This is a genomic window from Streptomyces oryzae (assembly GCF_017676365.1).
GTDB classification, from domain to species: domain Bacteria; phylum Actinomycetota; class Actinomycetes; order Streptomycetales; family Streptomycetaceae; genus Streptomyces; species Streptomyces oryzae.
In genome coordinates this window covers 1-57,671 of sequence record NZ_JADKMA010000004.1, presented here as the reverse complement: position 1 = coordinate 57,671, position 57,671 = coordinate 1, and the positions used below count along the sequence as shown (strand labels likewise).

The 57,671-nt window shown below is 67.9% G+C and carries 37 protein-coding genes, 1 tRNA gene and 1 pseudogene (1 of these 39 running past the window's edge); 13 read left to right on the top strand and 26 right to left on the bottom strand.

The genetic code is table 11. From position 1 onward, the window contains the following. The 3 genes from ITI46_RS01365 to ITI46_RS01355 all read right to left on the bottom strand — a co-directional run. Window positions 1-309: the 5' portion of a chaplin gene (locus ITI46_RS01365; protein WP_209237306.1), read on the bottom strand. Its footprint begins 582 nt before the window's first position; the window shows 309 of its 891 coding nt (coding positions 1-309); the start codon lies at window positions 307-309; its stop codon lies off the left edge, out of view. Window positions 310-479: 170 nt separating this feature from the next. After that, entirely contained in the window at window positions 480-713 is a 234-nt protein-coding gene (chpH, locus tag ITI46_RS01360) for a chaplin ChpH (RefSeq protein WP_209237304.1), read from the bottom strand. A 186-nt stretch (window positions 714-899) separates the two neighbouring features. After that, the gene (locus tag ITI46_RS01355) at window positions 900-2,231 is read right to left on the bottom strand and encodes a M20/M25/M40 family metallo-hydrolase (protein WP_209237302.1); all 1,332 of its coding nucleotides are present in this window, start codon (window positions 2,229-2,231) and stop codon (window positions 900-902) included. A 139-nt stretch (window positions 2,232-2,370) separates the two neighbouring features. Here ITI46_RS01355 and ITI46_RS01350 point away from each other — a divergent pair. After that, window positions 2,371-2,455 (top strand) — tRNA-Leu (locus ITI46_RS01350). Here the strand turns inward: ITI46_RS01350 and ITI46_RS01345 are convergent. Both ITI46_RS01345 and ITI46_RS01340 read right to left on the bottom strand, forming a co-directional pair. Further along, window positions 2,437-4,209 (bottom strand): recombinase family protein, encoded by a 1,773-nt coding sequence (locus ITI46_RS01345; protein WP_209237300.1) that lies wholly within the window; start codon window positions 4,207-4,209, stop codon window positions 2,437-2,439. The genes ITI46_RS01350 and ITI46_RS01345 overlap by 19 nt on opposite strands. A 600-nt stretch (window positions 4,210-4,809) precedes the next feature. Next, window positions 4,810-5,340 (bottom strand): IS1096 element passenger TnpR family protein, encoded by a 531-nt coding sequence (locus ITI46_RS01340; protein WP_209237298.1) that lies wholly within the window; start codon window positions 5,338-5,340, stop codon window positions 4,810-4,812. Window positions 5,341-5,771: 431 nt separating this feature from the next. Here ITI46_RS01340 and ITI46_RS01335 point away from each other — a divergent pair, with 431 nt between their 5' ends. Continuing rightward, window positions 5,772-6,755 carry a helix-turn-helix domain-containing protein gene (locus ITI46_RS01335; protein WP_209237296.1) on the top strand — a complete coding sequence of 328 codons (984 nt, stop codon included), beginning with the start codon at window positions 5,772-5,774 and terminating at the stop codon, window positions 6,753-6,755. A gap of 688 nt (window positions 6,756-7,443) precedes the next feature. On the opposite strand, the gene ITI46_RS01330 is transcribed toward ITI46_RS01335, so the two are convergent. Next, window positions 7,444-7,884 carry an ATP-binding protein gene (locus ITI46_RS01330; protein ID WP_209237294.1) on the bottom strand — a complete coding sequence of 147 codons (441 nt, stop codon included), beginning with the start codon at window positions 7,882-7,884 and terminating at the stop codon, window positions 7,444-7,446. 513 nt (window positions 7,885-8,397) lie between these two features. Between ITI46_RS01330 and ITI46_RS01325 the strand changes: the two genes are divergently transcribed. Further along, a complete protein-coding gene (locus ITI46_RS01325; protein ID WP_209237292.1) occupies window positions 8,398-8,865 on the top strand; it encodes a hypothetical protein in 468 nt (155 codons plus the stop codon). 366 nt (window positions 8,866-9,231) lie between these two features. Here the strand turns inward: ITI46_RS01325 and ITI46_RS01320 are convergent, their stop codons facing one another. Beyond that, entirely contained in the window at window positions 9,232-11,913 is a 2,682-nt protein-coding gene (locus ITI46_RS01320) for a phospholipase D-like domain-containing protein (protein ID WP_209237290.1), read from the bottom strand. Continuing rightward, on the bottom strand, window positions 11,910-13,400 hold the full coding sequence (locus ITI46_RS01315; protein WP_209237288.1) for a hypothetical protein: 1,491 nt from the start codon (window positions 13,398-13,400) through the stop codon (window positions 11,910-11,912). Before ITI46_RS01315 ends, ITI46_RS01320 begins: the two co-directional genes overlap by 4 nt. 610 nt (window positions 13,401-14,010) lie before the next feature. Between ITI46_RS01315 and ITI46_RS01310 the strand changes: the two genes are divergently transcribed. The 5 genes from ITI46_RS01310 to ITI46_RS01290 all read left to right on the top strand — a co-directional run bounded on the left by ITI46_RS01310 (window position 14,011) and on the right by ITI46_RS01290 (window position 25,423). Next, complete coding sequence (locus tag ITI46_RS01310) at window positions 14,011-15,198, top strand: serine/threonine-protein kinase (protein WP_209237286.1); 1,188 nt, start codon at window positions 14,011-14,013, stop codon at window positions 15,196-15,198. Between the two features lie 148 nt (window positions 15,199-15,346). After that, the gene (locus ITI46_RS01305; RefSeq protein ID WP_209237284.1) at window positions 15,347-18,217 is read left to right on the top strand and encodes a DEAD/DEAH box helicase; all 2,871 of its coding nucleotides are present in this window, start codon (window positions 15,347-15,349) and stop codon (window positions 18,215-18,217) included. Between the two features lie 25 nt (window positions 18,218-18,242). Further along, window positions 18,243-23,516: a DNA methyltransferase family protein gene (locus ITI46_RS01300; RefSeq protein ID WP_209237282.1), complete on the top strand. Its 5,274-nt coding sequence runs from the start codon at window positions 18,243-18,245 to the stop codon at window positions 23,514-23,516. A gap of 75 nt (window positions 23,517-23,591) precedes the next feature. After that, the gene (locus ITI46_RS01295; protein ID WP_307808016.1) at window positions 23,592-24,773 is read left to right on the top strand and encodes an AAA family ATPase; all 1,182 of its coding nucleotides are present in this window, start codon (window positions 23,592-23,594) and stop codon (window positions 24,771-24,773) included. Further along, window positions 24,770-25,423, top strand: coding sequence for a hypothetical protein (locus ITI46_RS01290; protein WP_247745286.1), 654 nt, complete (start codon window positions 24,770-24,772; stop codon window positions 25,421-25,423). The genes ITI46_RS01295 and ITI46_RS01290 overlap by 4 nt, the downstream gene beginning before the upstream one ends. A 65-nt stretch (window positions 25,424-25,488) precedes the next feature. Here ITI46_RS01290 and ITI46_RS01285 read toward each other — a convergent pair whose 3' ends face one another. Beyond that, window positions 25,489-25,689: a DUF397 domain-containing protein gene (locus ITI46_RS01285; protein ID WP_209237280.1), complete on the bottom strand. Its 201-nt coding sequence runs from the start codon at window positions 25,687-25,689 to the stop codon at window positions 25,489-25,491. Then, entirely contained in the window at window positions 25,679-26,545 is an 867-nt protein-coding gene (locus ITI46_RS01280) for a DUF5753 domain-containing protein (RefSeq protein ID WP_209237373.1), read from the bottom strand. The genes ITI46_RS01285 and ITI46_RS01280 overlap by 11 nt, the downstream gene beginning before the upstream one ends. 133 nt (window positions 26,546-26,678) lie before the next feature. Between ITI46_RS01280 and ITI46_RS01275 the strand changes: the two genes are divergently transcribed. Next, entirely contained in the window at window positions 26,679-27,179 is a 501-nt protein-coding gene (locus tag ITI46_RS01275) for an ATP-binding protein (protein ID WP_307808015.1), read from the top strand. Here ITI46_RS01275 and ITI46_RS01270 read toward each other — a convergent pair. Then, window positions 27,157-28,233, bottom strand: a complete 1,077-nt coding sequence (locus ITI46_RS01270; RefSeq protein WP_209237278.1) for a beta family protein — start codon at window positions 28,231-28,233, stop codon at window positions 27,157-27,159. The genes ITI46_RS01275 and ITI46_RS01270 overlap by 23 nt on opposite strands. Before the next feature lie 344 nt (window positions 28,234-28,577). On the opposite strand from ITI46_RS01270, the gene ITI46_RS01265 reads away from it, so the two are divergent. Further along, on the top strand, window positions 28,578-35,489 hold the full coding sequence (locus ITI46_RS01265; RefSeq protein WP_209237276.1) for a DEAD/DEAH box helicase: 6,912 nt from the start codon (window positions 28,578-28,580) through the stop codon (window positions 35,487-35,489). After that, window positions 35,486-37,786, top strand: coding sequence for a UvrD-helicase domain-containing protein (locus ITI46_RS01260; RefSeq protein WP_209237274.1), 2,301 nt, complete (start codon window positions 35,486-35,488; stop codon window positions 37,784-37,786). The genes ITI46_RS01265 and ITI46_RS01260 overlap by 4 nt, the downstream gene beginning before the upstream one ends. Window positions 37,787-37,969: 183 nt before the next feature. Here the strand turns inward: ITI46_RS01260 and ITI46_RS01255 are convergent, their stop codons facing one another. The 9 genes from ITI46_RS01255 to ITI46_RS01215 form a co-directional block, all read right to left on the bottom strand. Then, on the bottom strand, window positions 37,970-39,679 hold the full coding sequence (locus ITI46_RS01255) for an AAA family ATPase (protein ID WP_247745285.1): 1,710 nt from the start codon (window positions 39,677-39,679) through the stop codon (window positions 37,970-37,972). Window positions 39,680-39,785: 106 nt separating this feature from the next. Next, window positions 39,786-41,087 (bottom strand): hypothetical protein, encoded by a 1,302-nt coding sequence (locus ITI46_RS01250; protein WP_209237273.1) that lies wholly within the window; start codon window positions 41,085-41,087, stop codon window positions 39,786-39,788. Next, complete coding sequence (locus ITI46_RS01245; protein ID WP_209237272.1) at window positions 41,084-41,377, bottom strand: hypothetical protein; 294 nt, start codon at window positions 41,375-41,377, stop codon at window positions 41,084-41,086. The genes ITI46_RS01250 and ITI46_RS01245 overlap by 4 nt, the downstream gene beginning before the upstream one ends. Next, window positions 41,374-44,082: an SUMF1/EgtB/PvdO family nonheme iron enzyme gene (locus tag ITI46_RS01240; RefSeq protein ID WP_307808014.1), complete on the bottom strand. Its 2,709-nt coding sequence runs from the start codon at window positions 44,080-44,082 to the stop codon at window positions 41,374-41,376. The genes ITI46_RS01245 and ITI46_RS01240 overlap by 4 nt, the downstream gene beginning before the upstream one ends. Before the next feature lie 8 nt (window positions 44,083-44,090). After that, window positions 44,091-44,885, bottom strand: a complete 795-nt coding sequence (locus ITI46_RS01235) for a class I SAM-dependent methyltransferase (protein WP_307808013.1) — start codon at window positions 44,883-44,885, stop codon at window positions 44,091-44,093. A 317-nt stretch (window positions 44,886-45,202) separates the two neighbouring features. After that, the gene (locus ITI46_RS01230; RefSeq protein WP_209237267.1) at window positions 45,203-47,779 is read right to left on the bottom strand and encodes a GIY-YIG nuclease family protein; all 2,577 of its coding nucleotides are present in this window, start codon (window positions 47,777-47,779) and stop codon (window positions 45,203-45,205) included. Between the two features lie 1,990 nt (window positions 47,780-49,769). Then, window positions 49,770-50,105, bottom strand: a complete 336-nt coding sequence (locus tag ITI46_RS01225) for a hypothetical protein (RefSeq protein ID WP_307808012.1) — start codon at window positions 50,103-50,105, stop codon at window positions 49,770-49,772. Continuing rightward, on the bottom strand, window positions 50,102-50,608 hold the full coding sequence (locus tag ITI46_RS01220) for a DUF6232 family protein (RefSeq protein WP_209237265.1): 507 nt from the start codon (window positions 50,606-50,608) through the stop codon (window positions 50,102-50,104). Before ITI46_RS01220 ends, ITI46_RS01225 begins: the two co-directional genes overlap by 4 nt. Window positions 50,609-51,198: 590 nt before the next feature. Continuing rightward, window positions 51,199-51,939 carry a hypothetical protein gene (locus ITI46_RS01215; protein WP_209237263.1) on the bottom strand — a complete coding sequence of 247 codons (741 nt, stop codon included), beginning with the start codon at window positions 51,937-51,939 and terminating at the stop codon, window positions 51,199-51,201. A 190-nt stretch (window positions 51,940-52,129) separates the two neighbouring features. Here ITI46_RS01215 and ITI46_RS01210 point away from each other — a divergent pair, with 190 nt between their 5' ends. Next, window positions 52,130-52,834, top strand: coding sequence for a hypothetical protein (locus ITI46_RS01210; protein WP_209237261.1), 705 nt, complete (start codon window positions 52,130-52,132; stop codon window positions 52,832-52,834). A gap of 355 nt (window positions 52,835-53,189) precedes the next feature. On the opposite strand, the gene ITI46_RS01205 is transcribed toward ITI46_RS01210, so the two are convergent. Then, window positions 53,190-53,366 (bottom strand): hypothetical protein, encoded by a 177-nt coding sequence (locus ITI46_RS01205; protein WP_209237259.1) that lies wholly within the window; start codon window positions 53,364-53,366, stop codon window positions 53,190-53,192. A gap of 177 nt (window positions 53,367-53,543) precedes the next feature. Beyond that, window positions 53,544-54,065, bottom strand: a complete 522-nt coding sequence (locus tag ITI46_RS01200) for a serine/arginine repetitive matrix protein 2 (RefSeq protein ID WP_209237257.1) — start codon at window positions 54,063-54,065, stop codon at window positions 53,544-53,546. Window positions 54,066-54,489: 424 nt separating this feature from the next. Between ITI46_RS01200 and ITI46_RS01195 the strand changes: the two are divergent. Further along, a pseudogene (locus ITI46_RS01195) lies at window positions 54,490-54,780 on the top strand (IS5/IS1182 family transposase); the annotation flags it as partial. A gap of 4 nt (window positions 54,781-54,784) precedes the next feature. Here ITI46_RS01195 and ITI46_RS01190 read toward each other — a convergent pair. From ITI46_RS01190 to add, 4 genes are all read right to left on the bottom strand, one after another. Continuing rightward, window positions 54,785-55,291, bottom strand: coding sequence for a DinB family protein (locus ITI46_RS01190; RefSeq protein ID WP_209237255.1), 507 nt, complete (start codon window positions 55,289-55,291; stop codon window positions 54,785-54,787). A 422-nt stretch (window positions 55,292-55,713) separates the two neighbouring features. Further along, window positions 55,714-55,872 carry a hypothetical protein gene (locus ITI46_RS01185; protein WP_209237253.1) on the bottom strand — a complete coding sequence of 53 codons (159 nt, stop codon included), beginning with the start codon at window positions 55,870-55,872 and terminating at the stop codon, window positions 55,714-55,716. Then, window positions 55,873-56,298, bottom strand: coding sequence for a hypothetical protein (locus ITI46_RS01180; protein WP_209237251.1), 426 nt, complete (start codon window positions 56,296-56,298; stop codon window positions 55,873-55,875). It abuts the gene before it with no gap. Between the two features lie 326 nt (window positions 56,299-56,624). Further along, a complete protein-coding gene (gene add, locus ITI46_RS01175; protein ID WP_307808011.1) occupies window positions 56,625-57,569 on the bottom strand; it encodes an adenosine deaminase in 945 nt (314 codons plus the stop codon). Window positions 57,570-57,671: the final 102 nt, after the last annotated feature.

The window sequence follows — 57,671 nt, the reverse complement described above, 5'->3', positions numbered from 1 at the left end:
GGAGCCCCCCGAGTGGGCTCCGTGTCCGCCCTGCGGGCCGGGACCGTCGTTGTTCCCGTTGCTGGAGCCGCCGTTCCCGCAGCTGTTGCCGGACGCCGGGTTGAGCACGCCGACGACGTTCACGGTGTTGCCGCAGACGTTGACCGGGACGTTGACCGGAGCCTGGACGTTGTTGCCGGAGAGCACCCCCGGCGAGTTCGCGCTGCCGCCCTGTGCGCCGGAGTCGGCGAGCGCGGTCCCCCCTGAGATTGCGAGGAGGCCGCCCGCGGCGGCGATGGTGAGCAGGCCCTTTCTGGTGCCCTGACGCATGGTTGTGGAATCCCCTGCCTAGTGGTGGCTGACTGTGACCGGTCAGGGGGAGGCGCACCCTGGGCGCGCCGTCCCGCCCCCCTCAAGACCCGAGGGCCCCGGAGCGCGTGGCGCGTGCTCCGGGGCCGCTCGGATGATTGCTCACCGATCGGGTCGGATGAGGCTTTACGTCACTTGGCGACGCAGGTGTTGCCGAACGCGGGGTTCAGCAGACCGACCACGGAGATCGTGTTGCCGCAGGCGTTCACCGGCACGTGGACAGGGACCTGCACGGTGTTGCCGGAAACGACACCCGGGGAGTGCACAGCGGCACCCTGCGCACCGGAGTCGGCGACGGCCATACCCGCACCAGCCAGCACAAGACCGCTGGTGGCAGCCGCGGCGGCGATGACCTTCTTGATCATTATTCCTCCTTGTTGGCAATACGGTCCCAGCCGGGGACCGCACTCCCTGTAACGAGGATGGAGGAATCAGGCTACGAACCGACTAGATCATTCACTCGTCCCAGTCAGCTCCGTACAGGTGGCCGATTACCCGATTACCGCCCCGCAGCGGTCAACGGCGAACGACGGAGCCGCCACCCGGCAGCGTCACGCCTGGTCCAGGAACCGGTCCAGCACCCGGACCCCGAACTGGAGTCCGTCGACCGGAACCCGCTCGTCCACCCCGTGGAACATCCCGGCGAAGTCCAGCTCCGGCGGCAGCTTCAGCGGCGCGAAACCGAAGCAGCGGATGCCCAGGTCGTCGAACGACTTGGCGTCCGTGCCGCCCGAGAGCATGTACGGCACGGCCCGGGCGACCGGGTCCTCGGCGCGCAGCGAGGTCTGCATGGCCTCCACCAGCGCGCCGTCGAACGTCGTCTCCAGCGCCTTGTCGGCGTGCACGTCCTCCCGCCGTACCCGCGGCCCCAGCAGCCGGTCCAGATCGGCCAGGAACTCCTCCTCGTAGCCCGGCAGGAACCGCCCGTCCACGTGCGCGGTCGCCTGTCCGGGGATGACGTTGACCTTGTAGCCGGCGCCGAGCTGGGTGGGGGCGGCGGTGTTCTGGAGCGTGGCGCCGATGATCTTCGCGATGCCGCCGAGCCGCGCGAGGGTCTCCTCCATGTCCTCCGGGTCGAGCTCGACCCCGAGCGCGTCGGAGAGCTCGTCCAGGAACGAGCGGACGGTCTTGGTGACCCGCACCGGGAACTTGTGCCGGCCCAGCCGCCCGACGGCCTCGCACAGCTCGGTGATCGCGTTGTCGTTGTTGGTCATCGACCCGTGGCCTGCGGTGCCGTCGACCGTCAGGCGCATCCAGTGCATGCCCTTCTGGGCCGTCTCGACGAGATACAGCCGCAGGTCCTCGTTGACCGTGAAGGAGAACCCGCCGACCTCGCCGATGGCCTCGGTGACCCCCTCGAAGAGATCGGCATGGTTGTCGACCAGATGCCGGGCCCCGTAGACACCGCCCGCCTCCTCGTCGGCGAGGAAGGCCAGCACGATGTCGCGGGGCGGCTTCCGCCCGCTGCGCATCCGGTCGCGTACGACGGCCAGCGTCATCGCGTCCATGTCCTTCATGTCGACGGCGCCGCGTCCCCATACGCAGCCGTCGGCGATCTCCCCGGAGAACGGGTGATGCGTCCAGTCGTCGGCGTTGGCCGGCACCACGTCGGTGTGTCCGTGAATGAGCAGGGCAGGGCGCGAAGGGTCCTCACCCGTGATCCGCGCCACGGTCGAGGCCCGACCCGGACTGGACTCGAAGATCTGCGGCTCCAGCCCGACCTCGGCCAGCTTCTCGGCGACGTACTCCGCCGCCGCCCGCTCCCCTGGGCCCTCGTTGTTGCCGTAATTGCTGGTGTCGATCCGGATCAGTTCGCGGCAGAGATCGACGACCTCGCTCTCGGCGCTAGCGGCACTCGCGGTCGCGGCACTGTCGGCACTCACGCTGCCTCCTCTTCTCGCAGGTAGGCCCCCATCCTCCCGCCCACACCCCGGCACCCCAAGAGCCGGGTGATCGCAGCCTTCATCGGGTGCTAAGGTTTAACCCGTCGCAAGGCCACCCACCGGCCACGCGGCACACCCGGTCGGGGTGGCGGAATGGCAGACGCGCTAGCTTGAGGTGCTAGTGCCCTTTACAGGGCGTGGGGGTTCAAGTCCCCCTCCCGACACGTACTGGTACCCCACGGGAACCGCCCAGGTCCTGGTCGAGATGGCTCTCGACCAGGACTTTTTGCTGCGCGGGGTCATAGCGCAGACGGATGCCCAGCTTTTTGTAGAGCTCGGCCTTGTCGGTGGGGTCGGCCTGGTGGATGGCCGTGGTGAGGTTCCCGGCTGCTCGGAGGAGTGCGGCGATCTCATCCCGCGACAGCGGTGTGCCGGGCTGTGGCTGTGGCTGCGGCGTGGTGGCTCGGAGCTCGGATTCGGCCTGTTCGCGGCGGGCTTGGGTTTCGGCGATCCATTGAGTGACCAGCGCGGGGTCGGCGCCTGCTTCGAGCGCGGCTCGGTGGGCGGCGAGCTTGGTGTCGCAGTCGGCGATCTTCTGCTGAGCGGTGTTGGTGGTGCGGGCCGGTCCTGGATCTTCTTGGGCGGCGGCAGCCATGAGATCAACCGTCTCGTCCAGGCGGTGCGGCGAAAAGACTTTCGCGAGCCAGTCGTCGAGCGGCCGGATCAGCCACGCTTCCCGTAGGTAGACGTTGCGGGGGTGCGTGATGCGGTTGGCGAGCGCGTACTGCTCGGGGAAGCGGCAGCGGTAGTACGCCTGGTGATGGGACCAGTGCCCCTGCATGGTGCGACCGCAGACGCCGCATTGCAGAGCACCGCGCAGAAGGTACGTGTTCCGAGTGCGTTTGACCCCGGGTGCCGGGCCGGAGCGGACCCGGGTCCGTAGGACATCCTGCGTGCGGGTGAAGGTCTCGTCGTCGATGAGGGGGGTGTGGACGATCTCCTTGGAGATGATCCACTTGTCCTGGGTGTTCCAGCGCATCTTGGTGGTGTAGCCCAGGCTGACGTCGGTGATGTCGAGCAGCGTCTCGTGCTTCTTCTGACGGTTCCAGACCTGGCGGCCGGTGTAGCGGGGGTTGCCCAGGATGGCGCGTACGGCGTTCTTGGCCCAGGCTCGGGTGTCGCGGTGAGGGTTGCGACGGGGGTCGTGGGCGGACGGACTGGGGATGCCGTCACGGGTGAGCCCCTCCGCGATCGCGAAGGTTCCGTAGCCACGCAGAAACTCGGTGAAGATGCGGACGACCACGGGCGCCGTCTCCGGGTCTGGTTCGAGGCCGCGGAGCCGTTTGCCGTCGGCGGCCCTGCCCGGGTTGGGGTGCGGGCCCAGATCGCACAGGCGGTACCCGTAGGGCGGGCGCCCACCCAGGTAGCGCCCCTCGGTGAGGGTCTGCGATGCCATCGCGGTGTGGGTGCGCAGGCGCAGCCGGTTGCGTTCGCCCTTGGACATGCCGCCGAAGACGGACAGGATCAGGTCGTGGGCTTCGTTGTTGGCGTCGATGGCGCCACCGACCTCGGGCACCCACAAGGGGACCTCGTAGTGCACGAAGAGCGGGAAGGTGTCGCCGAACTGGTTGCCGTAGAAGGCCCGCTGCGGCTCGCCGATGACCACGGCGTCGAAGCCGCGATTGCGGTCGGCAAGTGCGGCCAGGAGCGCCCGAGCGTCCGGGCGCCGCTTCCATGGCAGGGCGCGGGTCTGTCCGATGTCGAAGTAGTCGGCGACGATGGTGCCGCCGGTCGGCCCGATGAGCGCTTCGGCTCGTCCGCGCTGCCAGAGCCGGGAAGCCTCGGGCTCTTGCTGGTCCTCGGTGGACACGCGTCCGTAGAAGGCGAACCGGAGAGGGAGGCGGGGCGTCGCGGTGGTCTGGGAGGTCAACTTCTCCGACTGGTGAAGCCAGGGAAGCGGGAGATCAGTTTCGCTCACTCACATGCTCCTTCTGCTGGTGATTCGCGGGGTCGTCCAGTCGTAGCTCGATGCTCGTCGGAGCGCCATTGCGCTCTGCGCACTGCTTGAGAATGCGCAGCAGAACGGCGGCAGCTTCCCGATTGAGTCCCGGCTCAGGGGTGGCGAACAAAACCTGCAAACGGCTCGGCGGTGTCTCTGAGCAGGCAGAGCGCTTGGTCTTGCGCCACCCGTCCGGTCCAGCAGCGCCGCCGTCGCTCGCACTGCTCGCCGGCCGGGGAGACGTCGGCGTCGTCGGAGGAGCGGACGCTGACCGTTGGGAGGGAGTAGTGCCTGGGCGAGCATCGCTCAGCGGGTGGCAATCAGTTCGCGGACTCACGCAAGATATAGAAGGCCCGGCGTGCCGAGTTGCCATAAATCACACTGGTCCGGACGATTCTGCTGTGCAGTGCCCATCGTGGGGGTGCATATGCCGAGCAGTGATCCGTGCAGGTAAAGGTAGGGGCGAGCCAGTGGCGAGCCACCTGCGAGCCAGTAGCGAGCCACCCGGGGGCCAGAGACCCAGCACTGTCCTGGGCACGCTCCAGGCGGTCAGCAGCAACCACCCGGCGGAAGCGGGCGTCAGCCGCGCCGTCGTTCGCCCCACAGGGGAAGGATCGGCGGGAGATCGCCAAGCCCTCGGGGAGGCCGCTTGGGCATGCGTGACTCCCCTTCGTCACCATCCCATCGGCGGCCGTATTGGTCCTGCAGAGTCCCCCAGCCCCAGTAGGGCTCCGGCCGGGAGGGCGTCTCGCCGAACTCCTCCAGCGGATCAACGCGCCTCTCGCCCACTGTGCACAGGTGCTCCCAGTTGTCCCCCAAGTCGAAGACGTAGGCGAACTGCTCGCCGGCTTTCAGCCTGCTGAGCCTGGTGGAGTGGCCATCCAGAGTGCCCTCCGGGGCTTCGCCATCCCACCACTCCAGCGGGTTCACGCACGTCTGGTCGGTCAGCGTGAACTTGTGCAGGTGAGCCAGATCCCAGCGCCCGAAAGCCAGATCGATGGCTTGGGCGAGCTGAGCGAAGGAATGGGTCCGTGCCGCAGCAAGAATCCGGCCGGGTCGCGGCCACAGGTCCGCACCGTGCCCGGAGACCAAATCGACGCGGATGGACAACCACGACCGTGACACGCTGACTTGCTCCCCGGGTTGCCGCCATCGAACCGCGAACGAGCCTGCAAACGACTACCGATGGGTGGAAAATCCACCTGGCCGCAAGCGGGGACTCTGTGGTCGCCCGCTCGCCCACCAGAGCTGTGTCTCGTCACCGCACCTGCCCCGTCACCGCACCCCGGGCACCCACACGGTGCTCCCGCATTCCCTCACTGCACCCGTCCGGTTCTTGCAGCTCTCTTCTCACCTGGTCTGATCACGCTTGACTGGGGCCGGGTATCGAGCGTCCATGGTCGTCGGCGAAGCGAGCACCACCGCGCAGCGCACGCGGCTCGCACCGCCTGCGGCCAGGCACGCACCCGACCGTGTGCCTGGGGCCGCACCCCGGCCGGGGACCCAACCAACCGCTGCCGACCGCGATTGAGGTTCCCCTCGTGATCAACAGCACCAAGAAGACCACCCGCACCCAGCGGCATCGCCCTGTCACCGGAGCAGGCGAGCTGACCGGCGCTCGCGCCCGCATCTTCCAGGCCCTCACCGACCAGCCCGGCTCCAGCGCCGCCGACCTTGCCCTCGTCGCCGGGATCGGCCGCTCCACCGCCGGCAAGGCCCTCGCCACACTGGAGAGCCAAGGCATGGCCGTACGCGAGAACGGCGCCACCACCACCGGCAAAGCTGCACCGGACCGATGGCGCCCGCACCCGAATGCCACCCCGGGCCAGGAGCACCCGCTCCCCAACACGGAATCCGAAGCCATGGCGGATGCCTCATCCGAGGTCTCCGGGACCGACCGTCAAAGGGACGAGGCGGAGACGACGGCACCGCACCCGGCCGCTCCCGAGGTAGCCCACACCCCTGCCGAGCCTCCAGCTCACCCGGACAAGCAACCCACGCACACGCAGGAGCCAGGTGCCGAAGCGCCTACGTCCGAGGAAAGCCCCGACGCCCTCGCGCACCCTCACCCGCACCCGGCGCCGGGTGCGCAGCCAGGTGCAGCTACGGCCCCCACGCCGGACCCGGGGCCTGCGGAGCTGTCCGCGACGGTCACACCGTCCGGTGTACCGGTATCAGCCGACAGCGCGTCACACGCGCAGACAGGGCGGGGCAGCAGCGTGCCCGCCCATGGGCACGCCTGCCCCACCTGCGGGCACGTGCGGCCGTCTGCCACCGTTACCGACAGCGGCAGGCTGCGCCCGGGAGTGCTGGGTGAGATGGTCCTCAACTTCATGGCTGCTCACCCTGACGAAGCGTTCACCGCGACCGCCATCAGCCGCAGTATCGAGCGCAGTTCCGGCGCTATCGCGAACAGCCTCGTCACGCTGGCCAAGCGGAGCACCGTCCGACAGGTCACCGACCAGCCCCGGCGCTACCAGTACGTACCGGAACAGGAGGCATCTGTGGCCACGGCAAGGAACTGACGACGCGGCACAGTGCGCGGGTGTGTCGCCCCTCAGCGGCGACACACCCGCACGCCTCCTCCAGCAGCGCACCAGGCCCGGAGACCCCTGCACGGCCGTGCGTGGGGCGCGGTCGAGTGCCCGCCGAGAACCGAGAAAGGGCGAGGGCTACGCAGCCGGGTAGGCAGCACGGAACGGATGACGTACCAAACAGCGGAGCATCGGTCGTCATGACACGCAGCGAGCCCCGCCCGCCGTACCCGAAGATCGGGATGCTTGCCTGCACCGATATACAGTCGGGCTCGCTCAGGGGTGGCTCGTTGTGCCCCTGACCTGCGCGAACGGGGCGACCCGGGGCGTCGTTTCCAAGGACGACGCCCGAATCGACCCCCGATATGACCCCCATCTCGACGCTCGGCACGCCAGCGGCACCGAAGCAGCGGATCGTGACCGTCAGCCGGTCACAACGACTCGGCTTGAGCTTCGTCCACGAGCATCTCCACGAGTCGCTCCCGGCCCCCCCGGCATCACCCCCAGTCCCCGGCGCCGTGCCAGGTCACATCCCGAGTGACTCGCAGCCATCACGAGGGCCCCGCCCGCCCCCTATAAATATGTCCGCAGCCATCGGGCAACAGCACACGGCGGTGGATCGTGGGCGACTGCCCGTACCCCACGGTGCGGGACAGCGTTGGTCACCACACTGGGCGGTTCAAGGAGCAACAGCGCCGACCACGAACCAGGCAACCTTCGTATCCCCCGTCCGGCAAAATCCCCAGTTACCGCCAGTCAGCTGGTGCACCACCTGCAGCCCTCGACCCCGCTCTTCCAGCAAGCTCAGCAACGAGCCCAGCGCACCGCCCCGGCTCTCCTCATCTGGTGGAAAGAGAGGACCGGGCGGGAATCGAGGAAGCTGGGGCAACCGAGGATCACCATCCTCGACCTCACAGACCCACTCGGCCAGAATGCGCTGCAATCGCACCTCGTACGGACCATAGGCATGCTCGGTCGCGTTCGCCACCAGTTCCGACAGTGCCAGCTGCGCATCGTCTCGCGCCTCTTCTTCAACGCCGAGGCGAGCGAGTGCTTCGCCCAGCGCGAGACGGGCTCCTGCGGTAGGCAGCCGCGTCTCCTTGGTCCAGCGATAGACCACAGCGCCACGTCCCGCGCGGGCCGGGGCACTCACCGTGCACTCCAACGGGCCACATGGCGACCGCCACCGCGCCGATACCGCCCGGGCTCGGGCTCCAGACAGGTCCGCACCGGCACGCACGCAAACGGCGTGCTTCCGAGTACGACGAATGAGATCGGTAGACAGACAGCGAGGGGCAGAGACGGCATCGGGCACTCCAAGTGAATCGCCAATCGGGTCCCGACGACGACACCGTCGAGCAGCACAAGAGCGGAACTCAGTCCCACCGAACGGGTGACGCCCCCTCGTCGTCACCCGCCTGAACAGCCATAACTCTCGCTGCGAGGTCAAGGCACCTCGTGGGCCGAACTGGCTGTGGCTGAGGGTGGCGACCCCGCCCCATCCACACCACTGCCAGCCCACCGTTCACACTCCTCGGCACCGAGACCCGTCACCCGTCACGTGCACGAAGCCCCATGCACCGGGCTGGATTTGCCGTCACTCACACGCCACCCGTCCAGCAGGATGTACGACGTGAACGGAGTCACTGGAAGCACAGTTCTTGCCCTGGTCGGCGTCCTCCTCGGCACCGCAGGCACCCTCCTGGGACAGCACCTGGCGGCCCGGGTCGAGATACGGCGTGATCAGCAACAGCGCGCGGACGCGGAGCGCGCTGAGCGCAAGGAGGCCATCCTGGGCTTCCTCGCCGCCGCGCAGAGCGCTGAGTTGACATTGGACCGCAGAGACCGCGGTCTACCGGCGCCCGAAGACCCCGATGACGAGAAGCTGCACGACCTATGGCTGGCGAAGAAAGCCGTCGAGCTGGTGTGCTCGCATGAGACAGCCCAGGCCGCCCATGACTACACCGACGTGCTGCACAGCCATATGCGAAGCACCTCCCCACAGAGCGGGCGGTCACCCGCAAAGCGGGAGCGGCGCTACGCCTTCATGGAGGCGGCACGCGACGCGCTGGAGGGGGGACGTCCGCGACTGCGACGATGACATGTCTCAGGCGATGGCAACACAATCGAGTGGACAAAGGCGACCTGGAACACGAGCCGTCCAGCCACTCCTGCTCGTCCAGAACCCTGATTCGTTGAACTGGGAACGAAGCTCCTGATAGGTCGAGGAGGCCGTCGTGCACCGGCGGCCGTACGGGGCGGCCACCGATTCCCGTGACCTTCCGGCGACAGGGACCGGAGCATGAGGGTCAGCTCAGACCCACCGGGCAAGTGGCGAGCGGTACGGGCGGCGGAGTGCGACAAGCTGATCGGGCACATGGTGGGCCTGGCCATCGCCGATCCTGCTCACCTCCCACCCGGTCTCCCGTCAACTGCTCTCCGAGCCCTCACCTCAGAAGGCAGCTGACTACAAGCTCGGGAGGGCCTCATCGACGTCATGCGTCGGGGTGAACAGGCGACTGACCAACTCTGGGTAACTGAGGCCTGCTTCGGCGAGAATCTTCCTGAGGGCTTCAGGCGGGTCTTTCTGTAGCGGGATCGGGGAACCGACGCGGCCGGGTATCGCGGAAAGGTCGCCGCCGCTGAACCGCGATTCCGGTGTGGCAGGGAGTCGTACCTGGTAGGTACGCCAGACTCGTGCCGGGGGATTGAGCAGGACCAGGTAGGGGTCCGCCCACGCCATGAAGGCCCAGCGGTTCTTGCTGCGTGCTCGTACGAGCACACCGTCGGCGTGGTGCCGCCCGAGTCGTTCGGCGGCCTTGGCCACAACCGGAAGCGGATTGCCGAACGTGCCCGTGATCTCCCAGAGCCCGTCCTCGCACACGACCGACCAGCCGGCCGCGGTGAGCCCCTCGATCGCCTCCGCGTAAGGGTCGTCTTCCTGCGCCAGAGCGATGAGTCTCTCCACCTCGCTCCAGGGCGCGACGCGGGCGAGCGCCCGCTCCGGCGGGATCATCAGGTCCTCCGCCTCGGCGGGCTCGGCACGCGCGATCATCGCCTTGCCGCCGTGCCAGGCGCGGGCCGCGAGTACATCGTGCTCGCCCCCGCCGGTGAAGGTGGCGTCCTGGACGAGCAGTGTCATCACCACGGCCGCCACCGCATCCAGCCGTCGCCGGCTCTCGGGCGGTGCATCGTGGTCCGCCTCGGCCGCCAGTTCTTCGGAACCGAGTGCATCGAGGAGGTAGCTGAGTCCGTCGCGCCAGCTCTGGTCCTGCTCGTCCCAGACTCCGGCAGCCAGGAGCTGGACGTACAGGCTGGCCACGAGCAGCCGGACCGGAACCGGTGCTGCTGAACGGTCAGGGCCTGTAAGCGCCGCGACCCAGCGCTGGGCCCAGGCGCGGCAACGGGCACGCTGCTCTGGCGCGACGTACGGGACGAGCGGCTCGCTCGTGGTGGGGAGGTCCACCTCCTCCCAATCGTCCTCGTGCTCTTCGTCATCCACCTCCCGCACGCCAAGGGTGATCGTCGACACGATCCACCGCGACGAGGGTGCCTGCGGCAGGTCGAGCTGCGAGGTGCCGAACGCCAGGTCCGTCAACGGCGCCCCGATCATCCGGCGGCAGTCGGCGAGGTAGGCGTCCCAGCGGTCGACGTCGCTCGATGTCACCGAGCCCGCTGTCGCGTCTCCCGCCGAACTCACCCGGGGAGCGGACATTCCGGCGGTGAGCTCGCGCAGGCGCAGCAGATCGGTTTCGAAACGGCGTGCGGCACGCTCGTCGGCGAACAGGGACTGCACTGTGTAGTCGTCTCTCAGCCGGGGAGCGCTGTCGGCGCTGTGGCGCCGTGCGCAGTGCACGGGGCTGTAGACGAAGACGACCGCGGATTCTGCGGTGGTGCCGTCAGGACGGGCGCACGTGGCGCGAACCGCCGCGCCAGGAACCTCGGGCAGCGGGAAGGAACAGGCCGACGCCCCCGCCGGAATGGTTCCGGTCTGCGTCCAGGAACCCGGTGAACCGTCCGGAGACGTGCTGATCACCACGGGCAGGAGCTGGGGGTGCGCCAGAGAGACGTGCAGGCCTTCGCTGTCCGTCTTCGCGCCCAGCAGGACGAGCGTGTGACCGGTGGACTCGAAGGGCCGGATGGTGCGGCCCGTCAGGCTCGCGAGTGAGGTGATGCGCCCCTGTTCGGGCAGCAGGGGCGCAGTGTCGGCCGCGATTACGGCGAGCTCGCAGTTGCCGCCGTCCCGTGTGCTGGTGCACAGCGCGGCGCGGGTCAGATTCGGGCTTCCGGTGAGAGCGTATCGGCAGCCGTCGGTCTGCCACTCGACGAATTTGCCGTGCCGCATCCGAGTCTCCTTGAGAAAACGAATCTGCGCGTCGAAGCCGCCGAGCGCCCTCTTGATCGCTCCGGCGTCGTAGCTGGACCAGCGGGGCTGGAGCCCGAGGATGGTGTGGCGCGGTGTCAGACGGCCCAACAGCACGCTGAGGGCATGACCGGCCTCGTCGACGAACGGGGCATACGCGTGCAGTTCGTCGACGGAGCCGCGCGGCAGTTGGTCCAGCAGACTCTCCTGAAGGTTGTGCAGAAGCCGGGCACCTGGTTCCGGTCCGGCCGGGGCGTTGACATGCCGTTCGGTCAGAAGAGCAGCGAGTTCCGTCAGGTGACTCGCCGACCAAGGGGCAAGTTCCACGACGGAGGGCAGGGCGTCCAGCCAGTCGGCGAGGTCGGCCAGCAGCGCGTGGGAGTCGTTGTCCTCGGTTTCCACCACCGTCCAGAGTTCGTCGTTGGCACCCCAGCCGGACAGCGTCGGGTTCCCCGAACCCACTGCGAGCCGGCAGGCGTGTTCGCCGATCAGAAGGACGACCTTGGGGTGGAACGCGCGCCGGCAGGAGGCCAGGCCGTGCAGATAACTGCGGCCTGCCATGCGCACATCGACCGGGTCGTACAGCCCTTGGGCCGCATCACCGATCACTGCGGTGCGGGCACCCAGGCCACGGGCAACGGGTATGGCGACCTTTTCCAGGAAGGGAAGATCGACTGTGAAACCGAGGAAGAGCGCTTCGTGCAGTGCCTGCTGATCACTGCGTTCGCTCCACTCCCTCAGCAGCGTCACGGGGGATGCGAACCGGGTGTGGTGTGCCGCGCTCATGGATTCGTCTCCAGGATGCGCCGTCCCTCCGCGGTGATGGTGTGGCAGTTGTCACGGACGGCGAGAAGCCCCAGCTGCGCCGCCAAGGAGCCGAGTTGGGGTATGCGGGTGCCGATGTCGGAGTCGCCTTCGTCACCGGTCTTGAAATAACGCTCGTTGCGGAAGTGCAGACGGGAGAAGATCTTCAGCCCGCCGGTCGCGGGGTCGATGCGCAGCTTCGCGAGGGCGACTCTGCGGGACTGGGCGAGCATGTCGTCCACCAGCCGGGCGGCCAGGTCGCTGACCGGCCGGTCGGCGTAGCCGGCGATGAGGCCGTCGACCCACGTCGGGTCGAGGAACTCGGCCCGACGCCGCTGACGGCCCAGAAAGACGGCCCGTACGTCGTCCGGCAGATGACCCTCACGGGAGCGCAGCGCACCCACCATCAGGAGCAGCACATTGGTCATCGGGGCATCGGCACCCCGCTCCAGGAGAAGCCGTTCGGCAGGCAATAACTGACCTGCCGCGTTCTTGAGTGGAGGCAGGTCGTCCAGGACCCGCCGTACATTCCCGTCCGGGGCCTGTTGCGCCAGCCAGTCGCGTAGTTCCTCGGCCGACCGGTCTCCCTCGCCGTCCTTGGAGCCGACACAGGCCACCAGTGCCGCCCACAGCCGACGCCAGGCGCCGACGGAGTAATGGCGCAGCAGCACTCCCCGCCAACCGGCCGTCTCGGGAACCGCCGTCAAGACGGGATCAGTTGTCGCCTCGCCGCCGAAGGCCACCGCGGAGCGCAGCGTCTCCTGATACCCGTCGCCTTCATGACCGTGGAGATCGATCGCCCGTCCGAGGATACGGAGGGTCGCACGCCGAGTGCGGTCGGATGCCTCCCAGTCCCCCTGCGCGTGGGTTCCTCCACCGCGAGTTGCGGTCAGCACGTCCGTCAGCCATTCCCGCTCGGCCGGGCACGGGACGCCAAGAGCCGCCTGCCCGGCTGTCTCCAGCTCGGCGAAAGGCACGACGTCCTGTGCCGCGAGAGACAGCAGAGGGGCGAAGAGCTCCTTGACCGCGGGAGGGCACGGGTGCCGGCCGGGTCTGAGCACTCCGTCCCGGATGTCCACTGTGCCGAGCACCGTGGCGGGTCCGCCGTACTGGTCCCAAAAGCCCCAGCGGCGGGGTGAGTACGACTGGCTCAGCTGCTGTTCGTCGGCGGCTCGCGCGAGTTCCAGTTCCTCTGTGCAAAAACGCCGCACCCGATCGACCCCGTGGGCAAGCCACGCCGGATCTGTCTCCCCGTCGTGCTGGAGCGCCGCCAGCAGGACCTCGCTGCGGCGGACCGCCCGGCGGCACGCGGTGATGTCCCAAGCGTTCCGTTCCGCGTGCGCCGCGATCGCCGCATACAGCGAGTGGTAACGGATGTAGCGGGTCACCGTGGACACTCCAGGAACCAACCGGTCCACCGCCCGCATCACCGGGCCCTCCACCGCCAGGGGATAGCGCCCGGACCGCACGCCCAATCCCTCGAGTGCCCATGCCGGCCCACGGACATCCGCTGTCACTAGCCACCCCTTGTCGGCTGTCGGCGCGTTGCATCGGCCGGAACTACCTGACCCTGTCTCAGGGTAGGTGCTGATTTCGGACGAGAGGCCAGTACGGTCGACTGGGTTCTGGAAGTTGCCCGGACGCGCCCCCATCCGCCCTCAAGGCCATCCACGACCTGGCTTTCACCCGGTCATGACTCCGGTGTGACTTCGCGATCTTGCATGGGTCCTCCCCGGCAACCGAAGCGGCTCCGCGGTGATACCGCGATACGCAGCTGCCGCCGCGTACGTCCGCTGCCCGGCCGTGAGGCGATAGAGCGCGACAGCGTCGTTCCTGAACTTCTCCGGATACGGATACTCGCGTCCCACCTGGACATCCCTCCCTGGACCATCAAAATCCATCATCAGGGTGTCCACTCCCAGGGATCAGCCTCAGCCCGGCCCTCCTGCGGCGTCCTGGACATGGTCGCCCATCTGTCAGCGACGGTGTGACCTCCCAGAGCGCCCTCGCGACGGCAGCAGATCCATTAACGTGGCACTTCCCATCACCAGCCCGACCACCCGACCAGCGAGGTTCCCCGTGCAGACTGCTCCCCTCTCCCCGGAGGACCCGGCCGTCATCGGCGGCTTCGAGCTGCAGGGACGGATCGGGCAGGGCGGTATGGGCCAGGTCTACCTGGGGGAGTCGCTCGGCGGGGAGCCCGCGGCGGTGAAGGTGATCAAGCCGAGCGTGGTGGATTCGGAGGCGCGGCTGAGGTTCGCGCAGGAGGTCGAGATCCTCAAGACGATCTGGGGCCCCCGTATCGCGGCGTTCCTGGACGCCGACGCCGAGGCGGACGACCCCTGGCTGGCCACCGAGTACGTGGAGGGGCCGGACCTGCGGGGCCACGTGCACGCATGCGGCATACTGCCGTCCCTGCTCACGGCCTCGCTGGGGGCGACCCTCGCCGAGGCGCTGGCCGGTGTGCACCGCCAGGGTCTGGTGCACCGCGATCTCAAGCCCGCGAACATTCTGCTGGGGCCGAACGGGCCGAAGATCATCGACTTCGGTCTCGCCGTCTTCGCCGAGTCCAACGCTTCCCTGACGGCGCCGAACACGGTGGTCGGCACCCCCGCGTACATGTCGCCGGAGCAGGCGAACGGCGTCAAGCCGCTGACCGGGGCCGTCGATGTGTACGCGCTGGGCGCGGTCCTGCTGTTCGCGGCCACCGGCCACGCCCCCTACCAGGCGGCCACCCCGATGGCGACGTTCAATCTCGTCGGTAATCCCGAGAAGGCCCCGGATCTGGAGGGCACTCCCGAAGAGCTGGTGCCGTTGCTCACGGTCATGCTGGCCCACGAGGCGCAGGACCGGCCGTCTCTCACCGACGTGGTGCGGCACTGCCGGGCGGTGGTGGAGAGCCAGGGCATGACGATCGCCCAGGCGCGGCGGAGGCTGACCACACACACGGTCCAGGCTCCCGCGGTCCACGCACATCCCCCTCACCCGGCCCCGCCGTCGGCAGAGGCCCGGACCGAGCCGGCACCCGAGCCCGAGGCTGCGACCGTCCCGGCTCCTTCGCCTGAGCGGACACCCACACTGCTGGACCCTTCCCCCGCCGGGCCGGACGGGCAGTCGAACTCCCCCGGCGTGCAGACCCCGGCCACTCCTGCCCCCGCAGCACGGCGTCGCGATACTCCCCCCTCCGGGCCGTTGCGCCACTCGGCTCAGGCCCGCCGAACCGCCCAGCAACTGCGCCAGGTGTACGCCGCGAGCGCCCCGTTCTGACCGGCCCACGACGAGACTGGGCACGGCAGCGGTAACGGGCCGGTCACTGATCGTCCCCATTCCCCTTGACCTGCATGACCACCCCGACAAGGGTGGTGATACACACATCCAGGACACGAACGTCGAACGTCAACACAGGAGGCAGCGGGTGACCGTCGACGGCAGCAGCGCCCTCGCCGAGAGTTCCGAGGACGCGCAGTACCCGCCGGGTGCGCAGGTCGTCGTACGGGACGAGGTCTGGCTGGTCCGCAACAGCTTCCCCACCAGACACGACGGGACCCGCATCGACGCCGTGGGCATCTCCGACTTCGTACGGGACCAGGAGGCGGTGTTCTTCACCGCGCTGGACCGGGCCGAGCTGCTGGACCCGCGCAAGACGACGCTGGTGCAGGACGATTCCCCGAATTTCCGGCGCTCCCGGCTCTTCCTGGAGTCCGTCATCCGCAAGACGGCGCTGCCGCAGTCCGAGCGGGGGCTGGCGCTCACGGACTCGTTCCTGCTGGACGCGCTGCCGTACCAGCAGCGTCCGGCGCAGCTCGCGCTCTCCGGACGCAATCTCCAGCCCCGCATGCTGATCGCCGATGTCGTGGGGCTCGGCAAGACTCTCGAAATCGGTCTCACGCTGGCCGAGTTGATCCGGCGCGGGCGTGGCGAGCGCATCCTCGTCGTCACGCCGCAGCATGTGCTGGAGCAGTTCCAGCACGAGCTGTGGACGCGGTTCGCCATTCCTCTCGTGCGGCTCGACTCGGTGGGTATCGAGCGCATCCAGCGGGAGATCCCGGCGGGCCGGAATCCGTTCACCTACTTCAAGCGCGTCATCATCTCGATCGACACCCTCAAGAACACCGACCAGTACAAGCACCACCTGGAACACATCCGGTGGGACGCGGTGGTCATCGACGAGTCGCACAACCTCATCAACAAGGGGTCGCTGCGCAACCAGCTCGCCAAGACGCTGGCACCCAGGACCGACGCGCTGCTGTTGGCCTCCGCCACCCCGCACAACGGCGACGCCCGTTCGTTCGCCGAGCTGATCTCGCTCCTCGATCCCGCCGCCATCCGCGACCCCGAGCGATACCGGGCCAAGGACATCGAGCATCTGTTCATCCGGCGGACGAAGGTGAGCCCGGAGGTGCGGGACGCGATGCACGGCCAGTGGGCCGACCGCGGCCCGTCGCAGGCCATCCACTGTGCGGCGTCCCCGGCGGAGGAGCAGATCTTCGAGGAACTGGCGCAGACGTGGCTGCCGGCGGACGGGCGGAAGTCGGTCACCGATGTCGCGCTCTTCCCCTACACGCTGCTGAAGTCCTTCCTCTCTTCCCACAAGGCGCTCAAGGCCACGGTCGCCACCCGCACCAAGACGCTGGAAAAGAGGAACACGCCCGAGGCCGACCGGACCGAGGTGGAGGCCCTGGAGCGGTTGGGCGCGCTGGCCGCGAAGGTGACGGAGAAGGACTCCGCGAAGTTCCGCGCGCTCGTCGAGCAGCTCAAGGAGATCGGTGTGGGGCCGGGATCCGACACCCGGGTCGTGGTCTTCTCCGAGCGCGTGCAGACCCTCGAATGGCTTCGCGACGCGGTCCCCGCCGCCCTCGGGTTCAAGGGGCAGGCGGCGCAGCGGGCCGCCGCGCGGATCATGCACGGTGGCCTCTCGGACGAGCAGCAGATGCAGTGCGTCGAGGATTTCGGCCTGGCCGACACCCCGGTCCGCATCCTGTTCACCGGCGACCTGGCCTCCGAGGGCGTCAACCTGCACCGTCAGTGCCACCAGCTCATCCACTACGACGTGCCCTGGTCGCTGATCCGGATCGAGCAGCGCAACGGCCGTATCGACCGCTACGGGCAGGAGAGATCGCCGCAGTTCCGCGCCCTGATCCTGACCAGCACGGTGGACGGCGCCAAGGACGACACCCTCGTCGCCGAGCGGCTGCTGGAGCGGGAGGACGAAGCGCACCGCGCGCTGGGCACGGCGGAGGCGGTCAGCGGGCTGTACCGGGCCGAGGCCGAGGAGAAATCCCTCGTCCAGGACCTGCTGCGGGGCCGCACCGTGGACGAGTCGCTCGACGCGCCGCATTCCGGTGGCACGAGCGGCACGGACGACGGGCTGGACGACTTCCTGGGGGACTTCTTCGGCACGGTCGGTGGGGAGCCGGCCGACGACAGCGGCCAGCACAACACGGCCCCTCCCACAGCCGAGGTCCCGCGGCTGTTCGCCTCCACTCGGCAGTACATCGACGAAGCCGTCAACGAGGTCTTCCCCGACGCACGCGACCGGCTCGACCTGTCGATGGACGAGAAGTCCGGGCTGATCTCCTTCGTGCCGCCCCGCGACCTCATCCGGCGGCTCAAGGCGCTGCCGCCGGACTATGTGCGCGAACAGCAGCTCCACAAACGGCTGCTCGTCACCCTCAACCGGCGGCTGGCCGAGCACTCGCTGCGGCTCGCACGCCAGTCCTCCACCTCCAACTGGCCGGAGATCTCCCTCCTCACCGATCTGCATCCGATGGTGGAGTGGCTGACGGACAAGGTGCTCGTCCGCATCGACCGGCAGACCGCGCCCATCATCACGGCGCAGGTACGGCCTGCCCGCTATCTGGTCCAGGGGATCTACTCCAACGCGCAGGGCAAGCCCACGGTCGTCCAGTGGATGGCGGTGACCGCCGACGGCTCGGTGGACGCCGACATGGTGAAGGTGCTCCACGAGGCCGGAGTCGGTCCTGAGATGGCCAACCCGCTCAGCCCGCACAACGCCGCCCGCCTCGCCGAGCCGCTGCCCGACGTCCTGAAAGCCGCCGAGGCATACCTGGAGAAGCACCGCGCGGAGTGGGACGAGCCGCTGCGCGAGCCCATCGAGCGGTACAAGGCGCGGCTGGGCGCGTGGGAGCAGCCCACCCTGGCCGGTGAGCGCACCAAGCGGGAGCTGGCGGATCTCGCCGACTCGCTGCTGACGACCGGCCGTCCGATGCTGCGCCTCCTCGCCGTCCTCGCGCCCGACCCCACCGCCGCCCCGTCCGCCGACTGAGACCGAGAGCTGGAAGAGCCAGGCCATGACGTTCGACTCGTTGGTCAACCGCGGTGACTACTTCTCCCCGCACTACCTGTCCGAGGTGCTGCCGAAGGACCTGAAGTCCGGGCTGCTCAGCACCTGGAAGAAGCGTGAGGAAGAGGCGAAGCGGGCCCGTGAGGCAGCCACCGCCGAGGGCGCGGCCGACAGCGCCGCCCCCTCTCGCGCACCCGACGCCCTGCCCGTCACCCCCCGCGCCGGACTGCGCGAGCTGCGCCGCCCCTACTTCCGGGCCCGCTCGTTCTTCGCCGCCCGGCAGGGCCAGGACGACAGCGGCAGCGTCGCAGCGGGCGGCGACGATACGGACACCTACGCCTCCCCCGAGTGGCGCGAGCGTATCCGCGCCCTCAACGCGGACGTGCTGCGCGCGCTGGGCTTCGACGCGAAACCCGAGACGCTGACGGTGCAGCGCGCCGACGCGGCCCACGAGGTCACGGTCGCGCACCGCGAGAAGGACCTGGTGGCGCTCGACTGCGGCTGGGCCGCCGAGCCCGACGACGCCCTGGACGGGGACGGCCCCGGCCGTCTGCTGGACCCGGTGGTGCTCGACGGTCAGCGTACGGTCGCCACCGGCGCCAAGCTCGCCTCGTTCCTGTTCGCCGCCGAGGAGCCGCCCCGCTACGTGCTGCTGCTCACCGGCGGCGTCGTCGTGCTGGCCGACCGCGCCGCGTGGGGCGAAGGCCGCTACCTCGCCGTCTCGCTGGACTCGGCGCTGGAGCGCAACGACACCAAGACCGGCGGCGAACTCGACACCGTCGCCGCGCTCTTCGGCGCCGACTCACTGCGCACGCCGGAGGAGGGCGGCGAGGTACCGCTCGCCGAACTCGTCGGCAACTCTGCCAAGCACGCCGTGGGCGTCTCCTCCGAACTGCGCGACGGCCTGCGGCAGAGCGTCGAGCTGATCGCCAACGAGGTACTGGCCCGGATCGCCGAGCAGGGCGTACGCCCCGAACAGGTCAAGGAACTCCCGGAACTGGGCCGCCAGCTCACCCGCGAGTCGCTGCGCTACCTCTACCGCATCCTCTTCCTCCTGTACGCCGAGGCCCGCCCCGAGCTGGGCATCCTCCCCTCGGACTACCCCGAGTACGAGCAGGGCTACGGGCTCGGCCGCCTGGGCGAGCTGGTCGCCGACCGCGAACTGGTCGACGAGGAGTCGCGGCGGGGCACGTACCTGTACGAGTCCCTGGACCTGCTCTTCCGCAAGGTGCAGGACGGCTACCGGCCGCGCCGCACACATGGCGTCCCCGAGACCGGGGACGCCGAGGGCGCCGGAAGCGAGACCTCGGAGGATGTGGGGCTGCGCTTCGAACCGCTGCACTCCAAGCTCTTCGAACCGGCGTCGATCCGGCTGATCGGCAAGCACGCCGTCCCCGACCCCCGCTACGACGCCGACGCGGACGCGAGCCGGGGTGGCGGAGACTCCGAGGAGGCGCGCTACCTCGACACGCGCCTGCGCAACGCGACGCTGTACCAGGTGCTGCGCAACCTCATGCTCACCGAGGGCAAGAAGGGGCGGCGCGGCGGCTTCATCTCCTACGCCCAGCTCGGCATCAACCAGCTCGGCGCCGTGTACGAGGGCCTGATGTCGTACTCGGGCTTCGTCGCGAACGAGGAGTTTTACGAGGTCGCCAAGAACGGCGACGCCAAGGACGGCTCCTGGCTGGTGCCCGCCTCCAAGGCCGACGAGTACCCGGACGAGGTCTTCGTACGCGGCTACGACCGGGACACCGGCGAGGAGCCCCGGGTCCGGCACGCCCCCGGCTCCTTCGTCTACCGCCTCTCCGGACGCGATCGGCAGACCTCAGCGTCGTACTACACGCCCGAGTCCCTGACGAAGGTCACGGTGCAGCTCGCCCTGCAGCACCGGCTCGACCAGGACGGCGAGACGACACCGGCGCGCGAGCTGCTGGAGTGGCAGATCTGCGAGCCCGCCCTGGGCTCCGGCGCGTTCCTCAACGAGGCCATCAACCAGGTGGCGGCCGAGTATCTGCGCAGGCGGCAGAAGGAGCTGCGCACCACGATCGACACCGAGCAGTACCAGATCGAGCTGCAGAAGGTGAAGGCATACATCGCCCTGCACAACTGCTACGGCGTCGACCTGAACTCCACGGCGGTCGAACTCGCCGAGGTCTCCCTCTGGCTCAACACCATGCACCCCGGCATGGAAGCCCCCTGGTTCGGCCTCCACTTGCGGCGCGGCAACTCTCTGATCGGCGGCCGGCGCGAGGTGTACGCACCGGAACGTCTCAAGAAGGGCGGCTGGCTCGGCACCACTCCGGAGCGCTTCCCACTCGCCGACGCGCAGGCCGGCGAGACGCTGCCGACCGGCGCCGTCCACCACTTCCTGCTCCCGGCGAAGGAGTGGGGAGCCGTCGCCGCCGAGAAGGAGGCCAAGGCCCTCGCCCCGGAGCAGGCGAAAGCGCTGGCGGCTTGGCGCCGGGCCATCACCAAGTCGCCGACTACGAAGCAGACCGCCCGTTTGCAGGGCCTGGCCCGACGGGCCGAGTACCTGTGGGGGCTGGTGGTGCGCCGCCTGGAGATCTCGGAGCGCGACATCTCGCGCCGGATCGATGTGTGGGGCTCGGAGGACGGCTGGCTGCGCCGCCCGCAGGAGGCCGTCCAGCGGGACGAGGTGGTGGCCGACCTTGAGGCGGTCGACACCCCGTACTGGCGGCTGAAGACCCTGATGGACGCTTGGTGTGCGCTGTGGTTCTGGCCGGTCCAGGAAGCCGGGCTGCTGAACGGGAAGGACGAGCGGTACACGCGCGGGGCGGCGGGCGGCGAAGCCGCCGCCGAGCGGTCGGCGGCTGTGCTGGTGAGTGGCAGCCGGGAGGCTGTTGCCGACTCCGGCGCGGACTCGGACGAGGCTGTTGGCGAGGCCGGCGAAGCTGGCGAGGACGCTGCGGACCCGGACGGCGTCCTCATGATGTGGAAGGAGGACGCCCTCCCCGGCCTCGATCTGGGCGCCGAGCCACAGCAGATGGCACTGACGCGTGCCTCCTTGGAACGGAAGCGGACAGGCCGCCGCAAGGAGGCCATCCGCGAACGCCGCACGGTGACCTCCTTGGCGAACCTGGACTCCTGGCTGGACTTCGCCGAGTCCCTCCTGGGCACGCAGGACGTGCCGGAGGATTCGCTGGTCTCCGAGTTCGAAACCCTGGAAGAACTGACCCCCTACGAGGACCAGTTGCCCGACCTCATGGGCATGGACCCCGCACATTGGATGGAGGCCCGGTACCCCTGGATGTCCGTTGTGCGGGACGTCGCCGACCGGCAGGGCTTCTTCCACTGGGAGCTGGAGTACGGCCAGGTGTTCGCCCGGGGTGGGTACGACTTGCAGGTGGGGAACCCGCCTTGGGTGCGGCCAGACTGGCAGGAGGATATGGTCCTGGCTGAGTTGGAGCCGTGGTTTGCCCTGGAGAGCAAACCGAGTATCACAGAGTGGCGGTTTCGCAAGGAAGAGGTGCTGGGAGAACCGCCGAGTCGCGACTTCTATCTGTCTGAGGCTGCAGGCGTTGCCGGTAAGGCGTCTTTCTTGGGTTCTGGAAGCACCTATCCATTGATCAGCGGCACTCGCCCGGATCTCTATCGAGCCTTCATGTGTCAAACATGGTTGCACTCACAGCGCAATGGCAACACAGGACTAATCCACCCCAATACCCACTTCGCCGGAAGAAAAGAAGGACCACTGCGCGAAGCGGCATATAGACATCTTCGAACCCATGCGCATTTCCACAACCGGACCAGAATTTTTCCTGATGTGCATGTAAACACTGAATTCAGCCTCAGCATCTACGGATGCCCATCCGAGGTCTCTTTCACGCATATCAGCTGGCTGTTCGACCCAACTATCTTGATCGACTCGATGTACCACGACGGAGGAGGGCCACCTCCGGGAATCAAACATCATGGCAGCTGGGATCTTCGACCTCATAGGTCCCGCATCACTGTCGTAAACAGTCAGCGTCTCACAGCATGGAACCACCTCACCGGAGAATCCGACACCCCTGACCAACAAGCGCCGCTACTATATCCGGTCACCGCCGAGGAAGAGGCGGCCATCGAGTCCCTATCAGGCGCACACCAGCGACTGGGCTCACTTAAACCGCACATCACTGTGGGAATGTTCGAAAATCAGGCAACCAAAAATGCGGGCATCTACAAGTGGCAAACCTCTTCCCCGGAAGACATCAAAGAGGTAATTCTTCAAGGTCCACACCTTGGCGTTTCTTCGGCCTTCACTAAGCAGCCAAATAATCCCTGCCGGACCAACCGAGACTGGTCCACATTCGACCTGGTGAATCTCCCTGCGGACGCCATTCCTGGCACAAATTATGTACGCGCCTCCAGCTGGGAAAAATACTTGGCATTCCAAGATGTATGGAACGATCACTCCCACACCGAGTATTTTCGCATGGCCTGGCGCAGGATGATTGCTTTCGATACGGAACGAAGCCTATTCGCCACGCTCATTCCCCCTGGCCCAGCACACATGGACTCTATCGTTTCTCTAGTGCTGAGTAATAACTTGCAGACAGCTCTCAATGTCGGATTTTGGTCCTCGCTCCCACTCGATTATTTCCTGCGCCTTACCGGTAGGGCGAATCTACTGTCGTCTGATGCGAAAAGCATGCCCAGTCCCTCCGAGGGGCACAGCCTCGCTTCTCCCCTACTTCTCCGCACCCTTCGCCTCAATGCCCTCACCAACGCCTACGCCCCCCTTTGGGAAGAGCTGTACAACGCAATCTGGCCCGGGTACGAGGACTGGGCGTATGACGGATGGCCGAATCTGAAGCCGCTCGCCGCACATCTCGCACCGACATGGCAGTACGACACCCCCCTCCGGACCGAGTACGAGCGGCGGGCCGCGCTCGTGGAGTTGGATGCCCTCGTGTCTGTGTGGCTCGGGATCACCGCTGATCAGCTCGTGGCGATCTACAAGGCCCGCTACCCCGTGCTCTCCGACTACGAGGCGGAGATGTACTTCGACGCCAACGGGCGCAAGATCGCGCGCAATCACAACACCTACGGCTTCGGGCAGACCAAGGAGACGTACCCGGCGCTGCTCGCCCATCTCGAATCGCCAGCCACCACGCCGCCGCCCGAGGGATACGAACCGCCGTTCTACAAGGCGGATCGGGAGGCCGAGATGCGGGGGGCGCACGCGCACTTCCAGGCGAGGCTGGATGCGGAGATCGCTGCCGGCCGCTGGTCGCCGCCCGAGCCAGCAGATGTCGCGGACGCCGCGTCCGCGTAACGCACCACCGCACGTCACTGTCCACTGCCTCATCGATTGGCCAGCCCATTGACCTGTCGTTTCTTAAAGCTCAGCGTGGAGAACTTCCGTACGCTGACGCGCATAAGTCTTCCGCTCGGACCACTGAACGTCCTGGTCGGCCCCAACGCCGTGGGTAAGTCGAACGTACTTCATCTGTTCGATTTCCTTGCCACGGTCAGCCGTGACGACATCAGGAAGGCCGTCAGCAGTAGCGGTGGTTTCGAGGAGTTGGCTTTTCGAGGTGGAGCGCGTCGGCGGGCCACGCTCCGTATCGGTATCGAGGGCATCTGGACCAACCACGCATCCGAGTCACGCCCTGATCGGTACGCGTTGACACTGGAAAGTCGTCCCAACCCGCGAGCTCGGCCCGGTCGTCAAGAGGACAAGTATGTGTTCTCTCGTTTTGAGCTCTTCGAGCAACACGCCGAGTCTGACGAGGCATCGAGCGTGCAGCTTGCCCACACACGACTTCGTTTCGAAGCGCCAGGACAACAGTCGGATGAACCGCTGCGCGTCGGCAGGTACGAGACGGGGCTGCACTCGCGGCTGCCCAACCTCCCCGACTGCCCCAGCAAGAAGGCCGTCCGCGACTTCGTGGACTCCCTCTCCTCCGTCCGCACCTTCGACGTGGACGTGCGGGCAGCGCGCCGTGATTCCCCCATCGGCTTTCTCGGGGTCCGGCTCGACGACGATGCCGCGAACCTCGCCGACTTCCTCAACGAGCTGCAGCGCGACCAGGATGCTTGGGAGTCCCTGCTGAAAGATGTGCGGGCCATCATTCCTCAGATCGAGGACATCGTGGTCCGGCCCTCCTCCGTGGACCGGGTGAAGATCTCCCTCAAGGAACGCGGCCTGCGCGGGCTCACCTCGCTCAAGGACGCCTCGTTCGGAACAGTGCGGTTGCTCAGCCTGCTGGCGCTTTTCCACGATCCGCACCCGCCCGCGCTGACATGTATCGAGGAGATCGACCACGGCATCCACCCGCACGGACTGGAGCTCCTCGCCCACCGCATCCGCGAAGCGAGCGACCGCACGCAGTTCCTCGTCACGACGCACTCCCCGGTTTTCGTCAACCAATTGACTCCGGAGGAGATCGTCATCTGCGAACGGAGCGAGGACGGCAGCTCCCGCGTGCCCGCGATCGACACAGAGACGATTCACGAGATCATCGAGGCCTCGGAGGGGCTGCCCCCTGGCGATCTCTGGTTCTCGGGAAGCCTGGGAGGGGACTTGTGACGCCTCGACCCCCGCACGCGAAGAGCGGCAAGGCAGGCAAGAAGGTGATCGCGCTCGCCGGGGAAAGCCGCTACGACAGGCAGGTGTTACGGCACCTGATCCCCGCCCTGCATCCCGGCCGTTGCCCTGACTTCGTAGAGATCAAGAAGCCCATCAAGCTGTCGCAGGCGACCACTCAGCTCACGCCACGCGTCGATGAATTACGGCGCCTCGCGCAGAGCCAGGCGAAGTTGAAGAACGCCGCCCTGGTCGGTGTCGCCCTGCACGTGGACCTCGATCGCGTCACCGACGACAAGTACACGAAGGACCGCGAAACCATCGCAGCGGAGCTGAGGAGAGCCTTCACCTGCCAGTCAGCTCTGGCTCTGGCCGCCGTGGAGATGGAAGCGTGGCTTCTCCTCTTCCCGAAAGCATTCACCAAGTTCAGGGCGAAGTGGGTGATACCGGAGAAGGACCACAGGCGGGACTGCGGCCTGGAGAAGGACCCGAAGAAGTATCTCGAACGCGTCCTGGGCGGCCAGAAGTACAGCGAGACCGATGCGCCGGAAATCATGGAGAAGGCGGTCAAGCATGGGTACGTCACCGGCAGCCTGAGCGGTTCGAACCGCTCCTTCACCGACTTCGTTGATGAATTGCAGACCTGGCGGTGACCGGGCACTCCGGGTGCCCCTGCCGCTTGTTCACTCAGCGGCAGGGGCCCCCGAACTGGTGCGGCTCAGCGCGTCAGCGACGCGACGAATCTGGCCCAGCCGGAGCGAGCCACGGTGAGTCGAGGACCGTCCGTCTTGGAGTCGCGGACGTGTACGGCTGAGCCCCTGTGAGCCACCTCGACGCAGTTGCCGCCGCCGTCCCCGCTGTAGCTGCTCTTGAACCACGCCAGCGACAAGTCTGCGGTGGTCTGCTGCTCAGTGGCCATCGTGCTCCTCCAGCAACTGCTCGATGTACGCCGCAGATTCGTCTACCTGCAGCGCCTTCGAACGCAGCTTGCCATAGCGCAGGCCAAGCGTGCTCACCTGTGTCTGATCGCTCACCACGAAGCCCAAGTTCTGCGACTCGATGTAGGCGAAGCGTCGATGCTGCTCGGCGGTTTCCAACAGGACGAAGGGACCGGTGAGCCCTGTGTGGTACCCAGCCAAACTCGGGATGATCTGAACCTCGACGTTCCCCGTCGCCCGCAGCTTCAGCAGATGACGCATCTGCTCCAGCATCACCTCGCCGCCACCGATCAGGTTGCGCAACGCCGCCTCCCCGATGACGAAGGAGAACTCGACGCTCGGCGTCTTGGTGAGCAGCTTCTGCCTGCTGAGCCGGGCGTCGACGTTCTGCTCGACAAGTTCCTCGGACATCTTCGGGCAGTACGCCTCGAACAACGCCCGCGCGTACGCCTCCGTCTGCAACAGCCCCGGCACCAGCAGCGGCTCGTAAGAGTAGTGGCTGACCGCATCGAGCTCCAGGACGGCGAAGTCGCGGAAGAAAGCGGGGAGCTTCGCGAAGTCGACCTCTTCCTGCACCGCCTCCAGGACGCCGCCCGCGTCGAGGAAGCATTCGGCGGCCTCGGTGAAGGCGGCCTTCGCGGGGCGGCGGCCCTGCTCGATGGAGGCGGTCTGCTCCAGGGAGTAGCCCACAGCCTCCGCGAGCTGCTCTTGGGTCACTCCGGCCTTCTTCCGCAGAAGCTTCAGCAGCTTCCCGTAGGCCACCCATACGCCCGGCCTGTTGTCGTTGCGCCGACCGGCGGTCCCAGGTTGCTGTTCAAGTTCTCGGCGCTTGGTCATCGCGCCCACCTCATCGCTCGCTCCGTGCGGTTACGGTCACGGCCCGTACAGCGGTGGTACTCGCCCGTACCAACTGTTTGCGCACCACAGGCCGACCTGGGGAACGATAGTTGGGTGACGGGATCGTCACCCTGTGAATACAGAAATTGAGGCTGCTCAGCCCGCCACCACTCAACGCGGCCCCCACCTCCCGGAGTTCTCCCTCCAGCTCTCCTCCACCCGCCGGGGTGCGCGACTGGCCCGGCGACTGGCCGTGCAGCAGTTGGACGACTGGGGGATTCCGTACGGCAGCGACGCCTCGGAGACCGCCGCGCTGCTCGTCGCCGAGCTGGCCTCGAACGTCGTGCGCCACTGCGGCAACATCGGCCGGGACTTCCGGCTGCGGCTCACCTGGGAGGCCGGAGCCGGAGCCGACACGCTCCGGGTCGAGGTGAGCGACGCCTGCGCGGACCGGCCGCTGCCGCAGCAGTCCCGCCCCGAGCAGGACGGCATCGACCCGCCCGCCGAGTCCGGCTACGGGCTGCTTCTCCTCGACGTCCTCGCCGACCGCTGGGGCGTGAGGCAGCGCGACGCGATCGTCAAGACCGTGTGGGCCGAGTTCAGCCTCCCCCTCAGCGTCGCAGGGCGCGGATGACGTGAGTGAAGTGCTGGTGGTTGCTGACCTGGTTCCACGACGTCGCGTTGCCGACTCCGACGCTCCCGGCACCGAGCGCGCACTCCGTCAGCCACTCGTCACTCCAGCCGTCGTCCCTCCCCCGGTAGTCGGGGTCAGCGAGAAGACGGCGGGCGGCGGCGCGGATGGAATCGTGGCGGCCCTCGCCGCACGAGCGGAACTTGGCGAAGCGGAAGTCGGTCTTTGTCGTGTAGCGGATCGCACCCCACGTCGGCCCACCCCGGTTGCGGTCGTTTTCCTTCTGCACCAGCCGCAGGTCTTCGGCCGGGAGGGCTCCGTAGTCGCCGTAGCGCACACGCGGGCAGTACTCGCGGGCGGCATCGCGTATCTCGTGCCACAGGGCCCAGTCGTGGCGGGGCGCGTAGTCGTACGCGTCCAGGGGCAGTTCGCGGAGGACCTGTTTGGGCGAGGCGCCGGAGAGGACGGCTATGTGCCGCCATGGTGCGAGGGGGACGAGCGCGTCCGGCGCGCGCAGGGCCTGCTTGCCCGCGTCCGGCCGGTCGTCCAGCACTGTGTCGAGGTCCAGCAGCAGATCGACCGCCACGGTGAGGTCACCGGCGGGGTTGGAGCGCGCGAGGGCGGCGAGCAGGGTGCCGACCTCCCGTGCCCGCGTCTCGTCCCACCGGCCGGGCAGCGCGACGCGGATGCCGAGGCGCTCCCCGCCGCACGGTGAGGCGGCGCTCATCACCGCGAGGTCGTGCAGCCTCAAGGGGCGGCCCGGCGCGGTGACGGGTGTCAGGGAGCCGACCGTCCACAGTTCGTGCAGCCTGCTGGTGACGGCCTCCGTGCAGTCCTCAAGGTAGGGGACGTCCAGCCAGGCTCCCGGCGTGAAGCGCCGGGAGCGGGCGACATAACTGAGCGCGGATTCGGGAAAGCGCTGCAACGGCTTCTGTTCGTGCGGGGGCAGCGTCCACAGCGGTGCCGCGTACCGGCGCTCGGCCAGAGGCAGCCCGGCGAACGTACGGGCCGCGTGCGGCTTCAGCGGCAGTACGGGCACATACAGCGGTTCCGGCATGGCACGGCCCCTCCCCCGGTCCCGGGCGTGCCCGGGTCGGCACGCCCCTCGGTTCCTACGCCCCGCATCCGCTGGACCGCCGAGGGACGGCCGCCGGCCCACCGGCGGACGACCGAGGCAGTGGCGGTATCCGACCCTCGTGTCCGGCACTCGTATCCGACACTCAGGGTGAATCTGGACGGACCGGCCGGGGAAGAGGGCGGTGCAGCGCGGGAGCGCGATCCGGCCACGGCTGCCGAATCGCGTCAGATGGACTGTTTTCGCTGGTCAGGCTGACTGTTCGGCGTCGTCCCGATACGGTGGGTGTGACAGGTGGGGTATGCAGGGACGCTGGAGGACATTCCGTGAGGCCGACGTTGGCCGCCGCGCAACTTCGCGGCAGTCTGATCCAGTACCTCACCACCACGTACGCGCTCGCCGACGAGGACACCAGGCGGTCGCTGGAGCGGTTCCTGGGGGACCCGGAGGCGGGCATCTTCCGGGGCCCGTACCTGCGCATCCGCACTCCGTTCCACCAGGCCGAGGACGGGTGGCAGAGCGCGCTGGAGTGGCGCCCCGACTGGACGCCGTACCGGCACCAGGCCAAGGCGTGGGAGCGGCTGAGCACGCTGCGCGGTCCGGCCCAGCCGACGCTGGTGACGACCGGCACGGGGTCGGGCAAGACCGAGTCGTTCCTGATGCCGGTGCTGGACCACTGCCGCCGCGAGCGGGCCCGGGGGCGAGCAGGCGTCAAGGCTGTCCTGCTGTATCCGATGAACGCGCTGGCCACCGACCAGGCGGGCCGTATCAGCGACTATCTGGCGCAGCCGGAGCTGGCGCAGGTGACGGCCGGGCTGTACATCGGCGACCGGCCCGACACGGACTTCCGTCAGGTGATGACGCGGCGCGAGGAGATGCGCCGGACCCCGCCGGATGTGCTGGTCACCAACTACAAGATGCTCGACCTGCTGCTCCAGCGCGCCGAGGACCGGGCGTTGTGGCAGGACGCGGCGCTCCAGTACGTGGTGCTGGACGAGTTCCACACCTACGACGGTGCGCAGGGCACGGACGTGGCGATGCTGCTGCGCCGCCTGGCCGCCACCGTAGGGGCCGCGCGGCCCGGCCGCCCGCTCGGCGACATCTGCCCTGTCGCGACCTCGGCGACGCTGGGCGAGGGCGAGCCGTCCGACATTGCGGGCGAAGGTTCCTCCAGCGGTCTGCTCCAGGTCGCGGAGCAGGTCTTCGGTACCCCGTTCGGGCCCGACGCGGTCATCACCGAGGAACGGCAGGACGCGACCGCGTTCACCGGTGAGGTCGACTACACGCTGCCAGAGCCGCCGACTCCGAAGCGGGTCATCGAGGTGTCCGGGGGGCCTGGGGTCGAGTCGCGGCCCGAGCTGCTGGATCTGGACGGGCTGGCGCGGGAGATGCTGGACCGAACGGGGCTGGACGCCTTCCAGCTCGGGCGGATGCTCAAGCGGCACGACTTCACGCATGGCGTTCTGGCGCTGCTGGACGGGGAGCCGCTGGACGAGTGGGGGCTGCGGGACCGGATGGCCCGGTTCGGGTACGCCTGGGCGCGCGCGGCGCGGGAGAATCCCCGGCTCGCGCTGGAGGCGCTCGCCCGCTTCGTGGCGCTGCTGTCCGTGGCGCGTGATCCGGAGTCGGACGAGAAGAACCCGCGCCCGCTGCTGCACATCGAAGCGCATCTGTGGGTCCGCCCGGTCACCCGGGTGCTGCGCGGTGTGGCCGGCGTTCCCGAGTTCCGCTGGCACGAGGACGACCGGGCCGCCGCACGGCGGGAGGCCGCGCTCAGCTCCGTACTGAACACGCAGGCCGCGGGCGACGAGGAGTCGTCCGGCAGCGGCAGTTGGCCGTCTTCAGACTCTCGGCGCCCCGATCCGCTGCCGGGCTCGGACACGGCCCGGCGGCCGGCGCAGATCCACCTGCCGTCGGTGTACTGCCGCAATTGCGGACGTTCCGGCTGGGCGGCGCTCTCGCCCGAGGCGAGTCCGCAGCAGTTGGAGATGAACGCGGAGAAGATCTGGCGGGCCGGGCTGGGCCGGGACAAGCGGCGTATCCGCTACTTCATCTCCGCGACCGCCTCCGAGGCCCGCGAGGCGCTGGACGCGCTGACCGGTGACCGGCCGGCGTCGGGCGGGGTGGTTCCGCAGTCGGTGGTGGTGCTGGACGGGGCGGGCGGCACCTACCGGATGCCGGTGGCCACGGACGCGGAGGAGCTGCTCGACGCCTGGTTCGCGCTCGCGCTGCTGGACAAGAAGACAGCGGATCAGGCGGCGAAGGACGACCGCTGTCCCGCCTGCCACACGGACAACGGCATCCGCTTCCTGGGCACGGCGCTGCCCGCGCTCGCCTCCGCCGCGGTGACGCAGCTCTTCACCGGGGGCGAGGAGATCGCGCTGGCGGCGGAGGAGCGCAAGACGCTCCTGTTCAACGACTCGACGCAGGACGCAGCGCACCGCGCCGGGTACGTCGCCAACGCGTCGTACAAGTTCTCCCTGCGGTCCCTGCTGGCCCACAACCTGGACGACTCCGGGGAGCCCTGCGCCCTCAACGAGCTGATCGGCAACGTGCTCGACACGGTCGACAACGTGGACGCGCTCGCCGCCGTCGTCCCGCCCGATCTGCACGGTGAGGCGGGTGTGGACCGGCTGCTGTCCGGACGGGGGACCGGGGACGCGCGGACGTGGAAGCTGATCGGTGAGCGGCTGGCGTTCGCCACGGTCATGGAATTCGGGCTGCGGTCCCGGCTCGGGCGCACACTGGAGCTGACCCGTACGGCCGCCGCCGAGGTCGCGGTGCCGGAGCCGGAGCGGGTGGCCGCCCTCGCCCGGGACCTGCACCTGTCCCTGCCGGGGCAGCTCACCCTCGGCAACGGACTGCCGACACCTGAGCGTTATTCGGCGTATGTGCGCGGCCTGCTGGAGCGGATGCGGCTGCGCGGCGGGGTGCGGCACCGGTGGCTGGAGCCCTGGATCAAGGACGCTGGGGTCACCCGCTACCGGATCTGGGGCGGGCGCCCGGACGGCATGCCCGCGTTCCCGGAAGGCGTGGCGCCGCCCCGGTTCCTGCTCGGCCAGCCCAAGGAGCGCACGGCGTTCGACACCCTCGCCGGGCGCGGCGGCTGGTACCAGGACTGGACCCAGCGCTGCCTGGGGCTGGACGCGGCGGGCGCGGCGGAATACCTGCGCAGGCTGCTGCCGCTGCTCGCGGACGAGGGGGTGCTCTCCGTACGCACCGCGCACGACCGGACGACCCGGGTCTACGGGCTGCAGCCGGGGCATGTGCAGGTGCGGTTGCTGGACGAGGCGGCCGTGAACAAGGCGTTCGTGAGCTGCGAGAGTTGCGGCTGGGAGCAGGTGGTGCCGCCCGAGCGGCGCACCCGCTGGTACGGACACCCCTGCCCCCGCTACCGCTGCAAGGGGATGCTGACAGCCCCGCAGCCGCAGATGTCGCCCACCGGTGCGACTTCCGGCGGCACGGCTTCGGGACGGGACTACCGCGGCGACTACTACCGGAACCTCTATCTGACCGGCGGCACCTACCGCGTCGTCACCGCCGAGCACACCGGGATGCTCACCAGGGCCGAACGTGAGCGCGTGGAGCGTACGTTCAAGGCCGGGTCCCACTACACCGACCCCAACGTCCTGTCCTGCACCCCGACGCTGGAACTCGGCATCGACATCGGGGACCTGTCCACCGTGCTGCTCGGCTCGCTGCCCGACGGCCCGGCGCACTATGTGCAGCGGGCCGGCCGCGCGGGGCGCAGGACGGGGAACGCGCTCATCGTCGCCTTCGGCGGACGGCGGGCCCGGGATCTCTACTATCTGGACGAGCCGCGCGAGATGATCTCCGGGGACATCGTGCCGCCCGGCTGCTACCTGTCGGCCGTGGAGATCCTGCGCCGCCAGTACACGGCCCACCTGCTGGACCTCGCCGCGCGCGGCGAGGTCACCACGGCCGACGGTGAGGTGCTCCAGCCTCTCCCCCGCCTGGTGTCCGCGCTGTTCGGCACCTCCGGCTGGAGCCAGGACCTGGCGGACGCGGCGCTCACCCACGGCGCGCGGCTGGTGGAGGAGTTTCTCGCGCTCTTCCCCGCGGGGACGGCGGAGGGCACCGGGGTGACCGAGCACGCTGCCGATGCGCTCCGTGAGTACGCGACCTCCCCGGAGGGCCTCGCCCGTTCGCTCCAGGAGGCCGAGGAGAGCTGGACGGCACGGCGCGAGGAACTGCGGCGGCGTATCGCGGCCATCGACGAGTCGGTGGACGGGCTGCTGCGCAGCGACCGGGAGCAGGAGCGAGAGCGGCGCGAGCTGCTGGCCGAGCGGCGCACCACGGGGAATCTGCTGCGCGAGCTGAGCCACACCAGCGCGCACGGTGCGCTGGTCGAACTCGGTCTGCTGCCCAACTACAGCCTGTCCGACTCCACGACCCAGTTGGAGGGCACCCTCTACTGGACCGAGGAGAGCGAGGAGGCGGAGGGCGAGGAACCGCGGAAGAAGTACCACAGCGCGGTGCGGGACTACGAGCGCTCCCGCAAGCTGGCCCTGACCGAGCTCGCGCCGGGCAACAGCTTCTACGTCAACGGGTACAAGCATCTCGTGCGCGCGCTGGACATCGGCAGCCCCGAACGGCGCGCCTGGTCGGTCTGGCGGCTGTGCCCGACGTGCGGCTACGCACGGACCCGCAAGGCGCAGCAGGACACCAGCCCCTGCCCCCGCTGCGGCTCGCGGGAGATCGCGGACGCCGGATGCGTGCAGTACGTCCTCGAACCCAAGCGGGTCATCGCCCGCGACAAGCGTGACGACGCGAGGGTGCGCGACGACCGCGAGGAGCGCGACCGCCGCCGCTATTCCGTCCTCACCACGGTGGACATCGATCCGGCCCGTCTCGTCCCCGGTTCCTGGCGACACGACGCGGCGACATTCGGCGCGGACTTCACCCGGCACGCGGTCATCCGCACCCTGAATCTGGGCCTCGACCGGCAGGACGGCAGCAGCACCGTGCCGCTCGCCGGGGAAGAGGTGCGGATCAACCCGTTCTTCGTGTGCACCAGTTGCGGAGGCGCCACGGCCAACGGGCGCCCCGTCGTCGACCGGCCGCAGCACGCGCTGACCGACTCCCTCGCCAGGTCCACCAAGGCGAGCGAACACCACCAGTTGTGGTGTCCCCGCCGACGCGTGCACGGAGGAGCAGAAGCGCAGGGCAAGGGCGAGGACGTTCCGCTGCTGCTCGTCCACGAGTTGGTCACCGAGGCGGTGCGCATCCTGCTGCCGGCTTCAGTGGCACGGGCCAACGAGCGCCTGGCGTCCTTCACCGCCGCGCTGTTCACCGGGATCGCCGCCCGCTACGGGGGCGATCCGGACCACATCGACATCGCCGCCGCCTCGATGCCCGACGAGGGGTCGGCGGACTGGCCCCGCCGCTTCCTGGTCGTCTACGACCGGCTGCCCGGGGGAACGGGATACCTGCACCGGCTCTCCTCCCCCACCGGTTTCCGCGAGGTGCTGGAGAAGGCGCGGGAAGTCATCGACGCCTGCCCGTGCCGGGACAAGGGCCTGGACGGCTGCCACCGGTGCCTGCTGCGGCGGGTGCCCCCGGGCGACTACAACAGGGTGAGCCGTCAGGAGGTCCGGCAGATGCTGGACGAACTCCTGGGCCCGGACAGCACCCGTTGGAGCACCTCCGAGGTGCGTACGACGGAGCAGATCCCGCTGCACCAGCAGGCCGAGAGCGACCTGGAGGTGATGTTCCTCGACACCCTCCGGGAGTGGGCGGCCCTGCCCGAGTCCGCCGCCAGCGCGGACGCCTACACCACTCCGGCCGGTACCTACGCCCTGAACCTGCGGCTCACCGGTGACGACGGAACGACGCGCAGCTGGCGGGTCTCCCAGCAGCGGGTGCTGGACGGCACCAGACCCGACGTGCTGTTCGAACGGCTCGACGCTCCCGGCCCGCGCGTGGCCCTCTACCTGGACGGCTACGCGTTCCACGCCTCCCGCACGCACAACAAGCTCGCCGACGACGCCGCCAAACGCACGAAGCTGCGTGCCGAGGGGCTGCGGGTCCTCCAACTGACCTACCGCGACGTGCGGGAGTGGCAGCGCAGAGTGCGGGACGTCGGATACGCGGGAGCCGCTCCGCTCTCCGCGACATGGCTGCCCTACGGCGACGAGCGCCGTGCCAGGGCCCGGACGTACTACGGGCGGGTGCGGGGCGGCATGCCCGGCGAGCTGTCGGAGACCGTGTGGGTGAACCCCGCCGTTCTGCTCACCTCCTATCTTCGCGCTCCCGACCCGGCACGCTGGCAGTGGCGGGCCGAGGCTGCCCTCGCCGGGCTGCTGGGCGCGGGGGCGCAGGGCGGGCCGGTGGGGCAGGACCGGCTGGTGGAGCGGCTGGGAGCCGCCCTTCGGGGTACCGCGCCACAGCCGCAGCCGGGGGGCAGGACAAACCTCTACACCGCCCGGGACGCCTCGGGGTGCCGCATCGTCTGCGCTGCCGACGGGCGCCACACGCCTCCGGTATGGAGCGGTCTGGCGGTGCTGGACGACAGCGACGAGGTCTTCGGTGACGAAGAGCAGCACCGGGGCCGCTGGGGGGCGTGGCTGTTCTGGAGCAACCTGCTGCAGTTCCTCGATCACGGCGAGGGGGACGGCGTACAGCTGACGACCGGGCAGCTCGCCGCCTTCCCGCTGGAAACGCTCGCTGTCACCGGTGGCACCGGGCTGCTGGAGTCGCTCCGTCTGGAGCTCACGGCGGAAGAGGCAGAGGCGGCACCCCAGCCGGAGGCGTCCGCTCAGCCGGCGCCCGCCCTCGCCACCGCGCCCAACGCGCCCAGGACCGGTGACGGCCACAGCCACGCGCGCGACCCCCGCTGGGACGAGATCCTCGAATATCTCGACCCGGACGAGCCCGGCCTCGCGAACCTCGCGACGGCCCTCGCGGACCACGACACCGTTCCGCCTCCGGAAGACGGCTACGAGCTCGACCGGAACGGATGGATGGCCGAACTCGCCTGGCCACAGGCGCGCATCGGAGTCGTGCTGGCGCCCCGCCCAGCGGTCGGTGAGGAGCACGATCCGGAGGCGGAGGACCGCGACCGCGCGTTCGCGGCGGCGGGCTGGGACGTGCGTCCGGCGTCACGGTGGACCGTGGGGGAGATTGCCGAACGGCTCGCGGGAACTGGTGGGCAGCCGTCGTCCGGTGCGGCACGCCGCGGAGCTCAAGCACATCAGGAAGATGGGGGGACGGCATGACTGCCGCCAATGTGACACTGCGCCTGCTCGACAAGGCGGACAAGGAGATCCTCAAGCTCCCTCGGTCCGTCAAGGGCGCGATCTACGACTTCCAGCACAAGTTCAAGAGCAATCCGCATGCCACCGGCCTCAAGCTGCAGCAGCTCAAGGGGGACAGCAAGCTGTGGTCGGCGCGGGTCAACGACGAGTACCGCGCCCTGCTGCTGCAGCTCGGCGGCGACGACTGGCTCATCGTCTCCGTCCGGCACCGCAAGCACGCCTACGACAACCCCGAACGCCTCGCGTACTCCGTCAACCGGATCACGGGCGGCATCGAGTACGTCGATCTCGAAGTGGTCGAGGACAGCATTTTGCGCGGGCTGGCACCGGCAGGGAGACCAGCGGCACAGGAGTCCACCACCCCTCCGCAGGAGCCCGCAGTCGCTCCGGAACGCCCCACCTCGGCCGGGCCCGCGGAGGCCGCGGAGCAACCTCCCGCTCTGTTCGCCGACTGGGACGCGGAGCAGCTCACCGACCTCGGCGTGGCCGAGCCGCTGGTACCGGTGATCCAGGCCCTCACCACCGAGGAGCAGCTCCTCGGTCTGATCGATTTCGCGCCTCAGCTCACCGGCGAGGTCCTGCTCGCGCTCTATGACGGCACCCCCTACGACGAGGTGCTGGAAAGGGTGACCGCGCCGGTCTCGGCATCGGAGCCGGTCGACCGCGAGGACCTGCAGGCAGCGGCCGAACGCCCGGCGACGATGGTGACGACCACCGACGAGGCGCTGCGCAACGCGTTGGAGGGCAGCAGCTTCAACCGGTGGAAGGTCTTCCTGCATCCCACACAGACCAAGATCGTGGAACGCGACTACTCCGGTCCTGCGCGGGTGGGCGGAGGGCCCGGCACGGGGAAGACGATCGTGGCCCTGCACCGTGTGAAGCAGCTTGCAGAACAGTTGCCCTCGGGCCACACCAAGCCCATCCTGCTGACCACTTTCAACAAGAATCTGGCCGCCGAGCTGCGTTCCCGTCTGCTGGAACTGGGTGGTGAGGCGCTGCTTTCCCGAGTGGACGTCAGCCACGTCGACCAACTGGCACTGCGGAGCGTCCGGGAGGCAGAACCCAACAGCCGCAAGCAGACGATCGACGACGCGCAGGCAGTACGGGAGTGGCGCGCGCTCCTCGACGAACTCAGCGAGTCCCGGTGGGACGCGGAGTTCCTGCACGACGAGTGGAGCCAGGTGATCCTCGGGCAGGCGATCCCCTCCCGAACCGAGTACTTCCGCGCCCGCCGGGCAGGCCGTGGCAAGAACATCTCCCGCAGCGACCGTGCCGCCATCTGGCAGCTCGCCGAGAGCTTCACCCAGCGTCTCGACCGGCTCGGCCGACAGACCTGGGACCAGGTCTCGGAGCGGGCCGCCCGACTGGAGATGGAACGGGAGCAGCGCATTCTCGCCGTGGAACGGCAGCGCGAGGACGCCGGCGGGCGGGACAACATCCACCTCCAGGACGGTTCACGCGGATGGCTGCGGTACCGCTACCGCCACATCGTCGTGGACGAGGCGCAGGATCTGCGGCCCGCCCACTGGAAGATGCTGCGCGCGATGGCCGCCCGGGACCGCAACGACATCTTCCTGGTCGGCGACACCCACCAGCGCATCTACAAGAACCAGGTGACACTCGGGAGCCTCGGCATCAACATCCGCGGCCGATCGTCGCGGCTCAACCTGAGCTATCGCACCACGCGGCAGATCCTGCGCGACGCGCTGGGCGTCCTCGCCCAGGAGAAGTACGACGACCTCGACGGGAGCACCGAGACTCTCGCCGGCTACCACTCCGTGCTCAGCGGAGGGCACCCCCAACTTCGTCCCTGTGACAACTGGGAGGCCGAGCGCCATGACATCGCGGAAATGATCGCGGGATGGGGGGACGTACCGCACGAGCAGATCGCGATCGCGGTGCCGACCAACCAGATGGCCAGCGAGCTCGCCTCCGTCCTGGCTCAGCACGGTATCCGCGCCGTCGAGATCGGCTCCGATGGGCCGCGTGGCGGTAGCGGCGTCCACATCGGCACCATGTTCCGGTTCAAGGGACTGGAGTACCAGCATGTGATCATCGCGGGAGCGAGCGACGGGCTGGTGCCACGTGCCGCCGTGGAACGGCTCCGCACGAATGATCCCGGACGCTACGCCCGGGAGGTCCAGCGCGCCCGCTCGTTGCTCTTCGTCGCCGCGACCCGGGCCCGCGACAGCCTGACCATCTCGTGGCACGGTGCCCCGAGCCCGTTCCTGGAGCCCTTGCTGAGCAAGCAGAGCTGAACAGTGCGGGCCCCAGAGGGCATCACTGCGCGGTGCGCTGGCGTTGCAGGCCAGCGCACCGCAATCGGGCACTCTGGTCTTTCTGAGACGACGGGAACGACGTACGGCAGACGGCCGCACTGCGCCCAGGCGGCGACTGTGCGCCGGTGATCTCACCGAGCCGGCTTTGGCCGCAGGTCAGAGTCAGGGCGCGACCGTGCTGTCGCAGAGCTCCTGGTAGGCCTGGGAGATGTCCGCGAAGCGCACAGTGGTGATCTCCTCACGTGTGGGAGTGCTGGAGCTTCCGTGGAGTTCGTCCAGACGCAGGTCGCGCAGCGCAGTAGCCTTGCGGCACAGCTCTCGGGCGAAGCGGCCATTCCCCAGTGGGTCGACAAGAGCGTCGTCCACGGCCCGCCTGCAACAGGCTTCCAGCGCGCTGGCAGCGTCCTCATCGAGAACGTCACCCTGGGACTCCAGGACGCCGCGAGCGATCTGCACAAGCTCATCGGCGGAGTAGGACGGGAAGTCAACCCGCGTGGTGAACCTGGAGGCCAGTCCAGGATTGCTCGCGAGCAGTTCGGCCATCTCGTGCGGGTAGCCGGCCAGAACGACGACGAGCCGGTCCCGGTCGTCCTCAGCGCGCTTGAGCAGGACCTGGAGCGCCTCGGCACCGAAGGCGTCGCCTTTGAAGTAGCCGCTGTTGGACAACGCATACGCCTCATCGATGAACAGCACACCGTCAAGCGCCGAGTCGATGACTTTGCTCGTCTTGACGGCTGTCTCGCCGAGGTGCTGACCGACCAGGTCGACACGCTGCGCTTCTACTACCCGCCCCTTTTCGAGCAGTCCGAGTCCGGCGAACACCTTGCCGATCACGCGGGCCACAGTGGTCTTTCCGGTGCCTGGAGGACCGGCGAACACGAAATGCTGCGGGGCCGAAGTCGAGGGCAGTCCCTGCTCTCGACGCACAGCAGCCATGCGCAACTGTGCGACGAGCGTGCGCAGTTGCCGCTTGATGGATTCGAGGCCCACCATGCCGTCCAGCAGCGTCATCGCCTCGGTCAACAGCGCCTCCCGGGTTTGAGACTCGGCTGGGGGCGCGGAGTCCGCCGCTGGGGCTTCAGGGGAGGTCGTCTGCTGGCTGGGGGCTGCCTTGACCTGAACGGGGACAGCCTGCGCACGAGTAGCCACATCAGCGAAGGTAGGGAAGCAGCGGAAAGCGTACTGAAAGTGGCGCAGAGCCTCTTCCTTCTGGCCGAGGCCCTCGTATGCCATTCCTCGAAAATAGGCGACCTCGCCGGCGAATTGACCTTCCTGCCCCAATGCCTGCGGGAGCTGGGCAAGCGCGTTGAGTGCCTCATGGAAGACGTGCTGCTCAATGAGGGCCCTGGCAACGTACAACTGGGATTCATCCCGGAAGAACCGGTCGGTGATGTTCCGCGAGAAATCCAGCACAAGCGGCCAGTTCCGCGCCAAGAAGGCGTACCTCGTGGCTGCGAACCGTGTCTCTTCGCAGTCGAGATAAGCCGTCGAAAGCGACTGCCACGCTTTGTCCAGGTAGCCCTCGTCCAGGAGCCTCGCTACGACCGCAAGCCAGAGGTCGCGAGAAGTCTCAAGCCGGAATGTCACGTATACGCCGAGATCGAAGCGGGATTTCAGCGGCATTCCGTGCTTCCTGCGCAGGGCGCCGAAGGAGCCATGGTTACGCGACATTGCGTCGATCGCTTCTGCCTGACGATAGCCGGTGGCGTGCATGCCCAACCAGGCATCAGCGGCCGACGGATCGTGCTGCACTGCCTGCTCGAAGCGGGTCGCTGCCCAGTCCGGACGTCCCTGCCGCAGGAACCCGATGGCCTCCGTCCAGGCGCGCTCGCACTTCCGGGCGGAGTACCGCGGCGAGGCCGCTCCCTGCATTGCTTCTCCTCTTCACACAAGCAGTTGGACCTGTCGTTCTCAAGGGATTATTTCATCTGGGGAACGCCTTCCATCTCACTCCGGAATGGGTTGATCCAGCCAACAGTCACTGATCTCGCTCGTTTGGTGAGCGACCGCGCAGAGCGGCGAGGACGAGGCGGCCGTAGCGGGTGGTGAGGAGCACGGCAGTGGCGGCGAGAGCCCCGCTGGTGGCAGTCACGAGGTGCCAGGGGTCTTCGTCGCCCAGCACTTGGAGCACGCCAAGAGCTGTGCCCAGTGGGAGGCCGAGGATGGTGAGCACGCCGAGGGCGCCGCTGATTTGCTGGTTCTCCTGAGTCTGGATGAGCCGGTTGTGGTCGGCGGCCTCGGCGAGGATCTCGGTGAAGCGGTCGGAGAGGCGATATTGCTGCTGGTAGGCGATGAGCAGGTCATTGGCGATGCCGTGGGTGGTCAGGTGCTGGCGCCAGTAGGTGCTGCGGAAGTGGGCAATCCTGCGTTCGAGCCTGGATAGGCGGTTGGCCTCGCCAGGGCCGGTGAAGACCTGGGCGAGGTCTTCGGTGAGGTGGTCGATGTGGGTGCGCTGGATCATGCCGAGCAGGAGGGCGTCGAGGTAGATACTGCGCGCGTGGAGTTCGGCATAGCCGTAGAAGGGGTCACTGGGCCCGTGGTCGCGGCGGTGGCCAATGAAGGCGGCGCCCTGGCGGAGGACGAGGGCGCTCCAGTCGGCGGATAGGCGCAAGGTTCCGCCTGTGAGCTGGGGAACGGTTGCGGGGTCAGGGGGGTAGTCGTCGGCGTTGGTACGGGAGGCGAGTGCCCAGAGCCATTGCTGGGTCGGCAGCCAGCGGCGGTGGTCACGGCCCCGGTAGAGGCGGGGCAGGGATTGTCGGCTGGGTGTGAGGAGGGTGACGGTGTAGGGAAGGGCGTCGGACTCGATCGTGGCGCGGCCTCCGAGGAGGGGCTCCGATCCGGAGTGAGCGTTGTCCTCCAAGAGGGCATTGAGCGCAGATTCGGCCGCCAGCGGAAGCGAAGTGGTCCCGGGGCGGCGGGCGAGCGAGCGGAGGGTATCGAGGAGTTCCGGGCCCGCGATGGTCAGGTGCAGGATGGCCAGTGCGCGGTCGGGGTTGTCGTCGGTGGGTGTGCGCAGGAGTTCGACGCCGTCGACAGTGAGAGGGCCGTCGGTGTGCTGGGTGTGCCGATGCCAGCGTGTGGGGCGCTCGGGGGTGCCGTAGAGAACGCTGGCGACGGCTGGGGTGAAGTAGGTGCGGCGGGTGTCAGTGGTAGTGGTGCGGGCGCCGTGGGTGAAGGGCAGGGGGCCTCGGGGCCAAGCTGGGTCGGTGGGCAGGCGCGCGGGCAGGACGACGGCGATGATCTGGCGGACACCGGTAGGGGCGTTGCGCGTGTGCCTCACTCGTAGAAGGCTTCCGGGGAGGGTTGGTTGAGCCGGATGACGAATTCGGCTCGCCAGGTGTCGGCGGGGGCGATGTGGAAGCGGACCCGTTCGCCGGTGTGCAGGGTGCGGAATCCTTCGGTGACGATGTGGGTGTAGTCGAAGGAGTAGTGGCGGCCGTCTTCCTCGTCTTGCACGATGTAGCTGCTTGCGCGGCCGTGGATGCCGCCGCCGTGGGGGCGGCGATCGACGACGTGGCCGAACCGGGGGACGTCGGCTGAGGCGGGCCTCTGAGGACGGTCTGCCGTCATGCGTGCGATCCCTCCTTCGCCTCGTCACCAGTGGCAGGGGGTAGCTCGGTAACACAGCGGAAGCCGACGGCGTTGCTGGCTCGGGAGCGGCGGAACAACCCCTTGGCGCTGGCTTGAACGGCGCGCAGTGGGTTGTCGAATGCGCCACCGCAGATGACCGCCTCGTCTGGGTCGTTGACGCTGGTGGAGGTCCATTCCCAGACGTTGCCGACCATGTCGGCGATGCCGTATGGGGAGCGGTTGGAAGGATGGGCGTCGACAGGGGTGACCCAGGCGTGGCCCAGGCCTCCACGGTCGAATTCCTGCTTGCATGCCTGGTAGGTGACCAGGGGCCGGCCGGCCCAGGTGTCGGCGCAGTTCACCGCTTGGAGGTCTGGGGTGTCTCCCCAGGGGAAGAGGCGGCCGTCTGTGCCGCGGGCGGCGGCTTCCCATTCCAGCGAGGTGGGCAGTCGCTTGCCTTCGAAGGCGGCGAAGGCGTACGCGGACCACCAGCTGACGCAGATGGCCGGGTGGTCGTCGTATCGGGGGTCGTCGTAGTAGTCCGGGGCACGCAGTCGCTCGGCCCATGGGGCGTGCGTGGTGCCGGGCGGCTGGTCCGGATGGTCCCAGGGTGAGGTTCCGTCGGGGCGCAGAGCTTGGAGAAATGGGCGGTAGCGGGCGACGGTGACCAGGTGGCGGTCGAAGCGGACCGGCTGGTGGATACGGCGCAGCAGCAGCCGTTCGGCTGGCCCGACGAGATGGACACCGGGGCGGAGCACGCAGTCTTCGGCCGGGGCAGGAGGTGAAGTGTTGGTGGGGTGGGCAGCGAGAAAGGCGCGGACTTGTTCGGTCAAATAGGGGGCGCCGGGCAGGTCCATCGCCTGTTCACGGCCGTCCGGGGTGCTGAGGTAGCGGGCGGCAAGTAGCTCCTGATACGCGGAGTGGATGAAGGCCAGTGCCTGATCGTCGGCCGGCCGGAACAGCGGGGCCAGGCGAAAGGCCTCAGGCGTGATGAGGCCACCGTCGAAAGCTTCCGGTCCGAGCGCATTGTGCAGCTCAAGCAGAGGGAAGACCGTGCGGTCTTCCAGGAAGGCTCGGCCACAGGCGTCAGCGAGGGCTGGCGCGAGGTGCGGCAGTCCGGCGTTGGCGAGTACGTGGTCGATATGGCTGCCGATCAGCTCGGTGAACGTGAGGGCCCCTGCCATGTCCAGCGCGGTCTGGATGCGTCGTGCCAGCGGCGTTGAGGGGACGGCGGTGTCGGCATCCGAGGTGGTTTCGCTGCTGCCGGTTGGGGTGTCGGTCAGTCGCAGCATGCTGAAGCGGGGAACACGCCGGGGGTCCACGCCATTGGCGTACACCTGTTCGACCAGTTGCTCGGATACCGCGCTGGAGCAGTCGAGCAGTCGCCGGATCTGCGGGGAATCGGCCAGGAAGGAGACCCGGGAACTCATTACGACGCAGGACTCGGCTGACAACACTGACGCCAGGTCCGCGAACAGGCGCAAGAATCCTTCGGGGCTGGGTTCCTCCACCGCCTCATCGACAGCATCCAGGACACACAGTGCCGAGCCGGAGCGGATCAGGTACAAGAACAGCTCGAACGTGTGCGCGCGTTCACCCGGCATGCAAGGCGCCAGGATACGGGCCACGTATTCGGCGAAGGTCTCGTCCTTGGGCTTCAGGCTGAGGTCGAAGTAGAAGCGGAAGCGTCGCGCCGTTGCGGGAGTGTCGTTGACCAGGGCACGCAGCAGGGTGCTCTTCCCGCTTCCGGGCTTGCCGATGACCAGGACGTTGGCCGACTCCTGCATAAGTCGAGTCAGGAGAGGTTCAGCGTCATCCACCTCGGTGATACGGGATTCGCCGCTGTGCGGGTCACTGGCGAGGAGGGCGCCGGACAAAGGCAGACGCTCACTGGGCATCTCCGGCGCGGCAGTGGCGCAGGAGGCCAGATGGGCCTGAAGATCGACAATGGTGTCGATGAAGCCCTCATAGCCCACGATCCGGTAATCCTGACCCAGCAACGGGCGGACCTGGTCCACCACGTCGTCGAGGACGACGAACCGAGTGAGCTTGGGCAGTCGAGTCTTCAGCAGTTCGCCGCCGGTGGTCTCCAGCACGTTGCGCAGCTCGGCTGCATCCTTGGACAGCAGGAGCTCGACATACTCCAGGCGAACACCGGATTCACGGCAGAACAGCTGATAGACGGTCTCCGTGGAGAGAACGAAGCGCTTGGAGACCCGATACCCCAGCGTCAGGTAAAGGCCGGCAAGGAACTCCACGCGGCGCGCAACTTCGGGTTCCATCCGTGGGTCGTCCCCGGACAGGGCCGGACTCGCGGTGCTGGCGAACCAGGCCAGCACATCGACCAGACGACGCACAGCGAGCAGACCGTCTTCCTCAGCGATCTCATAGCCATCGTGCGTGGAGCGGTTGCGCAGACGCTGGATGTCGGTAAGCGCGTCGAGGACCGTTGTACTGCGAATGTGCGGACGGCAGCCCTTGATCAGCTCGCTGAGCATGCGCCCGGACGGGTCACCGGCCACCTCATGGTGCCGCCAGAGCTGCTTCAGCAGCTTCTCGGTGATCTTGCCGACCAAGGCGATGGCGTTCTCCGGATAACCATCGTCCAGCGAACGTAACGGGCGCTCCAGATCGATCCCAAGGCGCTCCGCTACCCGTGAGTGATCGTCCAGCTCATGCTGTAACCGGCGCAGGCGCTCGTCCACCGGAGCGGTCACCGCGCACCCCCGCCAGGATTGGTGGTGTCAGCGGGGTTCTCACGGATGCCGAGGACAAATTCGAAGCGGTCGGGGAAGACCAGCTCTGGCTCCGGATGGCGGGCCCGGATCTCCTCGATCCCGGCATCGAGCTCCTCGTCACTGAAGGTCGACAGCACGGACATGTACCGGGCCCTGACCATGGACAAGTACCGCTCCTTGTCCAAGCGCAGCTCATGCTCCACACAAGTCCGTTCGGCCCGGAGCCCCGCATCGGCCAGGTGCTGGGCGATACCAGCAGGGTCGGGCTGGAGCTCCTCATACCGCCTAAGCGCTTCAGCGAAGAGCGGATAGTCGATGGTGGTTGGCAACATCGCCACCAACAACCGCCCCCCGGGCGCCAGCAGCCGTGCCAGGCCGCCGAGGGTGACGGCAGGATCAGTGACGTGGTGCACCGACTCCTTCAGCCACATCGCATCCAACTGCTCGTAGGGCAAGGCCACCCTCTGGTCCGCGATCTCCTCTGCCGAGGCCCGAAGCGGTGACAGAGCAGACGATGACGGAAGCTGATCGAGCATCGCCGCGGAGGGGTCGACACACAGCAGAGGGTGATATGGGCGAAGAGCCTCCGCTATACCCGCAGCGAACAGGCCAGTGCCGCAGCCGATGTCCGCCATACGGTCGTCCGCCGACAGCTCCAGCGCCGAGGCAATCTGCTCGGACATCCACCCAACAAAGGCTGGACTATATGCCCAGTTGTCGTCGTACGCGCTGGCGAGATTCTCGTAGTGCTCCCCCATGTCACGCCGCACCGACGCCTCCTGACCCACCCTGATCGCTCACGCTGCCCCGACTTGCCAGACTACCCAATGGAGCAGTCCCAGCAACGGGGGCGTATGCCGGACCGATGGCGTCAGCCGACCAGCGCTGACGCCTATTCGAATGCTCATGGCTACGACGCTCCTGCCTGGGGATTCAGCGTCGACGAATGACAGTTTGTCCTTGGCAGCGAAAGTTAGTCGCTGGAGTCGCGCTGACCTGCGCCGACTGGGATCGGATTGGTAAAAGATCTTGCTGGGCCTGCTTTTGATCTGGCTGGGGGGGGCAGTCCTTCTGCACCTCACGGTGTTCAGGGCCGGTCTCGGCGGACGTTCTTGCGCCGTCGTTCGAGTTGGGGGAGCCAGTGCTCGGGCGGCTGGGGATCCGTGGCCGCTACAGCCCAGCCGTCCTCTTCCTGGGGGTTCCGGGGAGCCCAGGTGCGCGGTCGGTCTAGTGCGACAACGTCCCTGATGAGCAGTCCCATTGCCTCGGGGACGTCCCGGTCAAGGTAGTTCAGCAGCAAAGGGATTCCCAACGGGCCCCGTCGCAGGACCGACGTCCGGTAGGTGACCTGGCAGAAGGCGTCCGCTTCGAAGACGACGCCACGGGCGCCGGTTGGCCCCTCCTCGTCCGAGAACCAGATCAGCCGGTCGCCAGCGACGAGGCGTTCCCGACCCAGGAGCATGCCGTTTCGCGCGGATTTTTCCCTGTTGAGGAACGGAACGGGGTCCTCGTACGCACCGAGATCGTTGTCGCTGATTCCGGCCACGTGGCCGGGGGCGCGCGTGGCATGAATTTCCAGTAGATCGCCGTCCCCGTGGGCCTGCCAGAAGTCGAGGACCTCGGCGGACGAGCTGAGCAGATGAGGATATGCCGTAAGCGCGAACAACTGCCCAGCCCTCAGGGGCAGGACGACTCGGTCGCCCTCGCGCAGGCGATGGATGGCAGGGATCGGCTCCCAGCTGGTGATCCCGGTTGACTCGCCCTGACAATGGCGGATCGCCTCGATGGCCACATCCAGAGTGACGCGGAAAAATTCCCTGTCTGCGTTGACCCGTTGGGCAGTGAGGAGGCGGTGGACAGCCCGTTCGACGTCTTCGGGGCGCGACGAGAGAGCCCTGAAGAGCACCTCGTAAGGAAAGGGGACTGACGTGCCATACAGGTCCTTCGCACGGTCCTCCGCAAGCCGGGCCGAGTAGCCGATCTTAAGCATGTCCGGGAAGGCAGGGTTTCGCTGGACGTACACGAACCCGGTCGCCCGAGGGGGAGGCATGGGAGTTCTGGTACGCGTCTCCCGTGAGTGGCCAGATTGCTGGCCTCTCTTGGTCCCCCTGGAGAATCCGGAGAGCTCGACCGGCGGGTGGGCCGACAACGCTACGACCCCGCCTTTGATGTCGCGATAGGACGATGCGGTGATGTGGCGCCCCGAGGAGAAGTGCTGGACCCGCGCGGGAGCCAGACGCCGCAACGCCTCCGAGAGCGGCTCAATCCCCTCGTGCTCGTCGTAGTCACAGTCATGGGCGCCCGGCAAGGCCCGTGTCAGCGCTGCGGAGGCAACTTCCGTGACCAGGCTGGCGAGTTCCGGGCCGATGGGCGCGTACAGCGTGCCCAGGTGGGTGGACTCAATGTCCCATTCATCCGGCTCGTTGTGTGATTCCGCATAGACGTCGATGGGGACGCCAGAGCGCTTCGCCATGAGGAGCAGCTCGCAGGCGTGGGCTGGGTTGTCCAGATCGAAGACGAAGTGAGCGCGTATACCCAGGGACTCCGTTCTGGGCTTGCGGCAGATGAGCAGAAGGCGGCTCGCGTGTCCGGGGTCCCTCTCGAAACCGAGGGGCAACACTCCCTCGCTGAGTGCGGCGCGGGCGGCCTCCGTCTCCTCCTCGGTTCGTACGATGACGTTCCACCAGGGTAGAGGGCCGTATGTGCCGTGTAGCGCCTGGGCGTCGGGGACGCAGGAGCCGACGCGGTAGCTGTCTCGGAAGTGGAGCGAACAGTTCAGGAAGGTCAGGATGCAGGCGTCCTGGAAGCGCTCCTTCTGTGTACGGGTCCGCAGCAAGTCGCGCTCGGTGGCGCTCAGACAACCTATCGCCTCGGAGAGCACCTCAAGCTGCTCGTCGACCACGTCCAGGGCGCGGGTGAAGACCGGACGCAGACTATGGTTTGGCCGGGAGTCGCGGATTGCCTCGCGAAGGGATCCACTGGCTGCGGTGCAGCCGGCCACCCGGGTTCCCAGCTCCCGCAGATGCCTGACACCGAGGGCAGGAAACCCCTTCGTCCATAGCTTTTGAGCCTCGTTGCCTGCCCTGATCAGGGCAAGTGCCGCGACATGCTGGACACGCGTGTCGGGCTCCGCTTCCAGCCTGGACCAGATGGTCTCGGAGCACACCTCCAGCGGTCTGAGTGAGCGAGGCGCCATAGCTTCTGCGGCGCGAGAGGTTTCCATGCCCCAGTGCCTAGTCAGTTCTCTGACTGTCTTGGCGATGGTGGTCACGCGGGAACGCCGACGGAACCAGTGGTCCAGGAGAAGGGCGTACGCGCTCTCCGGATACTCGGCGCGCAGGCCGAGGCCGAACAGCAGAACGGAACCCGTGAGTCCGTCGTTCTCCACGTGCCAGCGGACATGCTTGACCAGGCTGGCGAGTTGTTCCGTGTCAGGCTTGGGCTCGGCGAAGACTGGGTGCCTTGCTAGCAGTCCGATGATGTGCGCGGTGGATCGGCCACGCGCGTCCAAGACAGCGATACGCAGAACCAAAAGGGCCCGCAGTAGATCCAGATCACTCGGCTCACCGACGATCCGCGCCGGGGCCATCAACGCGTGGCGACCGACGGCGGTGGCAATCCCCGTGCAGATCTTCTGGATCCACTGCTCGCGCAGGTCGGTCAAGCCAGTAGCGGAAGGCACGACTTTAATCCCCCCTGTTGATACGGACGGCAGCGGAACCCTCTCCGTCATCCACAACGGAGACCGCCTCACCTCGTCGGAAGCGCTGCTGTCACCTGGTGCCGGTGGGGTTCTGCAGGCGACCTGGCAGACGCTGTACCCATGAGCACCGGTGTCCCGCAGGGCCACGGCCAGGGTGCTCATCATCCTTGCCTGTCGCATCAGCGGAGTGTATGAGGTACCACTGACAAGACCCGTACCGGCAGGACATCGCGACATTCCCGCTGACCTCTTCGGCGTGGCGGTCTGGGAAGCCCGCACGACTGGGTTCGCTGTCAAACGCCTCGATTGCCTGACAGAGGACACTGGGGGTGGCTCTGTTCACGAGATGCGGTTCCGGTTCACGAGATGCGGTTCCGGCACAACTTCTGTGGAGCTGCTCCGAGGCACGGTTACCGACCGGCGTTGTCGCCATTCAAGTGGTCCCGGGCTGCAGTCACGTAAGCGGCGATAGCTTTGGTGAGGTGAACGTGCTCATCACGGGCAGCCTGCGCAGAGGCAGCGTCGGAGTAGTCCCTCTGTCGAGCGGCGAGCCGAATCTGAAAGGCCGCGCTGACGACTTCTTGGGCGAGGATGGCGACGTGCTCAGGCCCTTCGAGTTGGACGACAGGGAGTGTAGCCCGCAGGGCATCGTCCCTCTCCGCCGCCTCTGCTCATAGCACAACGGCGCGTGCATTGACACCTGCAGGATTGCTGGTGTCACCTGTGCGGGTGATTTCCGCGTGAGCCTGGGCGATGGTTACGGTGCGCCGCGTTCCATAAGCGTACGCTTCGGCAGCTTGCAAGAAGGCGGCATAAGCGTCCCGCTGGTGTTGTCGGCGCACTGCGTCGACGGGACCGAGATGGGCTCCACGCGCCTGGTGGCGTCCCGCCGCGTAAGCCGCCGCGGCGGCGACCAGTGCGGTGGGGCTGGCGACGACGGCGGCTATCACCTGTGGATCCATAATAGTGAGCATGCCGCAGTCGACCACTCAGGTGGCGGGCGTGACGGTTCGTGCGCATCAGGGCTGCCTGTGAAGCGTGGCAAGTGACGCTGCATTGGGCAGGTGAGGCCGGTCGCTTGCGGGGCCGTGAGACGAGGGACTGGTTGTCCCTTCCTCCTCAAATCCGTGCAAGGCCAACACGGACGTCCCGGCCCAGGTTTCACAGAAGTTGCGCCAGAGCCGCATCTCGTGAACAAGGCCACTGCGGCTAATCCCCACCCAGGTGACCTATGGTTATGGGATAGCAAGAATCAGTTCGGTCATCAACGGCGCAACCCGTGGAGCAACAGCCCCGCTCCCCCTCCCGACACGTACCATACGCACACGCGGCGGCAGGCGTGACTGAACGGTCATAGTCTGTCGCCGCGAGTCGTATGTGAGGGCCAGGCCGATCGCTTCGTAGACAGGGCGCTTAGCGGTGGGGGCTGCCGCGAGGAGCCGGTCCTTCATCTCGCCGAGCGTACGGATCACGGTTTCCAGCTCCGCTTGGGATACAGCGCCCCTGGGTCGGCGCCGGTGAGCGGCGCGGAGCCGCTGCTCGGCGGCGCTCTTTTCCTGCTGCGTCTCGTTGATCCACTGACCAACCAGGGCCGGGTCGGCCAGGCAAGCTGGTGGGCCGCGTCGCGGATGGCCGGACGACAAGCATCTGAAATCTGCGGCCTTGACCAGTGTGGCCAGGGTTACCGGTGTGGTGGAGCGACAGCGGTAGCAGGCGAGTTCACCGGTGGCCGGTGGGTACTACCGCCCCGCAGGCCACCGCGAGGACATAGCCGATGCCACGTCCTCGCCGGAGGCGATCGCCGAGATCACCAGCCTGCCGGCGCCAGGTGGTGCTCCGCGGTGACTCGGCGCCGGCCCCGTTGATCAGTCCGCGGCGTCGCTCTGCCTGAGGTCATACCTGTCGCGATGGGCGAGGACCTCCTCCATGTGGCCCTCCGCCCACTCGCGCCCTACAGGGCCCCCAGCAGTCCCAGAACCCTGTTGACCGCCTCGACGACCGGCTGGCCCAGCGCTCCGACGGTCGCGGCGATGGTGGCCACGGCGATCAGGGCGCGGTGCCGCTCCTGGGGTGCGCTCGCCTGAGAGGTGATCACGGGCAAGGAGTCGTCGATGACTTGCACGGTCGCGGGCGCAACCTGTTCGCGCAGTTCCTGGAGGAGGCACGACAGTTCCTCTATCGATTCGAGGAGAGCCTGGGGCGCCGGTTGCGCTGGGCCGGAGTACTGATTCTTGATAATGCCTGTGTTGTTGGTCCCGCCGTACATGTTGACGCTGTCACCACTCACTTCTTCAGCACCCCCACGTTGCCCAGACCGCCGTACATATTGACCTTGTCGCCGTAGTTGTACTCCCTGAGGTTGAACTTGACGCTCTCCACCCGCACGTGAAGTTCCTTCTCCGGGTTCTCAACAGCCTCCACGAGGGCGCCGACGAGCCCTCGGAGCTCTTCGCGGTCCGGCAGCGTCACCACCGCGCTCGCCGTGCCTGACGTGTCGATGGCAAGCGCGTACTTACTCGGCGAGATCAGCACCTTCAGAAACCTCGCGAACAGCAGAATCACCACGACAAGGCCGACGCCCCACAGCCCCGGCTCCACGTTCGCCACCCATAACGCGATAGCGCCCCCGATCACGAAGTGCCAGAACGCCTCCCAACGCTTGGGCTTGAACTCGGTGGTATAGACCCTCACAAGGTTGTGCAGCGGATAGGCGGCCTCCCCCAGCCATAGCAGCCGCTTGCCAACGCGCAGATCGATGCTCTTACCGCCGGACGGCAGCTCCGGCGGCATCGGTGGCGGCTCCCATGTCCCCTTCGTCTCCACAAGTCCCCCGTACGCCATGCGACTTCATGACCGCGTGGGACCATTAAGCATCGCTGACTCCCCCATTGAAAAGGGGGAGTCAGCAGCAACCGAAACCGTTGAACCTAAGGCCAGCACGCCAGCACCAGCACCAGCACCGGCGCCGGCATCAGGACCAGCACCTGGCCCTCGTCCGAATCCGCGTCCTTGGTTCGTCCCACACCGTGAGCTGACGCGGCAACGGCACGCGCCGCAGCAGATTCCGCCGCTCGCCAGAGGGCTCAGCGAGCGTCCTGGCCGCGTCGGCCAAGTTGATCTCGAGGGCCTGCCGACACCGGCAGCTTCAGGGTGGGCCAGGCCATTGCGGCAGGCTGCAGGCGGTGCGGCGGGGCCTGTCGCAGGGGCCGCCGCATGTGCTGCTCGGCGAGGCAGCAGGACCTTGAAATGGTGGAACGCCGTGCTCCGCCCGGACACCTGGCCGGGCGCACTCGCCGGCGCCCCCTCCCCACGCCGCCTGGGAAACCCGCCCTGTGCCACAGGCCCTCTGCTTCACATCCCTGTAGGCCGTGGTGGTGGGGCTACGCGCTGCCGCGGATTGCGGACCAGCCGGCCTTGTTGAAGCCGGGTTTGCCGGGCGCGACGGCTGCCGGGGTGTCCTTCTCCTTCTGCATCGCGTGGAGGGTGTCGGCGATGCTGACTTTCCAATCGCCCTTCTCCCAACGGGCCACCGACAGCTGCTGGCTCCAGGAGGTCTTCATCTTCTTGTGCTTTCCGTTCTTCGACGTCTCGCGGGTCAGGAGCCAGGCGCTGACGCTGTCCGGGGAGGAGGTGACGATCTTGTAGCCGACGGTGTCGCCGTGCAGCCACACTCCGGGCGGCAGGGGCTCGCCCTTCTTCACGCCTGCCCGGCGGCGTAGCTCGGCGTCGGTCTTTTCCGTCTTGGCCTTGATCTTTCTGGTGTTCTGCGGAGTCTGGTCGCCTTCGACCTGGTAGCGGCTCAGCAGGCGAAGCTGCACATCGCTGGGGTAGCGGTCCTTTCCGATGCGAACCTCGGCGGCCGCGGTGAGCATCGCGAGCGCGCCTTCGGTGGTGTGGGGGAAGTTGACCGGGTTCCCGCCCACGGTGCGCTTCCCCTCTGGCAGGTCGGTCCACTTCTTCGGCTCGGTCCAGTCCTTCGGCCGGTGGGAGGACTTCGAGGATGCGGCCGGTTCGGAGGGGCTGCGGCTGTCCGGGGCATCGCCGGCTCCGCAGCCTGCGGCGAGCACGCAGACGGCGGTCAGCGCGAGCGAAGCACCTGCGCGGCGCGTGGAGACGAGCACGTGTACGAACTCCTGTCAGATGGGGCGGGCATGGCGGTCCGATGCTGGGGACCGCCATCGGCAGCTGGACTCCCCCGGTTGCTCCCCGAAAAGCGTCAGACCTGACACGCAACAGTAGCCAATGACCTACGCTGCGTAGGCAGGATCACATCAACAGGGGGGACCTGTGAGAAGTACGGTGCGCAGCGCAGTGGCTGCAGCGGCAGTGGCAGGGGTGCTGGCAGGGGCGTTGGGGGCCTGCGGCTCCGAGGAGGACAAGACTCCCGGCAAGAAGAGCAGCCGGAAGAAGGCGTCATCCGCGCCCGCGCCGCCGTCCCGGGCACAGTTGAAGAAGATGTTGCTCGCCAAGAGCGACCTCCCCAAGTCGCTCAAGCAGTACGACAAGGTCTTCCCCGTACCCATCGTGAAGGGGAACCTGGAGGCATCGAAGCCACGCTGCCAACCGTTGGCCGACGCTCTCCACCGCGGGATGCCGGACCAGACGCATGCCTGGGCGAAGCAGCGCTACATGAAGGCGCTGCGTGATCGCTTCACTGTGTCGCTCGCCTCCTACCCCTCGGAGAAGGAAGCGGCGGCTGCCGTGGGCGAGCTGAAGACTTCCGCCGCGGCCTGCACCTCCCCCTTCCGTATGGTCAACAAGAAGGCCCACTACACCGACCCCTACCAGGGAGTGAAGAACAAGACAGCCCCACGGCAAGGCGACCAGGCCCTCGCCTACGACCTGCGTGCCGTCGCCGACGACGGCAGCCGCCGCGAGTTCCCCTTCCTCCACATCTACGTTCGCGTGGGGAACGTCGTCGCCACCTTCGTGCGCGTCGGATCCGACCGGCCCGAAGACAACGTCATCCCCCCGGACCTGGTCGAAGCCCAGGTCGGCAAGCTCAAGTCCTCCTGAGCTGAGGCGCTCCGCCCTGCGGCCACGCGGGAGTGTCCGCGCATCTGTGCGACTGCCCCTGACGACGGGGCGGCTGGGTGGGCGTACGCGTGAAAGCGTCCGCCCCGGTACGGCGCCAGGTACCCAGCAAGCTGGACGCCGGAGGGCTCTTCATCACCAGCGACAAGCAAGCCCTGAAACGCTGGCTCCACGCGCATGAGTTACTTCGCGGCCCACCCGCCGAGGTCGCTGGTCTCCGTGCCGGCCCCCGCGGGCGCGCGGAGCATGGATGGGAATGCGGCAGTGCTCTGCGACGATGAGCGGCCAAAGTTCGCAGGGCCAGATTTCGTGTTGAAGAACGACATCACGACAGGGTTCAGAGGCGTCGCCAGTGGGTCTGCTGGTGGATGGCCCGGGCTTTCTCTTCGGCGGTGAGGCCACGTTCCCGCTCTTGCGGCGTCAACGTCCCGCCGGAACCGACGCCGCGACGATAAGCGACGTAGGCCACCGCACCTACGAGAGCCAGCCATCCAACTACGACGAGCATGACCATGCCTGTTCCCACCTTCCGGCTCCCGACTACATTGCCCAGGCCCTGGTTGGGCAGCGGCAGCCATGTCGAGCATCAGCGTTCAGAGGCGATCGACGGCCTGGCGTTCTCGAACTGTCTGTGCTTGTCGTGCAGTTCGGCCTCGCCCTTGCCGGCCCTTTCGCGCCCACGCACGAGGCGTCAGGACAGCGGGCCGGGCGGGAGCCCCGAGGGCGGGCCGAAGGGGAGCGGGCCGCCCCACTGCGGCGAAGCAGCTGACGCGGCGGCGTACTGGCGGCGGTGACGGCCACGGCGGACGGCGGTGACGGCGCTGATGGCCACAGCTGCGGCCACCGCGGCGAAGAAAAGGCCGATCGCCGCGAAGGTGGCGCCCGCTGTGGCGCCCACGTGCGGCCTGTCCCCCACCGCGAACTCCGCCTGCCGCTCCGAGGTACAGGTGAGCGCGTAGTCGCCGCTGCTGCCGGGTTCCACTTCGAGGACGCGCTCCCAAGTGCGTGATCCGGCGGTGACCTGGAAGGTGCTGTCCGGCCGGGTCATGGACCCGGCTCGCATGTCCGGGATATTGCAGTTGACCCGGCCCTTTCCGGACTGGGAGACGAAGATGGCCTTGGTCTTCCCCTTGGTGAAGCTGACCTTCTGCGAGCCGCCGCTGGGAAAGCTTCGGCCGGTGTCGACCGAGCGGACCGCACTCTTCACTGTCACCAAGAGGACCGTGGCCCCGGTGCCTGCCAGAGCAAGCGCCACCACCGCGGCAACCACGTACCAGATACGCCGGGGCCGCACATCCTTTGCCGGCATTACCGCCGGAGGCGGCGGGCCACCGTACGGCATGGCTCCAGGGGCTCCTATCGTCATAATGCCGCATCGTACATAGATACAGAGCGAGTTCGGTGCGGCGTCGGTGGACATTCGAAGATTTCGAATCGGCCGCCTACAGTCAATTCGTCCCGCACGGCCCCCCAAAAAAAACGGGCGCAGGCGGTCTGGTGCCGCTGGCCGGTGCTTTCACATGGTGATTCAAAGGACACGGTCGAAGGGATCAGAACTCCAGCGACCGTACGGTTAATGACGGGCGGATGCCAGGTGACGTGCCATCAGTTCACCAGCGATAACGAGAAGCAACAGCGGCGACAAGGCGTACTCCCGCCGCAACCGGCGCTACCTGCGACGACGCCAGATCAAGCCCCCCCATCCCCGAGCCGGAAGACCAGCGGGCCAACCGCCAACGGACGGGCAGCAAGGGCGGCGGCGTCCCGCAGGCTTCGGCAAGACGATCTACAAGCGAAGGAACGAAGTCGAGCGGACGATCAACGTGTTGAAGAACCCCCCGGCCGTGGCCACGAGGTTCGACAAGCGCGGCTGCATCTTCCACGGCACCGCCACCGTTGCCTCGATCCGACTCCGGCTCCGCCCGTGATCTTCTAGTCGCCGGTCGTGCCGTCGAGCATCTCGCGCAGGATGTCCAGGTGGCCGTTGTGGCGGGCCGTCTCCTCGGTGAGGTGGAGGAGGATCCAGCGCAGGTCGACGTGGCGGCCGTTGCGCACGGCTCGCCGGGCCTGCTTGTCCAGGCCGTTCCCGGCGACCAGTTCGCGGTAGTGGGCGCTCTGTTCGGCGTACTCGTCGAGCAGCTGCGTGAGCGGGAAGTCGACAGCGATACGCATCTCGCGGTCGGGGTCCTCCTCGGTCCAGGGACCCCGGTCTTCCTCGCCGAGGAAGACCACTTGGAACCAGTGGTACTCGACCCAGCGGAGGTGGTTGATCACCCCGCTCATGGTCATCAGCGGTGAGCCCGGCAGGAGCGCCTTGCGTGCGTTCTCCGCAGAGACGCCATCGCACTTGGCGCGGGCGGTGTCACGTGCGTAGTCGAGAAACGTGGTGAGCTGGGTGCGCTCGTCCCACGCGGGCGGCGTGTCGTCGATTCTGGTCATCGCGCGAAGCGTCCCCGATCACCGCGACCGATGTCGAGGCATTTAACGGCGGCAACCTGCTCCATCCAGCTCCTTGTCCGGCGGGTCGCTACAGCGATTCAGTACTGGGGGCCGCCGGGCGTGATCCGCCGGACAGGCCCTGGGGCGGACTCGGGTATGCGTCGCTGCATCTGGTGCAAATGCTCCAGGGTGACACCGCCCTGGCGTACGAATCGGTCAAGTTGTCGTAGGAGGTGACGTCGGCCCCTCTCAAGGTCCTGAGACACGGAAGCGCTATGCGGAGCTGTGGAGGCTGAACTCACAGACTCCCCTGACGCCTGGCCAGTGGAAGGTCGTGGCTGCCCCGGGCGACGCATGGAGTGGTCCGTTCCGCTGCCCGACCTCACCGTACTCATCGCCCTCGACGACGAGGCGATCCAGCGTCATGCCTCGCACGGACCCGAGCGCGTCGAGGTCCTCAGCAGCCCGGCGGCACCTGGATGGGCCGTCATCCGGTCCCGCGACGGCATGATCTGGCCGACGGGGCCGGCCAGGGAGACGCCTGAGGGGATGAGCCGGTCGATGACCGGTCGTCGGAGCACTCATCCCTCGTCGCACTGCCATCCAGCGACCGGTGTCGGTGCGGGCTTCCTGGGAGGCTCGGTGCGCTGGTAGTACACAAAGTTCCGGGTCCGCAGCGCGATGTCCTCCTCGGCGCGCGCTGCGACTGTCGGCCAGGTACGGGAGAGCCCATGGAGCCAGAAGGTGTCCAGTTCGCAGGCCAGCCGGTCCGCGAAGCTCCCCTCCCCGCGGTCGGCAGCCTCTCGCACGATGCGCAGCGCGGCGACAATGTCGCTGCCGTGCTTGGACTGCACCCCCAGGAGACTGCTGAGCTGCCGGGCCACCACGCCGCTGGGAGCCGAGGCGACACGGTGCAGATCCTCGCTCGGCTCCGGTATCCGCCCCGCGGCCGCCGGAGGTGTCAGAAAAACGGGAGAGGAGAAGACCGGCTCGAAGGCATGCACCAACCCGCGTACCGCAGCGAGCAAATGCAGTCGATGCCCCCGCAGCATGCTGTTGACCTCTGCACATGACAAGGAACCATCCCCGAGCGTTCGCGGCCGGGACGGATGCAGCACGGCGCCGGCCTGCATGAGAGGGGAAACCGCGAATCGGGTGGCCGCCAGCCCGTCCGCACTCAGCGGGATGGTGATCACGAATCTGCTGTCAGTTTCATGTGGACGCCGATGGTACCGGCGCGGCCGGAGTCGTTTCTGAGGGAACCGACACGGCGCGAATGGAACCGCCGGCGCGGGGAGAATGGTGGGCAGGTCTTCGGCGCGATGGGCACGTACTACCCCGCGTGGTGATTGAAGGCCGCTTGGGCGGCGTTCTCCTGGGCGAGGGCTTCATGCGCGGTGGCCCATCCGGCGCCCTGTGACAGGGAGTCCAACTCACGCTGGAGGGTGGTGGCGGAGGTGGTGCGGGCGTCGGTGCTGATGGTGACCGGCAGGCCCGCGCCGAGCAGTGCGTTGGCAGGGTGATCGTCGAGGGAGGCGACGGCGCCGGTCTGCACATTGCTGGTCGGGCACATCTCCAGCGCGATCTTGTCGGTGCGGAGCCGGTCCAGGAGCGCGGTGTCGGTGGTGCAGCGGACGCCGTGGCCGATACGTTGCGCCCCGAGAACGTCGATTGCCTCCCACATGCTCCCCGCCCCCGCAGCCTCTCCCGCGTGGACCGTGCACGGCAGGCCGGCGGCGCGGGCCAGGTCGAAGGCCGCGCGGTGGGGCTCGGCCCGGTACAGGGTTTCGTCACCGGCGAGATCCAGCCCCGCGACGAGACCGCAGTGGCGTCGGGCGGTTTCGGCGACTGCAAGGCTTTCGTCCGGGGTCTGGTGGCGCAGACAGCACAGCAGCAGCCCGGTGTTGACGCCGGTGGCAGCCGAACCTTGGGTCAAACCTGCGGCAACGGCCTGCACGGCTTCGTCGAGGGTCATCCCACGGTGTCCGTGCAGTTGCGGGGCGAAGCGCACTTCGCCGTAGACGACGCCGTCCGCGTGCCACTCCTCGACCAGCTCCCGGGCGGCCCGGGTGAGGGCATCAGGGATCTGCAGAACCTGGAGGGGGACGTCGATGTAGGTCAGGAAGGCCGTCAGACTGCCGCAATCGGCCGGGGCCACGACCAGTTCCTCGACCGGCCGGTCGAGGACGATGCCCTGCTGGCGGGCAAGGTCGGCGACAGTGCTCGGGCGGACAGAGCCGTCCAGGTGACAGTGCAGTTCGTAGCGCGGAATCCGCACGGTTGGGTCCTCTTCGTGTTTCCGGGCCGCAAGGCGATGCGGCCCAGCCGGACAGCGGTTCACGGAGCGACGGGAGCGGGAGCGGGAGCGGGGGCGGGAGCG

Bases quoted from the DNA above. Each gene is read 5' to 3' on its own strand.
- chpH (WP_209237304.1), bottom strand. From the start codon at position 713: ATGATCAAGAAGGTCATCGCCGCCGCGGCTGCCACCAGCGGTCTTGTG.
- ITI46_RS01220 (WP_209237265.1), bottom strand. From the start codon at position 50,608: ATGCCGCCGGAGCTGCCGTCCGGCGGTAAGAGCATCGATCTGCGCGTT.
- ITI46_RS01285 (WP_209237280.1), bottom strand. From the start codon at position 25,689: ATGGCCACTGAGCAGCAGACCACCGCAGACTTGTCGCTGGCGTGGTTC.
- ITI46_RS01280 (WP_209237373.1), bottom strand. From the start codon at position 26,545: ATGACCAAGCGCCGAGAACTTGAACAGCAACCTGGGACCGCCGGTCGG.
- ITI46_RS01255 (WP_247745285.1), bottom strand. From the start codon at position 39,679: ATGCAGGGAGCGGCCTCGCCGCGGTACTCCGCCCGGAAGTGCGAGCGC.
- ITI46_RS01270 (WP_209237278.1), bottom strand. From the start codon at position 28,233: ATGCCGGAACCGCTGTATGTGCCCGTACTGCCGCTGAAGCCGCACGCG.
- ITI46_RS01300 (WP_209237282.1), top strand. From the start codon at position 18,243: ATGACGTTCGACTCGTTGGTCAACCGCGGTGACTACTTCTCCCCGCAC.
- ITI46_RS01205 (WP_209237259.1), bottom strand. From the start codon at position 53,366: ATGGTCATGCTCGTCGTAGTTGGATGGCTGGCTCTCGTAGGTGCGGTG.
- ITI46_RS01260 (WP_209237274.1), top strand. From the start codon at position 35,486: ATGACTGCCGCCAATGTGACACTGCGCCTGCTCGACAAGGCGGACAAG.
- ITI46_RS01190 (WP_209237255.1), bottom strand. From the start codon at position 55,291: ATGACCAGAATCGACGACACGCCGCCCGCGTGGGACGAGCGCACCCAG.
- ITI46_RS01245 (WP_209237272.1), bottom strand. From the start codon at position 41,377: ATGACGGCAGACCGTCCTCAGAGGCCCGCCTCAGCCGACGTCCCCCGG.
- ITI46_RS01320 (WP_209237290.1), bottom strand. From the start codon at position 11,913: ATGAGCGCGGCACACCACACCCGGTTCGCATCCCCCGTGACGCTGCTG.